54 protein-coding genes and 1 pseudogene (1 of these 55 running past the window's edge) are annotated in these 57671 nt (G+C 71.6%); 23 read left to right on the top strand and 32 right to left on the bottom strand.

Annotated elements, in window-relative coordinates; all coding sequences use genetic code 11:
- The 4 genes from IF64_RS0118575 to IF64_RS0118560 all read right to left on the bottom strand — a co-directional run.
- Positions 1–223: the beginning of a fumarate hydratase gene (locus IF64_RS0118575; protein ID WP_030533417.1), read on the bottom strand. 1457 nt of this gene lie to the left of the window's left edge; the window shows 223 of its 1680 coding nt (coding positions 1–223); it begins with the start codon at positions 221–223; the stop codon falls past the left edge of the window.
- A 406-nt stretch (positions 224–629) separates the two neighbouring features.
- Positions 630–1703, bottom strand: a complete 1074-nt coding sequence (locus tag IF64_RS0118570) for a sigma-70 family RNA polymerase sigma factor (RefSeq protein ID WP_030533416.1) — start codon at positions 1701–1703, stop codon at positions 630–632.
- Positions 1704–2073: 370 nt separating this feature from the next.
- Entirely contained in the window at positions 2074–2499 is a 426-nt protein-coding gene (dtd, locus tag IF64_RS0118565) for a D-aminoacyl-tRNA deacylase (protein WP_030533415.1), read from the bottom strand.
- On the bottom strand, positions 2496–4028 hold the full coding sequence (locus IF64_RS0118560; RefSeq protein WP_425468426.1) for a DUF7782 domain-containing protein: 1533 nt from the start codon (positions 4026–4028) through the stop codon (positions 2496–2498). The genes dtd and IF64_RS0118560 overlap by 4 nt, the downstream gene beginning before the upstream one ends.
- A 117-nt stretch (positions 4029–4145) precedes the next feature.
- Between IF64_RS0118560 and IF64_RS0118555 the strand changes: the two genes are divergently transcribed.
- Positions 4146–4523, top strand: a complete 378-nt coding sequence (locus IF64_RS0118555; protein WP_425468427.1) for a DUF3099 domain-containing protein — start codon at positions 4146–4148, stop codon at positions 4521–4523.
- A gap of 44 nt (positions 4524–4567) precedes the next feature.
- On the opposite strand, the gene IF64_RS0118550 is transcribed toward IF64_RS0118555, so the two are convergent.
- Together IF64_RS0118550 and IF64_RS0118545 are read right to left on the bottom strand one after the other, a co-directional pair.
- Complete coding sequence (locus tag IF64_RS0118550) at positions 4568–5464, bottom strand: carbohydrate kinase family protein (RefSeq protein WP_030533412.1); 897 nt, start codon at positions 5462–5464, stop codon at positions 4568–4570.
- The gene (locus IF64_RS0118545; protein WP_030533411.1) at positions 5461–6402 is read right to left on the bottom strand and encodes a pseudouridine-5'-phosphate glycosidase; all 942 of its coding nucleotides are present in this window, start codon (positions 6400–6402) and stop codon (positions 5461–5463) included. Before IF64_RS0118545 ends, IF64_RS0118550 begins: the two co-directional genes overlap by 4 nt.
- Positions 6403–6462: 60 nt before the next feature.
- Here IF64_RS0118545 and IF64_RS0118540 point away from each other — a divergent pair, with 60 nt between their 5' ends.
- Entirely contained in the window at positions 6463–6711 is a 249-nt protein-coding gene (locus tag IF64_RS0118540; protein ID WP_030533410.1) for a DUF3039 domain-containing protein, read from the top strand.
- A 42-nt stretch (positions 6712–6753) separates the two neighbouring features.
- Here the strand turns inward: IF64_RS0118540 and IF64_RS0118535 are convergent, their stop codons facing one another.
- Positions 6754–8160: a YihY/virulence factor BrkB family protein gene (locus IF64_RS0118535; protein ID WP_425468428.1), complete on the bottom strand. Its 1407-nt coding sequence runs from the start codon at positions 8158–8160 to the stop codon at positions 6754–6756.
- A gap of 402 nt (positions 8161–8562) precedes the next feature.
- Between IF64_RS0118535 and IF64_RS0118530 the strand changes: the two genes are divergently transcribed.
- The gene (locus IF64_RS0118530) at positions 8563–10248 is read left to right on the top strand and encodes a DEAD/DEAH box helicase (RefSeq protein ID WP_484266850.1); all 1686 of its coding nucleotides are present in this window, start codon (positions 8563–8565) and stop codon (positions 10246–10248) included.
- A gap of 174 nt (positions 10249–10422) precedes the next feature.
- Here IF64_RS0118530 and IF64_RS0118525 read toward each other — a convergent pair whose 3' ends face one another.
- Entirely contained in the window at positions 10423–10602 is a 180-nt protein-coding gene (locus IF64_RS0118525; protein WP_030533407.1) for a DUF7455 domain-containing protein, read from the bottom strand.
- Between the two features lie 251 nt (positions 10603–10853).
- Between IF64_RS0118525 and IF64_RS0118520 the strand changes: the two genes are divergently transcribed.
- The gene (locus IF64_RS0118520) at positions 10854–11726 is read left to right on the top strand and encodes an EamA family transporter (protein ID WP_030533406.1); all 873 of its coding nucleotides are present in this window, start codon (positions 10854–10856) and stop codon (positions 11724–11726) included.
- A gap of 231 nt (positions 11727–11957) precedes the next feature.
- On the opposite strand, the gene IF64_RS0118515 is transcribed toward IF64_RS0118520, so the two are convergent.
- Together IF64_RS0118515 and ppgK are read right to left on the bottom strand one after the other, a co-directional pair.
- Entirely contained in the window at positions 11958–13382 is a 1425-nt protein-coding gene (locus IF64_RS0118515; protein ID WP_030533405.1) for an RNA polymerase sigma factor, read from the bottom strand.
- A 218-nt stretch (positions 13383–13600) separates the two neighbouring features.
- The gene (gene ppgK / locus IF64_RS0118510) at positions 13601–14362 is read right to left on the bottom strand and encodes a polyphosphate--glucose phosphotransferase (RefSeq protein WP_030533404.1); all 762 of its coding nucleotides are present in this window, start codon (positions 14360–14362) and stop codon (positions 13601–13603) included.
- Between the two features lie 103 nt (positions 14363–14465).
- Here ppgK and IF64_RS0118505 point away from each other — a divergent pair, with 103 nt between their 5' ends.
- Positions 14466–15293, top strand: a complete 828-nt coding sequence (locus IF64_RS0118505; RefSeq protein ID WP_051757982.1) for an inositol monophosphatase family protein — start codon at positions 14466–14468, stop codon at positions 15291–15293.
- Positions 15294–15412: 119 nt separating this feature from the next.
- Here the strand turns inward: IF64_RS0118505 and cei are convergent, their stop codons facing one another.
- Positions 15413–16114: an envelope integrity protein Cei gene (gene cei, locus IF64_RS0118500; RefSeq protein WP_345968976.1), complete on the bottom strand. Its 702-nt coding sequence runs from the start codon at positions 16112–16114 to the stop codon at positions 15413–15415.
- Between the two features lie 707 nt (positions 16115–16821).
- Between cei and IF64_RS0118495 the strand changes: the two genes are divergently transcribed.
- Complete coding sequence (locus tag IF64_RS0118495) at positions 16822–17130, top strand: DUF4193 domain-containing protein (protein ID WP_030533401.1); 309 nt, start codon at positions 16822–16824, stop codon at positions 17128–17130.
- 186 nt (positions 17131–17316) lie between these two features.
- On the opposite strand, the gene IF64_RS0118490 is transcribed toward IF64_RS0118495, so the two are convergent.
- Complete coding sequence (locus IF64_RS0118490; RefSeq protein WP_084705954.1) at positions 17317–17925, bottom strand: DUF3093 domain-containing protein; 609 nt, start codon at positions 17923–17925, stop codon at positions 17317–17319.
- 24 nt (positions 17926–17949) lie between these two features.
- Between IF64_RS0118490 and dut the strand changes: the two genes are divergently transcribed.
- Both dut and IF64_RS0118480 read left to right on the top strand, forming a co-directional pair.
- Positions 17950–18414, top strand: coding sequence for a dUTP diphosphatase (gene dut, locus IF64_RS0118485; protein ID WP_030533399.1), 465 nt, complete (start codon positions 17950–17952; stop codon positions 18412–18414).
- Positions 18414–19115 (top strand): DUF3710 domain-containing protein, encoded by a 702-nt coding sequence (locus IF64_RS0118480; protein WP_030533398.1) that lies wholly within the window; start codon positions 18414–18416, stop codon positions 19113–19115. Before dut ends, IF64_RS0118480 begins: the two co-directional genes overlap by 1 nt.
- Before the next feature lie 20 nt (positions 19116–19135).
- Here IF64_RS0118480 and IF64_RS0118475 read toward each other — a convergent pair whose 3' ends face one another.
- A complete protein-coding gene (locus IF64_RS0118475; protein ID WP_030533397.1) occupies positions 19136–19888 on the bottom strand; it encodes an alpha/beta fold hydrolase in 753 nt (250 codons plus the stop codon).
- 183 nt (positions 19889–20071) lie between these two features.
- On the opposite strand from IF64_RS0118475, the gene IF64_RS0118470 reads away from it, so the two are divergent.
- Both IF64_RS0118470 and IF64_RS0118465 read left to right on the top strand, forming a co-directional pair.
- Positions 20072–20449 (top strand): OB-fold nucleic acid binding domain-containing protein, encoded by a 378-nt coding sequence (locus tag IF64_RS0118470; RefSeq protein WP_030533396.1) that lies wholly within the window; start codon positions 20072–20074, stop codon positions 20447–20449.
- A 200-nt stretch (positions 20450–20649) separates the two neighbouring features.
- Positions 20650–21309 carry a DUF3159 domain-containing protein gene (locus tag IF64_RS0118465; RefSeq protein WP_084705959.1) on the top strand — a complete coding sequence of 220 codons (660 nt, stop codon included), beginning with the start codon at positions 20650–20652 and terminating at the stop codon, positions 21307–21309.
- A 45-nt stretch (positions 21310–21354) separates the two neighbouring features.
- Here the strand turns inward: IF64_RS0118465 and IF64_RS0118460 are convergent, their stop codons facing one another.
- A complete protein-coding gene (locus IF64_RS0118460; protein ID WP_030533394.1) occupies positions 21355–22011 on the bottom strand; it encodes a potassium channel family protein in 657 nt (218 codons plus the stop codon).
- A complete protein-coding gene (locus IF64_RS0118455; RefSeq protein ID WP_030533393.1) occupies positions 22012–22677 on the bottom strand; it encodes a potassium channel family protein in 666 nt (221 codons plus the stop codon).
- A gap of 186 nt (positions 22678–22863) precedes the next feature.
- On the opposite strand from IF64_RS0118455, the gene IF64_RS0118450 reads away from it, so the two are divergent.
- Entirely contained in the window at positions 22864–24921 is a 2058-nt protein-coding gene (locus IF64_RS0118450) for an APC family permease (RefSeq protein ID WP_030533392.1), read from the top strand.
- 19 nt (positions 24922–24940) lie between these two features.
- Positions 24941–26122 (top strand): class I SAM-dependent RNA methyltransferase, encoded by a 1182-nt coding sequence (locus IF64_RS0118445; protein WP_030533391.1) that lies wholly within the window; start codon positions 24941–24943, stop codon positions 26120–26122.
- 109 nt (positions 26123–26231) lie between these two features.
- On the opposite strand, the gene IF64_RS0118440 is transcribed toward IF64_RS0118445, so the two are convergent.
- Together IF64_RS0118440 and IF64_RS0118435 are read right to left on the bottom strand one after the other, a co-directional pair.
- Positions 26232–27620: a GntP family permease gene (locus IF64_RS0118440; protein WP_030533390.1), complete on the bottom strand. Its 1389-nt coding sequence runs from the start codon at positions 27618–27620 to the stop codon at positions 26232–26234.
- Between the two features lie 37 nt (positions 27621–27657).
- Complete coding sequence (locus tag IF64_RS0118435; RefSeq protein WP_030533389.1) at positions 27658–28215, bottom strand: gluconokinase; 558 nt, start codon at positions 28213–28215, stop codon at positions 27658–27660.
- A 161-nt stretch (positions 28216–28376) separates the two neighbouring features.
- Between IF64_RS0118435 and IF64_RS0118430 the strand changes: the two genes are divergently transcribed.
- From IF64_RS0118430 to IF64_RS0118415, 4 genes and pseudogenes are all read left to right on the top strand, one after another.
- Complete coding sequence (locus IF64_RS0118430; protein ID WP_246134699.1) at positions 28377–29087, top strand: FadR/GntR family transcriptional regulator; 711 nt, start codon at positions 28377–28379, stop codon at positions 29085–29087.
- A 94-nt stretch (positions 29088–29181) separates the two neighbouring features.
- Positions 29182–31158 carry a 1-deoxy-D-xylulose-5-phosphate synthase gene (dxs, locus tag IF64_RS0118425; RefSeq protein WP_030533387.1) on the top strand — a complete coding sequence of 659 codons (1977 nt, stop codon included), beginning with the start codon at positions 29182–29184 and terminating at the stop codon, positions 31156–31158.
- Between the two features lie 159 nt (positions 31159–31317).
- Positions 31318–32001: pseudogene (locus tag IF64_RS0118420) on the top strand (response regulator transcription factor); the annotation flags it as partial.
- Positions 32002–32124: 123 nt separating this feature from the next.
- Positions 32125–33261, top strand: a complete 1137-nt coding sequence (locus tag IF64_RS0118415; RefSeq protein WP_030533385.1) for a sensor histidine kinase — start codon at positions 32125–32127, stop codon at positions 33259–33261.
- A gap of 38 nt (positions 33262–33299) precedes the next feature.
- Here IF64_RS0118415 and IF64_RS26205 read toward each other — a convergent pair whose 3' ends face one another.
- Positions 33300–34043, bottom strand: a complete 744-nt coding sequence (locus IF64_RS26205; RefSeq protein WP_051757976.1) for a peptidoglycan-binding domain-containing protein — start codon at positions 34041–34043, stop codon at positions 33300–33302.
- Between the two features lie 269 nt (positions 34044–34312).
- On the opposite strand from IF64_RS26205, the gene IF64_RS0118405 reads away from it, so the two are divergent.
- Positions 34313–36193: a C69 family dipeptidase gene (locus IF64_RS0118405; protein WP_145600343.1), complete on the top strand. Its 1881-nt coding sequence runs from the start codon at positions 34313–34315 to the stop codon at positions 36191–36193.
- An 83-nt stretch (positions 36194–36276) separates the two neighbouring features.
- Here the strand turns inward: IF64_RS0118405 and IF64_RS0118400 are convergent, their stop codons facing one another.
- From IF64_RS0118400 to IF64_RS0118380, 5 genes are all read right to left on the bottom strand, one after another.
- Positions 36277–38385 (bottom strand): 3-hydroxyacyl-CoA dehydrogenase NAD-binding domain-containing protein, encoded by a 2109-nt coding sequence (locus IF64_RS0118400; protein ID WP_030533383.1) that lies wholly within the window; start codon positions 38383–38385, stop codon positions 36277–36279.
- Positions 38382–39599, bottom strand: a complete 1218-nt coding sequence (locus tag IF64_RS0118395; RefSeq protein ID WP_030533382.1) for a thiolase family protein — start codon at positions 39597–39599, stop codon at positions 38382–38384. The genes IF64_RS0118400 and IF64_RS0118395 overlap by 4 nt, the downstream gene beginning before the upstream one ends.
- 173 nt (positions 39600–39772) lie before the next feature.
- Positions 39773–40963, bottom strand: a complete 1191-nt coding sequence (locus IF64_RS0118390; RefSeq protein WP_030533381.1) for a ribonuclease D — start codon at positions 40961–40963, stop codon at positions 39773–39775.
- Between the two features lie 146 nt (positions 40964–41109).
- Positions 41110–41826 (bottom strand): response regulator, encoded by a 717-nt coding sequence (locus IF64_RS25565; protein WP_036877130.1) that lies wholly within the window; start codon positions 41824–41826, stop codon positions 41110–41112.
- Between the two features lie 548 nt (positions 41827–42374).
- Entirely contained in the window at positions 42375–42938 is a 564-nt protein-coding gene (locus tag IF64_RS0118380; RefSeq protein ID WP_030533379.1) for a DUF3000 domain-containing protein, read from the bottom strand.
- An 87-nt stretch (positions 42939–43025) separates the two neighbouring features.
- Between IF64_RS0118380 and hemE the strand changes: the two genes are divergently transcribed.
- Genes hemE through IF64_RS0118355 form a run of 5 tightly spaced genes read left to right on the top strand, consistent with a single transcriptional unit; the run spans position 43026 to position 47065 of the window.
- A complete protein-coding gene (hemE, locus tag IF64_RS0118375; RefSeq protein WP_030533378.1) occupies positions 43026–44105 on the top strand; it encodes a uroporphyrinogen decarboxylase in 1080 nt (359 codons plus the stop codon).
- 22 nt (positions 44106–44127) lie between these two features.
- Complete coding sequence (gene hemG, locus IF64_RS0118370) at positions 44128–45639, top strand: protoporphyrinogen oxidase (RefSeq protein WP_030533377.1); 1512 nt, start codon at positions 44128–44130, stop codon at positions 45637–45639.
- Between the two features lie 4 nt (positions 45640–45643).
- Positions 45644–46339, top strand: coding sequence for a hydrogen peroxide-dependent heme synthase (gene hemQ / locus IF64_RS0118365; RefSeq protein WP_030533376.1), 696 nt, complete (start codon positions 45644–45646; stop codon positions 46337–46339).
- A gap of 47 nt (positions 46340–46386) precedes the next feature.
- On the top strand, positions 46387–46659 hold the full coding sequence (locus IF64_RS26200; RefSeq protein WP_051757974.1) for a FitA-like ribbon-helix-helix domain-containing protein: 273 nt from the start codon (positions 46387–46389) through the stop codon (positions 46657–46659).
- A complete protein-coding gene (locus IF64_RS0118355) occupies positions 46652–47065 on the top strand; it encodes a type II toxin-antitoxin system VapC family toxin (protein WP_051757973.1) in 414 nt (137 codons plus the stop codon). Before IF64_RS26200 ends, IF64_RS0118355 begins: the two co-directional genes overlap by 8 nt.
- Before the next feature lie 75 nt (positions 47066–47140).
- Here IF64_RS0118355 and msrB read toward each other — a convergent pair whose 3' ends face one another.
- From msrB to IF64_RS0118320, 7 genes are all read right to left on the bottom strand, one after another.
- Positions 47141–47584 carry a peptide-methionine (R)-S-oxide reductase MsrB gene (gene msrB / locus IF64_RS0118350; RefSeq protein WP_030533373.1) on the bottom strand — a complete coding sequence of 148 codons (444 nt, stop codon included), beginning with the start codon at positions 47582–47584 and terminating at the stop codon, positions 47141–47143.
- Between the two features lie 10 nt (positions 47585–47594).
- Positions 47595–47894 carry a hypothetical protein gene (locus IF64_RS0118345; protein WP_030533372.1) on the bottom strand — a complete coding sequence of 100 codons (300 nt, stop codon included), beginning with the start codon at positions 47892–47894 and terminating at the stop codon, positions 47595–47597.
- Between the two features lie 81 nt (positions 47895–47975).
- The gene (locus IF64_RS0118340) at positions 47976–49439 is read right to left on the bottom strand and encodes a serine/threonine-protein kinase (protein ID WP_036877126.1); all 1464 of its coding nucleotides are present in this window, start codon (positions 49437–49439) and stop codon (positions 47976–47978) included.
- Positions 49440–49620: 181 nt separating this feature from the next.
- Positions 49621–50304 (bottom strand): TVP38/TMEM64 family protein, encoded by a 684-nt coding sequence (locus tag IF64_RS0118335; RefSeq protein ID WP_052265578.1) that lies wholly within the window; start codon positions 50302–50304, stop codon positions 49621–49623.
- A 27-nt stretch (positions 50305–50331) separates the two neighbouring features.
- The gene (locus tag IF64_RS0118330; protein ID WP_030533369.1) at positions 50332–51678 is read right to left on the bottom strand and encodes an AMP-binding protein; all 1347 of its coding nucleotides are present in this window, start codon (positions 51676–51678) and stop codon (positions 50332–50334) included.
- A gap of 122 nt (positions 51679–51800) precedes the next feature.
- A complete protein-coding gene (locus IF64_RS0118325; RefSeq protein WP_246134700.1) occupies positions 51801–53279 on the bottom strand; it encodes an alpha/beta hydrolase in 1479 nt (492 codons plus the stop codon).
- Between the two features lie 207 nt (positions 53280–53486).
- A complete protein-coding gene (locus tag IF64_RS0118320; RefSeq protein WP_030533367.1) occupies positions 53487–54266 on the bottom strand; it encodes a pyrimidine reductase family protein in 780 nt (259 codons plus the stop codon).
- A gap of 55 nt (positions 54267–54321) precedes the next feature.
- Between IF64_RS0118320 and zapE the strand changes: the two genes are divergently transcribed.
- Positions 54322–55362 carry a cell division protein ZapE gene (zapE, locus tag IF64_RS0118315; RefSeq protein ID WP_030533366.1) on the top strand — a complete coding sequence of 347 codons (1041 nt, stop codon included), beginning with the start codon at positions 54322–54324 and terminating at the stop codon, positions 55360–55362.
- Here zapE and IF64_RS0118310 read toward each other — a convergent pair.
- Both IF64_RS0118310 and IF64_RS0118305 read right to left on the bottom strand, forming a co-directional pair.
- The gene (locus tag IF64_RS0118310) at positions 55319–55978 is read right to left on the bottom strand and encodes a hypothetical protein (protein ID WP_030533365.1); all 660 of its coding nucleotides are present in this window, start codon (positions 55976–55978) and stop codon (positions 55319–55321) included. The two genes, zapE and IF64_RS0118310, sit on opposite strands and share 44 nt — an antisense overlap.
- A 7-nt stretch (positions 55979–55985) precedes the next feature.
- Complete coding sequence (locus IF64_RS0118305; RefSeq protein ID WP_036877123.1) at positions 55986–57356, bottom strand: DUF2252 domain-containing protein; 1371 nt, start codon at positions 57354–57356, stop codon at positions 55986–55988.
- Positions 57357–57671 lie beyond the last annotated feature (315 nt).

Below are 57671 nucleotides of genomic sequence, written 5' to 3'. Positions count from 1 at the left end.
AGCGCAGCTGCTGCAGGTGCGACGTGCGCAGCAGGTGCTGGATGTCGGTGATCGCGGTGCGCGCGAGCGTGGTGAGTGCCTCGGGGGAGATCTCGAGGAAGGTGCGCCCCGCCGCCTCGACGGTTCGGACGCCTTCGTCGGTCACGAGCCGGTACTCGGTCTCGGTGTCCTTGCCGAGCGGCAGTACGTCGGTGTACTCGAACTGGGGGCTGGAAGAGGTCACGGCTGCTCCGTTGCGCGCGGTGGTGGGCGGTCATTCACGAAACGAGGTGACCGTACAACGGAACGCGATGCCGCCGGATGGGCAGGACGAGTCCGCGCGATGCAGATCACGCGGGGTGAGCCTGCGCGTCCCGGCGGAGCGGCAGGCGTACCGGCCACGCGGCGGGCGGCCGGACGAACGACAAGGCGAAAGACAAGACGAAGGCCGGGTCCCACCCCGAGGGACCCGGCCTTCTACAGGCAGCGACATGCTCCGTGGAAGCGCATGCCACGTTGCCCTAACCCCACTAGGAAGACGTCCGGTGGCGCGAAAGGTTGCGTCGTTCGCGCAGAAATGTTCGTACCAGCGTCTGACCTGGGGAAACGCCTGACGGCGGGGGCACGTGGCGTGCGCGCACGGGGAGGCGTCAGCTGGCGTAGGCGCGGAGCTTGTCGGCGCGCTCGCCCTGCCGCAGCTTCGTCATGACCTCACGTTCGATCTGGCGCACGCGCTCGCGGGACAGGCCGAAGTGCCTGCCGATCTGGTCGAGCGTGCGCGGCTGGCCGTCGTCGAGTCCGTAGCGCATGCGGATCACGTTCTGCTCGCGCTCGTCGAGCGTGCCCAGGACCCGGCGCATGTCGTCGTGCAGCAGTCCGGCGATGACGCTGCTCTCGGCGTCGGCGGCCTCGGAGTCCTCGATGAAGTCACCGAGCGGGGCGTCCTCCTCGTTGCCGACCGGCATGTCCAGGCTCACCGGGTCGCGTGCGTGGTCCAGCAGGTTCGCCACCTTCTCCACGGCGATGCCCGATTCGGCGGCCAGTTCCTCGTTGGTGGCCTCGCGGCCGTGCTTCTGGTGCAGGTCCCGCTTGATGCGGGCGAGCTTGTTCACCTGCTCGACGAGGTGCACGGGCAGGCGGATGGTGCGGCCCTGATCGGCCATGCCGCGCGTGATCGCCTGCCGGATCCACCACGTGGCGTAGGTGGAGAACTTGAAGCCCTTCGCGTAGTCGAACTTCTCGACGGCGCGGATCAGCCCCAGGTTGCCCTCCTGGATCAGGTCGAGCAGCGGCATGCCGCGGCCCGTGTAGCGCTTGGCGAGCGAGACGACCAGGCGCAGGTTGGCCTGCAGCAGGTGGTTCTTGGCGCGGCGGCCGTCGCGGGCGACCATGCGCAGCTCCCAGCGGCGCTCGTCGCTCAGGTCCTCGGCCGTGTCCAACAGGTGCTGGGCGTACACGCCCGCCTCGATGCGTTTGGCGAGGTCGACCTCCTCGGCCGCGCTGAGCAGTGCCGTCTTGCCGATACCGTTCAGGTAGACGCGGACGAGGTCGGCGGACGGTCCCTGTGCGTCGAGGTCCTCGACGACCGCGGTGGGTGTGGCCGTGACCGGAGCGGCCTCCTCCGCAGCGGTCGGTTCGACCGCAGTGACCGTGTCGACCGTGGGCATCGCCGCGTTGTGCTCGCGGGTGCCGCTGGCCTCACGTTCGAGAGTCTGGACGGTCATTCTGCCTCCCCGGATGGCGGGCTCGCGTGTGGTGCCACGCGGCGCGTGCACGAGCGGATGCCCGCCGCCTGTGTGTGTTGCCGCGCGTGTGTTCCCCAGAGCAGTCGATCAAGCCTGCGGAACCGTTACGCACCGGCCGGCTTCGTGGCCGGTTACCTCGAACAACGTCGGCCCATGCGAAATCGTTCCCGGGCTTTTTCCTCGCTGTGCAACGGGTCACGTTCGCGTTTCACCTGCGTGCGGAACGGAGTCGGGCGGGCGTGTGCCGGTGGTGTGGGCAGTGCGGCGGGGGAGGTGTCCGCCGGGCGCGGGCGGCGTGCCCGGGTGGTGAGGGGCGGGTGTGGTGCCGGTACGGGCGGGCGCTGTTGCCTCAGACCTCGACGAGCACGGTGAACGGACCGTCGTTCACGCTGTGGACCCGCATCATGGCACCGAATTCGCCGGTCTCCACGTGCGCGCCGCGCCGGCGCAGCGCGTCGACGACGGCTTGCACGAGCGGTTCCGCGTGGTCCGGCCGCGCCGCCGCCGTCCACGATGGACGACGGCCCTTGCGGGTGTCGCCGTAGAGGGTGAACTGACTGACCACGAGCAGCGGTGCGCCGGCCGACGCGGCGGACTCCTCGTCCTGCAGGATCCGGAGTTCGTGCAGTTTCCGCGCCATCGTGTCGGCTTTGTCCGACGTGTCGTCGGCGTGAATTCCCAGCAGTACCAACAAACCCGGCTCGGGTAACGCGCCGACGACCGCGTCGTCGACGGTCACGCGTGCCTCGGTGACGCGCGCGACGACCGCCCTCACGGCGTCGTCCCTCCGGCCGGTTCGAGCATGCCGTGCCGGACGAGTTCGCGGACCATCGGCACGGCCGCCTCGCGCAGTTCGTGGAACTCCTCGCCGTGTGCCGCGGCCAGCAGTCCGAGCAGATCCTCCAACGGCAGCATCCCGCGACATCCCGCCAGCAGGGCGGAGGCCAGCTCGTCCACCTCGTGCTGCCAGCCCGGACCGTCGGTGCGGTGCAGCCGCCGCACGGTCGTCTCCCACCCGTCGTCCGACGGGCCGTCGATGCGCTCCAGCACCACCGTGTCGGGCACGCGGAACGCCGTGCCCAGCAACGCCTCGTCGTCGCGGGGACGTAGCCAGTCGACGCGGTCGAGCCAGGCGGCGGCCTCGCCGCCCAGCGGGTCGTCGTAGGCCTGGCGCAGGTCCTCGCACACGATGGTCGGCGTGGCGTCTGCGTCGGCGTTCTTGCGCAGGGTGACGAACCCGAATCCGATGCCCCGCACGTCGTGGGAGGCGAACCACTCGAGCCACGCCTCGGCCTTGGCCAGCCCCTCAGGGGAACGCGGGTCGATGCCGGCGTCCCGCAGCCAGGTGCCCACGTACAGCGCGGGGTCGGCGACGTCACGCTGGACGAACCACGCATCGGTGCCGTGCGGCAGCCACCGGGTCACGCGGTCCGACCAGTCCTCGTCCCCGACGTGCAGCCACGAGGCGAGCAGCTGGCCGACGCCTCCGTCGGTGAGGAACGACGGCATCTGGCGCACCACCAGCGCGCTCGCGTCGTCGCCCGCGAGCCCGGAGTCGCGGTAGGTGTAGTCGACGCGCGGAGGGCCGACCACGAACGGAGGGTTGCACACGATCTGGTCGAACGTGCGCCGCGCGACGGGCGCGAACCACTCGCCCTCGAGCAGCTCGACGTCGAGCTCGTTGAGCGTGAAGGTCGCACGGGCCAGCGCCAGTGCACGCGGTGAGACGTCGGTCGCGGTGATCCGTTCGGCGTGCCTGCTGGCGTGCAGCGCCTGGACACCGTTGCCCGTGCCGAGGTCGAGCAACGAACCGACGGGACGCCTGCTCGTGGCGCGCACGAGGCTCAGCGACGCGTGGCCGACGCCCAGCACGTGCTCGCGGTCGACGGGCCTGCCGAGGTGGTCGGAGTCGAGATCGGCGATCACCCACCACGAGCCGGCCTCGTCGCCGTGCGGGCGGATGTCCAGGCCCGCCCGGAAGGCCTCACCCGCGGTACCCTCGGGACGGAGAATGCCCGCCGCGACGGCGTCGTCGGTCGACAGCGGGGACAGCGCCGCGGCCACCGACGTCGCGGGTTCCTTGCGGCCGAGCAGGAACAGCCGGATCAGCGCGCCCAGCTCGCCGGCGTCCGAACTGGCGTGCAGCGCGGGCAACGGCTCACCGCGGCCCAGCGCCGCGTGTGCGGCGCCGCCCAGGGCCGAGACCACCCCGTCGGCGTCGTAGCCACAGCGGCGGAAGGCCTCGCGCAGCCGCGCGAGTACGTCGGACGTGAGTTCGGGCAAGGCACTGTGCGCACTGTTCACAGTGGGTCATCGTCGCACGCCCGTCCGGCCGGGGCGCGGTCACCGGCGGTGGTGTGGCCTCCCCGCCTGTCCGGACGGCCGCCGTGGTGGGACGATGGATCGGTGGAGGTGAGGTCGGTGGAAGAACGCGACAGGTCCGGCGACCCGGTTCTGATCACCGAGGCCGCGCCCTCCTACGACGACGAGCTCGCGGCCCGCAAGCGCAAGTACATGTTCACCATGGGCATGCGGTTCCCGTGCCTGATCCTGGCCGGGATCTTCTACCAGACGTGGTGGCTCGCGCTGGCCCTGTTGGTGCTGTCGATCCCGTTGCCGTGGGTCGCCGTGCTGATCGCGAACGACCGGCCGCCTCGCAAGTCCGAGGAGGCCAACCGGTACCAGCGCGAGCACAGGAAGATCGAGGCGGCGCCGGAACCGGCCATCGAGCCGCACCAGGTGATCGACGTGGACGCCCCCGCCGACGGGCAGGGCACGGATCGGCCTGCCGGCGGCTGACCGCTCACGAGCCGCGAGGACCGCGGTGCCTGCGGACCGTGCGGTCAGGCGTGCAGTGTCTCCGGAGCAGGCTGGGCGCCGACCCGGCCGACGACCGCGGCACCCATCCGGACCCCCGCTTCCAGACGCCGGTGCACCGGTTCCCCGCGCAGCCACGCGGTGAGCAGTCCCGCGTTGAACGCGTCGCCGGCACCGGTGCTGTCCACGCAGTCCACCGGTTGTGCGGGCACGGCCTGGATGCCGTCGCCGTCCACCCAGCTGGCGCCGTCGAGGCCGGTGGTCACCGCGACCGCGCCCACGTGGGTGAGCAGTGTCGACGCCGACTCCGGCGACCCGTCACCGGTCAGCGCCGCCAGTTCGGCGGCGTTCGGCAGCAGCAGGTCGACGCCGCGGACGTCGGCCAGGAACGCGTCCGGGTCGGTGATGAGCGCCGCGGCCTGGGGATCGACCGACGTGGTCAGCCCCGCGGCCCGCGCGGCCTCCAGCGCGGCCAGCCCCGCAGGCCGGGAGGACGGGTCGAGCAGCACGTAGCCGGACAGGTGCAGATGCTCGGCCCCGGCGAAGGCGGTCGGGGCCACCCGTTCGACGTCCGACGGGCTGAACCGCTTGTTCGCGCCGCGGTCGGGCAGCATCGTCCGCTGGCCGTCGGCGTCGACGAGCACCACCACGCAGCATGTGGTCGCCTCGGCGTCGACCGCGAACGCGCAGTGCACGCCCGCCGTCTCCAGTTCCGCGCGCAGGAGGCGGCCGCCGGGGTCGTCGCCGACCCGGGCCATCAGGACCGCCTCGGCGCCCGCGGCCCGCAGCCACAGCGCCGTGTTGGCGCCCGCTCCGCCACCGGTCAGCCCGACGCGGGCGCGGGTGTCACCGCCGTGCACGAGCGGCCCGTCGTGCCGGGCCACGACGTCCAGGCCGGCGTCTCCGACCACGACGATCCTCATCGGGCGAGCTCCACGGCGACCCGGGCGGCGAGCGCGGCGTTCGCGACGACGAGTTCCTCGTTCGCGTCGAGGCTCACCCCGTTCGAGGCGGTGTGGAAGTGCTCGAGGAGCACGGGGGTGACGTCGGCGCCGGTGGTGCCCGCCCGGGCGACCTTCTCGAGCCCCTCGGCCAGCAGCCGGTCGTGCAGGTCGCGGTCCATCTCGGCGGTCTCGGGCACGGGATTGGCCAGCAGCACACCCGACGGTGACAGCGCACGGTGCGCGGCGACCACGGCGGCGACCTGCTCCGGATCGTCGACGCGGTGCGGCACGGGGAGCCCGGAGGAGCGCAGGTAGAAGGCGGGGAACTCGTCGACGCCGTAGCCCAGGACCGGCACCGATCCGGTCTCCAGGACCTCCAGGGTGGCGGGGATGTCGAGGATCGACTTCATGCCCGAGCACACGACCAGCACCGGGACGCGGCCGAGGACGCCGAGGTCGGCCGAGACGTCCCACGTGGCGGTCTCGCCGGGCGCGGGCAGGTGCACCCCACCGATGCCACCGGTGGCGAAGACCCCGATGCCGGCGGCGTGGGCCAGCACCGAGGTACTGGCGACCGTCGTCGCCCCGGAGGTGCCGCCGGCCAGCGCGGGACCCAGGTCGCGGGCCGAAAGCTTGTCGAGGTCGGCATCGGCGGCGCACACGCGCTCCAGCTGGGGCCGCGTGAGCCCGACGAGCGCGCGGCCGTCGAGCACGGCGATCGTCGCGGGAACCGCGCCGGCCGCACGCACGGTGTCCTCGAGTCGCTCGCCGACCCGGAGATTGCGCCCCGGCGGAAGTCCGTGCGAGAGGATCGTGCTCTCGAGGGCGACGACGGGGCGTCCGGCCTCCAGCGCGTCGGCGACCTCGTCCGACGGCGTCACGGGTACGGAGGCGGCAGGGCGGGATGTACTCGTCACGGTGCGCAATCCTGGCCCATCGGTCCGCCCGCCGGGGGCCGCGGGTGGCAAACTGTGCCTATGAGCACTGCAACACTGCCTGATGTCGACACTCGCCCCGAGGGCACCGAGAGCACCGAGGACGACCGGCCCGAGGTGTTCCACTACGTGAAGAAGAACAAGATCGCCGAGAGCGCGGTCATGGGCACGCACGTGGTGGCGCTGTGCGGTGAGGTGTTCCCCGTGACCAAGTCGGCCAAGCCCGGCTCGCCGGTGTGCCCCGACTGCAAGAAGATCTTCGAGAACCTCCCGCCCGGCGGCGACGAGTAGGCCGCCGCGCCTCTCCCGGCTCCGCCGGGCCGGTTCACACGCTCACCCGCCGGGTTTGCCCTCGGCGGGTGAGTCGGGTGTACCGGGCGTGCCGGTCTGCCCCCGGTCCTTGCCGTGGAGCGTCTGGCGGTGGGGTGTCTCGCGGTGGGGTTTCTGGCCGGGGGGTGCAGTGCCGTTGGGCGCGTCGTGGTCGGGCGCCGGGATGTCGGACGCCGGCGAGCCGCTCCCGGACTCGGTGTCCGCGCCGGTTCCGGATTCGGAACCGGATTCGGAACCGGATTCGGAACCGGAGCTGTTCTCGGTGCCGGCCGCGCCGCCGTTCCTGCGCGGCCTGCGCAGCGGGATCGTGGTGCGCTCCCACAGGCTCGGACCCGACTGCGCCTTGAGCCGTTCGGCGGCCCGTTCCCGTTCGAGCCGTTGCCAGGCGCGGCGTTGCCTGCGCGTGGGCTTGGCGGGCCACAGTTCCTGGATGGCGCTGTTGAAGTAGGCGCCCGCGACGATCGCCAGCCCGATGAAGAAGGCGAACAACAGGAACGCGATCGGGGTGGCCAGTGCGCCGTAGGTGTAGCCGGTGGTGGTGATCCAGCCGATGTACAGGCGCAGGCCGACGCTGGAGAGCAGGAAGATCACCATGGCCAGCACCGCACCCGGCAGGCCGCGGTGCCACGGCAGCTTCCGCGGCAGGGACAGCTTGTACAGCGTGGCCAGGGCCAGCACCAGGATGAGCGCGACGGTCGGGTAGTAGAGTCTGCCGACCCACTCGGCGATCGTCGGCCGCCATCCTTCGGGGAAGAACTCCGGCAGCAGTTCGGGGCCGATCGCGATGATCGGCAGGCCGATCACCAGCAGCGCCAGGCTCGCCATGTACAGCAGCAGCGCGAAGATCCGCTGCCACACCTCGTTGCGTACCCCGTACTGGTCGTGGGCGACGGTGATCGCGTCGACGAACGACGACATCGCCGACGATCCCGCCCACAGCGAGATCAGGAAGCCCACGGACACGATCTCGCCCTTGCCGGTGGTGAGGATGTCGTCGACCGTCGGTTCGATGATCCGGTGGACGACGCTCTCGGAGAAGATCGTGTCGGTGAAGCCGATGATGTTGTCGTGCACCTGTTGCACGACGCGCTGGCCGAACCAGTCGCCGATGTACCCGATGGAGCCCAGCAGCCCCAGCAGCAACGGCGGCAGGGACAGGGTCTGCCAGAACGCGGCCTCGGCGGCCTCGGAGAAGATGTTGCCTTCCCACGCCTTGTTCATGGTGCGGCCGAGCAGGCGCAGTGGTCCCTTGCGCTTGACCTTGGCCTTCGGCGCAGGGCGGGACGCGCCCTCGCCGGACCTGCCGGTCCCGCCGGTCCCGCCGGAGCCGCGGGGGCCCTCGGGACCGTCTGGGCCCTCGTCGCCGGAGGCGCGGTGCGTGTGCTGTCCGTTCATGGCGGGTCCCAGCATGGTCCATCCGGTTCGCGACGGCGCGTCCGGCCATGCGATCGGGGCTCGGCGTGTCGCACGAAAAGGCCGTGGCAGTGCCCTCGCGGTGGCGTCGGCGGCCGTGGGCGAGGCCGGGACTCGTCGGACCGGCCAGGTACTCTTTCCGACGCGCCCTCACCACGACGGCCGCCGCCGGAGCCGGCCTGCCGCGTGAGGGTTTTGCTGTGTGACGACCGTGGCCAGGGCGGCCGCCGGGCGGGGGAGAGGCCCAGGTTCCGGTCGTCGGCGCAGGTCATCGGTCCTGGTGGGAAGGGGAGTGCATCGGCTTTGTCGGCGACGTCAGGCCATGAGGCGGCTCGGACCCAGCACGCCGAACGCGCGGTTGCCGCGCCCGAACCGCAGAGCGATGCGACCGCTCGCCCGCTGCGCGCCTGGCAGCGGAGGGCCCTGACCAAGTACCTCACCCAGCGGCCGAAGGACTTCCTCGCGGTCGCGACGCCGGGTGCGGGAAAGACGGTGTTCGGGCTCCGGGTCGCGGCCGAGCTGCTCTCGGACCGCACGGTCGAGGTCATCACGATCGTCACGCCGACCGAGCACCTGAAGCACCAGTGGGCGGCGTCTGCGGCGCACGCCGGGATCGCCATCGACTCGAACTTCCGCAACACCACCGGCGTAACCTCCTCGGACTACCAGGGTGTCGCGGTCACCTACGCGCAGGTGGCGGCCCATCCGAACCTGCACCGGGTGCGCACGGAGAACCGCAAGACCCTGGTCATCCTCGACGAGATCCACCACGCGGGGGATGCGAAGTCCTGGGGTGAGGCGGTCGAGGAGGCGTTCACGCCCGCGGTGCGCAGGCTCGCGCTGACCGGTACACCGTTCCGCAGCGACGACTCCCCGATCCCGTTCGTCACCTATGAGCCGGACGCCGACGGTTCGCTGCGCAGCAAGGCCGACAGCACGTACAACTACGCCGACGCGCTGGCCGACGGTGTCGTGCGTCCGGTGGTGTTCCTCGCCTACTCGGGCGAGGCGTCGTGGCGTACGAGCGCGGGCGACGAGTTCACGGCGCGGCTCGGCGAGCCCCTGACGGCCGAGCAGACGGCGCGGGCGTGGCGCACGGCGCTCGATCCGGGCGGCGAGTGGGTGCCGTCGGTGCTGCAGGCCGCCGACACCCGGTTGACGCAGCTGCGTTCGGGCGGCCTGCCCGATGCGGGCGGTCTGGTCATCGCCACCGACCAGGACTCGGCGCGTGCCTACGCGAAGATCCTGCAGCGGATCTCGGGTGAGCAGCCCGTGGTCGTGCTCTCGGACGATCCGAAGGCCACCAAGCGCATCGGGGAGTTCTCGGAGTCCACCGAGCGCTGGCTGGTGGCCGTGCGGATGGTGTCCGAAGGCGTCGACGTGCCGCGGCTGGCCGTCGGCGTGTACGCCACCAGCGCCTCGACGCCGCTGTTCTTCGCCCAGGCCATCGGCCGTTTCGTGCGTGCCAGGCAGCCGGGGGAGACGGCGAGCATCTTCCTGCCGAGTGTGCCCGTGCTGCTCGAACTGGCCAGTGAACTCGAGGCCGAGCGGGACCACGTGCTCGGCAAACCGCATCGGGAGTCCGACGGCTGGGACGACGAACTGCTCGTGGCGGCCAACCGGACGGAGGACGAGCCCGGCGAGGAGGAGAAGGCGTTCACCTCGCTCGGCGCCTCGGCCGAGCTCGACCAGGTGATCTACGACGGCAACTCGTTCGGCACCGCCGTGTTCTCCGGCAGCGAGGAGGAACAGGAGTACCTCGGCCTGCCGGGGCTGCTGGAGCCCGACCAGGTGCGGGCCCTGCTGCGCAAGCGGCAGGAGGAGCAGCTCGCCGACGAGAAACGCCGCAAGCCCCAGAAGGCCGAACCGGAGCCCGAGCCGGCGCCCAAGCCGCAGGCGGTCGGGGAGCGGATCCACGCGCTGCGCAAGGAGCTGAACACGCTCGTGGGCGTCTACCACCACCGCACGCGCAAGCCGCACGGCGCCATCCACAACGAGCTGCGCAGGATCTGCGGCGGGCCGCCGACGGCCATGGCCACCATCGAGCAGCTGGAGGAGCGGATCGCCACGCTGCGTTCGTGGTGACCGCCGATGGGCCCCGTCGTCGGCTGCGGCCGGCGTCGCGCTGTGGGTCGTACTCAGGGCCGTTCACGAGGGCCGTCATGACGAAGGGGCGGAACCCGTCGTGGGTTCCGCCCCTTCGTTCGTGATGTCGGGTCGCCCCGATCACCTCACGCCGTGCTCACGGCTGGTGATGGCTCATTGCTGGATGTCGGCCTCGATCTCCTTGAGCTTGGCCTCGTACTCGCGGCCGTGGTGTCCGCAGAAGAGCAGTTCGCCACCGCTGGGGAGTACCGCCCGCAGCTGGGCGGCGGCTCCGCACCGGTCGCAGCGGTCCGCGCGGGTCAGTTCGGGGCGGGTGAGCGTCGGTGAAGTCATGGGAGTCTCCCTCCGTCCCGGCATCGGCGAACCGATGCCATCAATTCAGCCGCGAGAACGAACCGGCCGGGCCGGCCGACTTCGTCGTTCGCTGCTTCCACTCTTACAGACGTTTCCACGTCCGCAAGTGTTCCCACGCCGGTGGGAGCTGTGTCACGTCGCATTACTCCAGGCGTCGCACCGCCGTCGCCCACATCACCGCACAGCAGGCCCTCAGCAGGGCGTTTTCGGTGCTCAGGCACCATGACGACGTGGACATCTCGGCGGCCAAACGGCGTATCGACACGGTTCCGGCACCGGCTCTGTTCGTTCTCAGCGGAATCTCGATCTACGTGGGTGCGGCCATCGCGGTGTGGCTGTTCGACGCCTCGACCCCGGCGGGAGTGGCCTGGCTGCGCTGCCTCGGCGCCGCTGTGATCCTTCTCGCATGGCGCAGGCCGGGCAGGCAGGCGTGGCGGGGCAAGCCGCTGGTGCTGGCCGGCACGTTCGGGATCGTCACGGCGCTGATGAACGTCGTGTACTACGAGGCGATCGCACGGTTGCCGCTCGGCACGGCCACCGCCATCGAGTTCGTGGGACCGGTGCTGGTCGCCGCGCTCGGCTCACGCACGAAGCGAGACTTCGCGGCGCTGGTGCTCGTCGTCGCCGGTGTGCTGGCGATCGCCGACGTGCAGTGGAGCGGCAGCCCGGCCGGCGTGGCGTTCGCGCTCGCCGCCGCCGCGGCGTGGGCCGCCTACATCGTGCTCGGCAAGAAGGTCGCGCTCGGCGGCAACGGCATCGACAGTCTCGCGGTCGGGTTCACGGTCGCCACGGTCGTGCTCAGCCCGCTGGCGCTCGGCACGGGGCAGGTGTGGGGATCGCCGGACCTGCTGCTGCTCGGCATCGGCGTCGGCCTGCTGTCGACCGTCGTGCCCTACGGCCTCGACCAGGTCGTGCTGCGGCGGGTCGGACAGGCGCGGTTCGCCGTACTGCTGGCCCTGCTGCCGGTCACGGCCACGATCGTCGGGCTCGTGGTGCTCGGACAGGTACCCGCGGTGCCGGAGGCGATCGGCATCCTCGCCGTGGTGTGCGGCGTCCTGCTGCGTTCCGGGGACACCGACCGGTCCGTGCGCGAACCGCCGTGACGGTGCTCGAGGCCTGCGTCCGCAGTGGACGGTGCCCGAATTTTCCCGATGTATCCGGGGAATCCGTCCTGATTCGTCCGCTGTGGACGACGCAGGTCGCCGCGCCGGCGAGGACGCCGGGCGGGCGCACCGACGAGTGGTCCGCCGGCGAACTCGGGCCGACGACACGAGAGGCGGCCGCCGACCCGTAGGTCGACGGCCGCCTCTCGTCGTTCGTGGAGCCCGGCTCGATCAGTCCAGGTAGTCCCGCAGGACCTGCGACCGGGACGGGTGGCGCAGCTTGGACATCGTCTTCGACTCGATCTGGCGGATCCGCTCGCGCGTGACCCCGTAGACCTGACCGATCTCGTCTAAAGTCCTCGGCTGGCCGTCGGTGAGGCCGAAGCGCAGGCGCACCACGCCCGCCTCGCGCTCGGACAGCGTCTGCAGCACCGACTGCAGCTGGTCCTGCAGCAGCGTGAACGACACGGCGTCCACGGCCACGACGGCCTCGGAGTCCTCGATGAAGTCGCCGAGCTGCGAGTCGCCCTCGTCGCCGATCGTCTGGTCGAGCGAGATCGGCTCACGGGCGTACTGCTGGATCTCCAGGACCTTCTCCGGGGAGATGTCCATCTCCTTGGCGAGCTCCTCCGGAGTGGGCTCGCGGCCCAGGTCCTGGAGCAGCTCACGCTGGATGCGCCCGAGCTTGTTGATGACCTCGACCATGTGCACGGGGATACGGATGGTGCGTGCCTGGTCGGCCATCGCGCGGGTGATCGCCTGCCGGATCCACCAGGTGGCGTAGGTGGAGAACTTGAAGCCCTTCGTGTAGTCGAACTTCTCGACCGCACGGATCAGACCCAGGTTGCCTTCCTGGATCAGGTCCAGGAACGCCATCCCACGGCCGGTGTAGCGCTTGGCCAGCGACACGACCAGACGCAGGTTCGCCTCGAGCAGGTGGCTCTTGGCGCGCTCGCCGTCGCGGATGATCCACTTCAGGTCGCGGCGCATCTGGGTGGTGAGCTTCTCACCCTTCTCCTCGATGACGCGCATGCGCTCGGCGGCGTAGAGCCCGGCCTCGATGCGCTTGGCGAGCTCCACCTCCTCCTCGGCGTTCAGCAGCGCGACCTTGCCGATCTGCTTGAGGTACGCACGCACCGAGTCGGCCGACGCGGTGAGCTCGGCGTCCTTGCGGGCCTGGCGGAGAGCCTCGGACTCCTCCTCGTCCCAGACGAAGTCGCCGTCGGCCGTCGCCTGCTTCTTCTTGGCGGCCCCGGCCTCCTCGGTCTCGGCCTCGGCGTCCTCGGCCTCTTCCTCGGTCACGGTCGCGTCGACGACGTCGACCTCGACCGCGTCGACATCGAGGTCGGACAGGTCGACGTCCTCGACATCGGCGCCGTCGACGGCGAGATCCGGGTCTTCGGTGTCGGTGCTCTCGGCGCCCTTCTTCGACTTGGCGGAGCCCGCCGCCTTCTTCCGAGTGGTGGACTTGGCGGGAGACTTCTTCGCGGCCGTCTTGCGCGCAGGCTTGGTCGCTGTCGCTTCCGGCGCCTCGGCGCCGTCGGCGGCCGCCGTCTCCTCGGCTGTCGCTTGCTCGGCGGCGCTCGTTGTCTTCGTCCCGCTTCGGGTTGCGGTCTTTGCGGCTGCCACGTACGCCCTTTCGCAGCGGTCGATCATGACGAACCGGTACGCATGCGTCCCGGCTGCCTTGGATTCGGGGGACATGCCCCCAACCTGCGGTTTCGCGTCCCGCAGACGAGGGCCGTGTTCCATTGTAACGACGTCGCCGCGCAGAGTCGGCGAGCGATCACCTTTCTCGCCGCCGAAATGCGGTTCACCCCGGCCGTTCCGGCCGGCCTGAACCGTTCTCGTCGACGGCGGGACCGGTGTGGCCGTCAGGGCTCGATGCCCTCCGCGGCGGCGGCCGCCGCGCCCACGATCCCCGCGTTGTTCTGCAACGACGCCGCCACGACCGGCGTCCGGTTCGTCAACAGGGGTACCCATTTGTGCGCCTTCTTGCTCACGCCTCCGCCGACGATGAACAGATCCGGCCAGATCAGGTTCTCGAGCACGGTCAGATAACGATCCACGCGCACGGCCCAGTCCGGGTAGGAGAGCTCCTCCCGCTCCTTCGCCGACGCGGCCGCCTTGGTCTCCGCGTCGTGGCCGTCGACCTCGATGTGGCCGAACTCGGTGTTGGGCGTGAGCTTGCCGTCGTCGAACAGGGCGCTGCCGATGCCCGTGCCGAAGGTCAGCAGTGCCGTGACGCCCCGCCTGGCCGCGGGGTCGCCGAAGCGCATCTCGGCCATGCCCGCGGCGTCGGCGTCGTTGAGCATGGCGACGTCCTCGCGGGACCGGCCGAGGCGTTCGGCGAACAGTGCGTCGGCGTCCGTGCCGATCCAGCTCGGGTCGATGTTGGCGGCGGTCTGCGCGACGCCCTTCTTGACCACCGCGGGCAGCGTCACACCCAGCGGCCCGTCCCACTCGAAGTGTTCGACGATCCGGGCGACGACGTCGGCCACGGCCTCGGGTGTCGCCGGATGCGGCGTGTCGATGCGCAGCCTGTCGCCGATGAACTCACCCGTGTCGAGGTCGACCAGCGCACCCTTGATCCCGGTGCCGCCGACGTCGATGCCGAACCCCCGCGTCGCCGTCATCGGCGTCGCCCCTTCCTGCTCGATTCAGATTCCTGGCCGGAGACTGTAGCGGGGCGGCTGAACACCGTGTGTTCCTATAGTCGGTGTGAACGCTGCTGAACAGGTGAACGACGGATCCGGGGACGCCCACGCGCTGCTCACCGTGGCCGAACAGGTCGCGGTCGAGGCGGCCGAGTTCGTCGCCGCGGAACGCGCATCGATGCTGGACGGGGCCGGCGTCGACGTCCGGTCGAAGACGAGCAGGACGGACGTCGTCACGGCCGTGGACGTGGCCTCCGAACGCCTCGTGCGGGAGCGGCTCGCGCAGCTGCGGCCGGGGGAGGCCGTCATCGGCGAGGAGGGCGGCGGCACGGCCGGCGACGCGCCCGGTGCGGTGACCTGGGTGATCGATCCGATCGACGGCACGGTGAACTTTCTCTACGGACTGCCGGACTTCAGCGTGTCGCTGGCCGCGCAGGTCGACGGCGTGTCGGTCGCCGGGGTGGTCGTCGAGCCGGTGAGCGGGCGCCGGTGGACGGCGGTGCGCGGCGGCGGGGCCTGGCTCGACGGGCGACGGCTCGCCGTGTCGCAGCCGAGCGGTCTCGACGTCACGTTGGTGGGCACGGGTTTCGCCTACGTGGCCGAGCGCAGGCGCAGGCAGGCGGCGATGGTGGCCTCGCTGCTCGGGCACGTGCGCGACATCCGCAGGGGAGGGGCCGCGTCCCTCGACCTGTGCCACGTCGCCGCGGGCTGGCTGGACGCCTACGCCGAACACGGCCTGTCGCGCTGGGACTGGGCGGCGGGCGCGCTCGTGGCCGAGGAGGCGGGTGCGGTCGTCTCGCTGCCGGGGCAGGACCCGGAACTGGGTGCGGACGGCACCTTCGTCGCCGCTCCCGCAATCGCGGAGGACCTCCGCGCGGCCGTCATCGAATGCGGCATGGGTGACATCTGAGTCCGCGCGAGCCGCTGACGCCCCTGACTCCTGAGTCGGCCTGAGCCGGCGTCTCGCGCCCGTCCTCGCCTGCGGCGGGCGCGAGACGCCGCGACGCCCGGTCCGTTCGAGCCGGCGGTTCAGCAGTGCTCGGCGACCGTCTTGTCGAGCAGCTCCTTGTCGATCAGCGAGCCACCGCCGGCACCCGCTCCGGACTGTTCCTCGCCGGCGGACTGCTCGCTTCCGCCCTCGGTGCCCTGTCCGGACTTCTTGAGCTGGTCGAGGACCTCGACGGCCTCACTGCTCGGGCGGACGTCGTTGAAGGCGGTGCCGATGGCCAGGTCGACGGTCGCGTCCTTACGGCCGTCCTCGACGAGCTCCAGGCACGGATCGATGAGCCGCAGCGTGCGGGCGGCCGCCTCGCCGTTGGTGCCGTAGCGCACCTGGCCGTGGCAGTTCGCCTCACCCTTGGGGAATGCCTCGTCGTTGCCGGGCTCGGCGGTCTGCGTGAATCCGAGCTGTTCTAACGCCATGGTCGTCATCCCGGCCTCGCCGCGCAGGCCGCTGGCGTTGAGCACGCGCACGTTGACGCGGTGGGGCGGTGCGGGCTGGGTGCTGGCGAGCGCGTCGTAGGGCTGCGGGGTGTAGGTGACCCCTTCCGGCGGCTGTGCGGACGGCGTGCAGCGCATCGCCTCTTCGAGATCCTCGGTGTTGGCCACCGCGTTGATCCAGATCACCGAAGCAGCCACGCCCAGCACCGCCACAAAGATGAGTGCAGGCAGCGGCTTGTGCTTCCGGTACGGCTTGACACGGCTTCTCCGAAAGCCCCCGGTCCCCGACACCACTGCGCCGTCCCTTCGCCGATCCCCGCCCAACTACCGTCATTGTCGCCGCTGAGCAGCCTAGGCGTTACAGCGGCGGCACCTGTCACGACCCGCCGTGAACGGGTCAGGTGCCTTCGTCGGCGCATGTCATCACGCCGCGTGTGGCGTCGGCATGAACGCACCCCGTGCGGAGTCCCCCGCAGGCGCGCTCGTGCTCATGCCCCGCACACGTGAGGTGACGACCGCGACCCGATCGCGTGACGCGAGAACCGGTACCGAAGACACCTGGCGCCGAAGACAACCGGCGCCGAAGACACTTGGCACCGAAGACCCAGTGTCCCGGGTCCCTGTCCTTCCCGTGCTTTCCGTCCGCCTGTTTCCGTCCACCTGTTCCGTCCACCGTCGGTCCCGGTCGATCGCGCGTGCGTGACCCCGCCGCATACGGGGTAACCGGGCGCCGCCGAAGCCAAATACCCCGCTCGAGTGACATGGGGCGTGCCTGGGGTGACCTGGTTCGGCCCCGGGTACGCCGTGGGCTACCCTCTCCGGGCTCCCGGGCAGTGGAGCCGAGTGACGATCTGGCAACACAGACGAGACGACACTCACTTTTTTCCCGGGCACAAACACAGGCGCTGGGACGTTGACCAGCGGAAGCGGAGGACTACCGGAAGGCCATTCCGGTGTCCACGTATCGAGAGAAATGCTGATCGCAGGGGTGAAGGACAATGGCGACCGACTACGACGCTCCGCGCCGCAGTGAGGCGGACGAGCTCGCCGAAGACTCGTTGGAGGAACTGAAGGCGCGGCGCAACGAGACCCAGTCCGGTGTCGTCGACGTCGACGAGGATGCGAGTGCCGAGAACTTCGAGCTTCCCGGCGCCGACCTCTCGGGGCTGTCCGGCGAGGACCTGACCGTCAAGGTGGTGCCGAAGCAGGCCGACGAGTTCACCTGCTCCGTGTGCTTCCTGGTGCACCACCGCAGCAGGCTCGCGGAGGAATCGGGCTCGCAGCTGATCTGCCGCGACTGCGCCTGAGCCGGTTCCCGCGCACGGCGCGGGCGGCTCACGCGGCGTACGTGTCCGGCCCGAGGGCCGGTGAGGGGTGGCGCGTGCGGACGGGTGCACGAGAAACAGGCGTGAACGACGAGGGCCGGGCGATGCTTCGTGCATCGCCCGGCCCTCGTTCGTAGCCGTCACCGTGCTGGCGTCAACGGTCCTGCATCAACGGTCCTGTGGTCCCCGGTCGTCATCGGCCGGATCGGCAGGTTCGGGGGCGGCCGGGTCAGGGTCGGTGACATCGGCGGGCCTGCCTTCGCGCAGCAGCGTCGCGAGGCGTTCCGGATGCCGGGTCGACAGCACCCAGTACGGCGTCGGGTCCTCGGGGTCGGTGACCTCGACCCGCACGAGCGTGGGGATCCAGCCGCGGTTCACGACGAACGCCGCGGGATCGAGTTCGGGGCCGAGAGCCTTGCGCCGGTCGCCGGAGCCGACGACGTCGACCGCCCCGACGTAGCGCAGCGGCAGGTGGGCGTCACCGGCCCACAGTTCGGGGTCGCGCCCTCCGGTCACCGTGATCTTCAGCTTGCCGAAACCGAGCAGGAGGACGACGGCGAGGGGCAGCAGGATCACGTACGGCAGCCACGCCCGCACGCCCGGATAGCCCATGTGGATCTCGGCCGCCAGCAGGGCCGCGCCGATCAGCGGCAGCGGCCAGCCCCACCACGCCAGGTAGAGCCGCTCGGTGAACCGGGCCGGGCCCGTGACCGCCTCGGGCGTGTCCGTCTCGTCCGGTTGCGTGTGACCGGACCGCGCTCGTGCACTCGTGCTCACAGGATCAGGGTAGTCTCGCCAGCCGTGTCCAGCGTGCAGGTCCTGCTTTCCCGCGTCGATCCCGGTGTTCCGGTCCCGTCCTACGCCCGGCAGGGAGATGCCGGCGCCGATCTGGTGACGACCGAGGACGTGGTGCTCGCGCCGGGCGAGCGGGCCGTCGTCGGGACGGGCGTGGCGATCGCCCTGCCACCGGGGTACGCCGGTTTCGTGCATCCCCGGTCGGGCCTGGCGGCCCGCGTCGGCCTGTCGATCGTCAACACGCCGGGCACCATCGACGCCGGCTACCGCGGCGAGATCAAGGTGTGCCTGGTGAACCTCGACCCGGTCACGCCCATCGAGCTCGCGCGCGGTGACCGTATCGCTCAGCTGATCGTGCAGCGGGTCGCGCAGGCCGAGTTCGTGGAGGTGGCCGAGTTGGAACCGTCCGAACGCGGAGCGAGCGGCTACGGTTCGACGGGCGGGCACGCGACCCTGGGAACGGAGAAGTAGTGGGGATTTTCGGACGGAAACGTCGTCGCGCACAGGAGTCCGAGGCTGCCGACGCCTTCGACACCGCCGACACCGCCGACAGCGCCGAGGCCGCCGACACCGTCGGCGCCGGGGACGCCCTCGACGGCGACGCCGAGGACGTCGACCGGGTCGACGGCGCGAGCGGACCGTACGACGAGGCCGAGGCGCCGGACGACGGGATCGCGCGGATGGATCTGGGGTCGGTGCGCGTGCCGGTGCCGGACGGGTCTCAGGTCCAGGTCGAGATGGACCAGCAGAGCGGCAACGTGCGTGCGGTGCACATCGTCGTGCCGCAGGGGCAGGTCACCGTCAGCGCCTACGCGGCGCCGCGCTCGGGTGGGCAGTGGCGGTCGGTGAGCGAGGAACTGGCCGAACAACTGCGTTCCGACGGCGCCAAGGTCTCGCTCGGCCGCGGCGAGTGGGGCATGGAACTGTCGGCGGTCGTGGGCGAGATGGCGCTGCGGTTCGTCGGTGTCGACGGGCCGCGGTGGATGCTGCGCGGCGTGATCGCCGGTCCGCAGACGCAGGCCGCACAGGCGCCGGAGGCGCTGCGGGCGATCGTGCGCGGCACGATCGTCGTCCGCGGCGACGCCCCGATGCCCGTGCGCACGCCGCTTCCGGTCCGCCTGCCCGAGCAGGTGGCCCAGCACATCGCCGAGCAACAGGCCGCACAGGGCTGAAACCCGGGCGCTGGCGGGTCTCACGTCCGCGCGGCGCGGGACCAGGCGTCCAGCGCCGCGCGGCCCGCGGTCGAGGGGTCGGCGCCGAACGCGGCCAACGTCGTCTCGCGCACCTGCGCGCGGGGGAGTGCCCCCGCCCAGGCGTGGGCCACGGACGCCGGATGCACCGGATCGTCGGTGCACGCCACGATGCCCACCGGTACGCGGCACTCGGCGAGCGCGTCGAGGGTCGGCGCCGGATGGGAGGCGGCCGCGCGCAGGCCGGCCACGAGTCCCGCGCCATGCCTGCGCCAGGCGCGGCTCAGTTCGTCGGCGAGCCAGGCGGGCACTCCCTCGGTGGACAGGCGGAGTGCCCGTTCGAGGCCTTCCCGCTCCACGAGGTCCGCCGACGCCTGCGCGGCCAGCGCGGCCGGCGCGCCGTTACCGTCACCGTCACCGCCGCCGCCGGCGGCACCGGACCACGCGGGCAGTACCGCAAGGACGCCGGCGCACCGGTCGGCGTTCCGCAACGCCCATTCGGCGGCCAGGTGCGCACCCAGCGACACCCCACCCACCAGCAGCGGGCCGTCCGTCCGGGCCGCGGCGGCGTCGAACGCGGCGAGGAATTCGGGCACCAGTGCGGCACCGGGGGAGGGCGGCGGTGTCTCGAGCGTGCCGCCGCAGGCGGCGACCGCGGGAGCGAACACGCGCCGCGTGAACACCTCGTCGGAGCCCGTTCCGGGCAGGACGACGGTGTGGACGGCGGGGGAGGACGAGGGGTCGACACGAGCCACCCGGCCATCCTGCTGCGGGCGCCGACACGGCCGAGAACCGACCCACGATCGGGCATAACGCAGGTCACGTTGCACCAGGCGACCTCCGTCGGATTCCCTGTGCCTGCACGGGAGCTACGCTGAATGCGTACGGGCCGTGGAATGCCATGTCGGGGGCCCTCGGAAAGCACAGGAGCAGGCACTATGCCCGCCAAGGACGGCGGCTACTTCAGCCGGTTGGTCAAGAAGCTCACCAGTGACGTCGAGACGCTCGACGCCGACGATCTCTCCGAGAAATCCGAGGCAGGCGGCGCCCAGCGGGCGTGCGACTGCCGATGCGGTGAGGAGGTGACCGTCCTCGGACGGTTGCGGAGCGTGGAACTGTGTCCGGCCGACGAGGTCGCGACGTTGGAGGCCGAACTGTTCGACGGCACCGACGAGGTGACGCTCGTGTGGCTCGGCCGCAGGAGGATCCCGGGGATCGAACCGGGCCGGACCATCAAAGCCCGCGGCCGCATGGCCGACCGCGAAGGCCGTAAGGTGCTGTACAACCCGTACTACGAACTGCTGCAGCCGACCTAGAGAGTTCCCGCGTGACTGAGCCCGACCGCACTTCCGACCGCATCGGCGCCCCGGACGAGGCCGAGACCCCCGAGACGCCCCTGCCGCAGGAGAACCGGCCGGGCACCGACGCCGCCGGTGACCCGTCCACCGGCCGCGAGGACCCGTCGAACCACGGGGACTCGGCAGGAAACGATGGGAACACCGAGCGCCAGCCCACGATGCTCGAGCAGATGGGCGGCGTGTCGGGGCTGATCTACTCCGGCGTGCCCGTGGTCGTGTTCGTCATCGCCAACGCGCTGTTCGGGTTGATGCCGGGCATCTGGATCGCGGTCGGCAGCGCCGTGGCCATCACCGTGCTGCGGATCGTGCGCAAGGAGCCGGTGCAGCCCGCGATCTCCGGTTTCCTGGGCGTCGCGATCGCGGCGTTCATCGCCTACCGCACGGGCGAGGCCAAGGGTTTCTTCCTCTTCGGCATCTGGACGTCGGTCGTCTACTTCGCGGTCCTCATGGGCTCGGTGCTCGTCCGCTGGCCGCTGGCCGGGGTCGTGTGGAACGCCCTCAACGGCACCGGGATGGACTGGCGCAAGGACAAGCCGTCGCTGCGGGGCTACGACATCGCCACGCTCGCCCTCGCCGCCGTGTTCGCCGCCCGGTTCGTCGTGCAGCGGTGGCTCTACGACGAGGACTACACCGGCTGGCTGGCGTTCGCGAAGATCGCGATGGGCTATCCCCTGTGGGGGCTGGCCCTGCTCGTGGTCGTCTGGGCCGTGCGCCGCTCGGACCGCAGGCTGAAGGACGTGCGGTCCGAACGCGAGCGCACCGACGCCGAGATCGAGGCAGAACTGCGCGCCAAGTACGACCGGCCCGCGGCGGGCTGACCGGCCCTCGGCCCGTGCGGGCAGTCCGCGCGCGAACCGTCGCGGTCAGCGGCCGAGTGCCGCGCGCAGCTCCGGCTCCACCTCGGTGGGCGCGACGAACAGCACCTCGTCGCCGCCTTCGACCGGGTCGTCCGGCTGCGGGACGATCACGCGCTCGCCCCGCAGGATCGCCACGAGCGCGGCATCGCGCGGCAGGTTGAGCCGTTCCACCGGGGTCCCGGCGAGCGGCGTCTCGTCGGGCAGGGTCAGTTCGACGAGGTTCGCCTGGCTCTTGCGGAACGTCATCAGGCGCACCAGGTCGCCCACGCTCACGGCTTCCTCGACCATCGCGGCGAGCATGCGCGGGGTCGAGACGGCCACGTCGACACCCCAGCTCTCGTTGAACAGCCATTCGTTGGCCGGGTTGTTCACCCGCGCCACCACGCGCCGGACGGCGAACTCGGTCTTGGCGAGCAGTGCCAGGACGAGGTTGGCCTTGTCGTCACCGGTCGCGGCGATGACGACGTCGCACCGTTCGATGCCGGACGCCTCGAGCGTCGACATCTCGCAGGCGTCGCCGAGCACCCACTCGGCCTCCTCGACGACCTCGGGGGTGAACTGGTGGGACAGCCGCTCGATGAGCAGCACGGTGTGACCGGCCTCGATGAGCTCGGCGGCGATGGAGCGGCCCACCGCGCCGGCGCCGGCGATCGCGACGCGCATCTAGTCGTCCTCCTCGGGCGCGCGAGCGGCCACGGCGGTGACGTCCCCGACCGTGCCGGACTGTGCCGCGACGTACACCTCGTCGTCGGCCTGCAGGACCGTTCCGGCCTCGGGCAGCACCCCGGTGCCGAACCGCATCACGAACGCCACGCGCACGCCTGCGGCGCGTTCGATGTCGCGGACGCTGCGGCCGATCCAGCCCTCGTGCAGCGGTAGTTGCAGCAACGCCACGGTGCCGGTCGGGTCGCGCCACGACGTGGCCACCCCGTCCGGCAGCAGCGTGCGCAGGAACCGGTCGGTCGTCCACGGCACGGTGGCGATCGTGGGGATGCCGAGCCGTTCGTAGACGGCGGCACGTTTGTGGTCGTAGATGCGGGCGACGACGTGCTCGATGCCGAACAGTTCCCTGGCCACCCGGGCCGAGATGATGTTGGAGTTGTCGCCGCTGGAGACGGCCGCGAACGCGCCCGCCCGCTCGATGCCCGCCTCCTCGAGCACGTCCCTGTCGAAGCCCATGCCGACGACCTGCTGGCCGTGGAACGAGCTGCCGAGCCTGCGGAACGCCTCCTGGTCACGGTCGATCACGGCGACGTCGTGGCCGAGCCGTTCGAGGGCGGCGGCCAGGGACGCGCCCACTCGGCCGCATCCCATGATCACCACGTGCACGGTGCCTGATGCCTCCTTGTGCGTTACCGGCGACTGCGCAGAACCTACCGTGTCGCGGGAGGTCGGCGCGGTCGGCCGCCGAGTGCGGCCCCACCGGGTCCGAGCGTGGCGAGCGGCTCCGTGGTGCGGGGCACGTGCGGCGGCCGCGGGCGCGGAGCGCGCACCGGCCGTGATTACCCTGCACGGGTGTCCAAGTTCGCCACCGCGACGAAACGGTTGCTGCTGGGTCGTCCGTTCCGGAGCGACCGGCTGGCGCACACCCGGTTGCCGAAGCGCATCGCGCTGCCGGTGTTCGCTTCGGACCCGATGTCGAGCGTGGCCTACGCGCCCGAGGAGATCCTCCTCGTCCTGTCGATCGCGGGCGCCTCGGCCTACGTCTACAGCCCGTGGATCGGTGTCGTCGTCGCCCTGGTGATGGCCGCCGTCGTCGCCTCGTACCGGCAGAACGTGCGGGCCTACACCTCCGGCGGCGGTGACTACGAGGTCGCGACCGTCAACCACGGCCCGAACTGGGGCCTGGGGGTGGCCTGCGCCCTGCTGGTCGACTACGTGCTCACCGTGGCCGTGTCGATCTCCGCCGCGGCGGCGAACATCGGTTCGGCCGTGCCGTTCGTGGCCGAGCACAAGGTGATGTTCGCGGTGGTGGCGATCGTGCTGCTGGCCGCGATGAACCTGCGCGGGGTCCGGGAGTCGGGGACCGCGTTCGCGATCCCGACCTATGCGTTCGTCGTCGGCATCCTCGGCATGATCGTGTGGGGTTTCGTGCGCACGGTGTTCCTCGGCGACGAGGTGCGCGCCGAGAGCGCCGACTTCGAGCTGGTCGCCGAGGAACACCACCTCGCGGGACTGGCGTTCGTGTTCCTCGTGCTGCGCGCCTTCTCCTCCGGCAGTGCCGCACTGACCGGGGTCGAGTCCATCGCCAACGGTGTGCCCGCGTTCCGCAAGCCGAAGGGCAAGAACGCCGCCACGACCCTGCTGCTGATGGGCGTGCTCGCGGTCACCATGTTCCTCGGGCTGCTGTTCCTGGCGAACGTCACCGGCGCGATCATGGCCGAGGATCCGGCGCACCAGCTCATCGGCGCGCCCGAGGGATACGAACAGAAAACGCTCGTGGCCCAGCTCGCCGGTGCCGTGTTCGGCGGCTTCCCGCCCGCGGTCTGGTACGTCATCTTCTTCACGGGTCTGATCCTCGTCCTGGCGGCCAACACGGCCTTCAACGGTTTCCCCGTGCTGGCCTCGATCCTCGCCCAGGACCGGTTCCTGCCGCGGCAGCTGCACACCCGCGGCGACCGGCTGGCGTTCAGCAACGGCATCCTGTTCCTCGCCGGACTCGCCGTGCTGCTGGTGATCGCGTTCGAGGCCGAGGTGACCCAGCTGATCCAGCTGTACATCGTCGGGGTGTTCGTCTCGTTCGTGCTGAGTCAGAGCGCGATGATCCGGCACTGGAACCGCAGGCTCGCGGTGGAGACCGACCCGAACGCGCGCAGGCAGATGCGGCGCGCGCAGACGATCAACGGCTTCGGTCTGGTCATGACGGCGTGCGTGCTCGTCATCGTCCTGGTCACCAAGTTCCTCGCGGGGGCGTGGATCTCGATCGTGGCGATGGCGGCGATCTACGCGCTCATGCGGGGCATCCGCAGGCACTACGACCACGTGGCCGAGGAGATCAAGGAGGTCGAGGGCGAAGAGGTGACGTTGCCCGCGCGCAACCACGCCATCGTCCTCGTGTCCCAACTGCACCGGCCCACCCTGCGCGCCCTGGCGTACGCGAAGGCGACGAAGCCGGACGTCCTGGAAGCGGTGACGGTCAACGTGGACGACACCGAGACCCGCAGGCTCACCGACGAGTGGAACCGGCGCAAGTTCTCCGTGCCGCTGAAGGTGGTCGAGTCGCCGTACCGGGAGATCACGAAGCCGGTGCTCGACTACGTCAAGCGGGTGCGCGGCGACAACCCGCGCAACGTCGTGACGATCTTCATCCCCGAGTACGTGGTCGGGCGTTGGTGGGAGCAGGTGCTGCACAACCAGAGCGCGCTGCGCCTGAAGACCCGGCTGCTGTTCCAGTCGCGGGTGATGGTCACCAGCGTGCCGTGGCAGCTGGAGTCCTCGAAGCGGGCCCACCGCACCGATCCGGACGCGCCGCGCCCGGTCGCCGGCGACGTGCGGCGGGGACTGACCGACAGCAGGCCGTCCGGTCAGGACGGTCGGGAAGCCGGCGCGGGCCGGCCGAAGGGTGACGGGTGAACCGGTGAGCCGCAGCGACGTGGGGGACTGGACGGGCCGGGAACTCGACCTCGAGGTCGGGGCCGTCGCGCACGGTGGCCACTGTGTGGCGCGCGCCGAGGGCCGCGTGGTGTTCGTCCGGCACGCCCTGCCCGGCGAGCGTGTGCGGGCACGCGTCACCGAGGACACGGGCAAGTCGTTCTGCCGTGCGGACGCCGTCGAGGTCCTGGAGGCGTCGCCGGACCGCGTGCAGCCCCCGTGCCCGGTGGCCGGGCCGGGACTCTGCGGCGGCTGCGACTGGCAGCACGCCTCGCCGGAGGCGCAGCGCCGGTTGAAGGCCCACGTGGTGGCCGAGCAGCTCGAACGTCTCGCCGGCCTGTCGTGGCCGGTCGAGGTCGAACCGCTCGCCGACTCGCCGCTTCGGTGGCGCAGCCGCGCTCGGTTCGTGACCGGCGGCGACGGCAGGCCGGGCCTGCGCGCACTCCGCAGCCACGACGTGATCGCGCTCGAGGACTGCCCCATCACGCTGGAGGGCGCGGCGGCGGCCGGACTGGACAGACGCGCACGTCCCGGCACCGAGTTCGAGGTGACCCAGGACGCTCGGTCGACGGTGCACGTGGCCGAGATCCGGCCGGGCGGCCGTCCCCGGCAGTTGCAGGGCGGGGTGGCCGTCGAACGTGCCGCAGGTCGCACGTGGCGGGTCGCGGCACACGGCTTCTGGCAGGTGCATCCCGCGGCCGCGGAGACGTTCGCCGCGGTCGTGGCCGAGTGGGCGGCCGCGCCGTCCGGCGGCCGCGTGTGGGATCTGTACGCGGGTGCCGGGCTGTTCGCCTCGGTACTGGCCGAGCAGGTCGGTGCGGACGGCCAGGTGCTGGCGATCGAGTCGGGCCGCAGGGCCGTCCGGGACGGACAGTCCACTCTGGCCGATCTGCCGCAGCTGCGGTGGCGGGTCGGCCGGGTGGAACGGATCGTGTCCACTGTGGAGCCGCGGGCGGACGTCGTCGTGCTCGACCCGCCGCGGAAGGGGGCGGGTGCGGCCGTGGTCGGGGCGATCGCGGCCGCGGGCCCGGAGCGGGTGGTGTACGTCGCGTGCGATCCGGCGGCCCTGGCTCGCGACGTGGCCACGTTCGACGGTCACGGGTACCGGCTGCGTGCGCTGCGGGCGTTCGACGCGTTCCCCATGACCCAGCACGTGGAGTGCATCGCCCTGCTGGAGCGCTGAGTCGGCGCTCGCGTGCCCGCGTGTTCCTCCGGTGCCGCAGGCGGCCCTGGCCGGGACCGCCACGTCGAATGCGGCAACCCCGGCCAGGGGCCGGATCGCCCCGGCGCGGCTAGCCGAGCAGGTAGAGGATCGAGGCGAAGCCGAACCCGACGAGGCCGATCGTGGTCTCCATGACCGTCCACGTCTTCAACGTCGTCTTGGTGTCCATCTCGAAGAACCGGCCGACGAGCCAGAAGCCCGAGTCGTTGACGTGGCTGGCCGTCACCGAACCGGCCGCCAGTGCCAGCACGATCGCGACGACTTCCACGTTGGAGAACGCCCCCGCCATCACGAGCGGCTGCACCAGACCCGCCGCCGTGGTCAGCGCGACCGTCGCCGAGCCCTGCGCGATGCGCAGCACGGTCGCGATCACGTAGGCGGCGACGAACACCGGCAGGCCCACGTCGGACAGGGCATCGGCCAGGGCGTCGCCGATGCCGCTGGCGCGCAGCACCGCGCCGAACATGCCGCCCGCGCCGGTGATGAGGATGATCGCGCAGACCGGGCCGAGCGAGGAGTCCAGCAGCCGTTCGACGACGCTCTGCCGCCTGCCCCTGCGGGGGCCCAGCACGTAGCCGGCCACGAACACGGTCACCAGCAGAGCCACCGGGGTCGAGCCGAGCGCGAGCGCGACCTGCACCCAGCCCGCGTCGCCGTCGATCCAGCCCGCCTCGCCGGCGGTGCTGAGCCCGGTGTTGGCGAAGATCATCACCAGGGGGATCAGCAAGAGGCCGATGACGGTCGAGGCCGGGGGCGGATTCTCCTCCGACTCGTCCGTGTCCGACCCGCCGCGCAGGATCTCGGGCACCGGAAGGGCGATGCGCTTGCCGATCATGACGCCGTAGAGGTAGCTGGTCAGGTACCAGGTCGGCACGGCGATGAGAAGGCCGAACAGCAGCACCAGCCCGACGTCCGCCCCGAGCAGGCCGCTGGCGGCGACCGGCCCGGGATGTGGGGGCACGTAGATGTGCATCACCGAGAACGCGCCCGCCGCGGGAAGTCCGTACCGCAGCACGCCGCCGCCGAGGCGCCGCGCGACGGAGAACACGATCGGCAGCATGACGACGAGCCCGGCGTCGAAGAAGATCGGGAAACCGAAGATCAGCGAGGCGAGGCCGAGTGCCAGCGGGGCCCGCTTCTCGCCGAAGCGGCGGATCAGCGCGTCGGTGAGCGAGCGTGCGCCGCCGCTGATCTCGAGCAGCCGCCCGAGCATGGCACCGAGGCCCACCAGGAGGGCGACGTCGGCGAGCGTGGAGCCGAATCCGTCGGTCAGCGTGTCCATCACCGAACCGGCGGGGATGCCGGCGGCGAAGGCCGTCGCGATGCTGACCGACACGAGCGCCAGGAAGGCGTGCACGCGCAGTCCGATGATCAGCACCAGCAGTACGGCGACGGCGGCCGCGGCGATGCCCAGCAGTGGTCCCGCACCGAGCGTTTGTGTCCACTCGTCGGTGTTCATACCGGCTCCGTTTCCGACAGCGTCGTTGTTGCCGTGTTCAGCCGAGGTCGGCCGTGTCGTGCGCCGTGCCCGCGGATCCGGGCCGGAGCCCGAGCCGGTCGAGCGCTTCCGCGGTGATCTGCTCCGGCGTGGCCGTCACGTCGACGGCGACGGCGTCGCGCCCCTCCTCGTCGGCTGCCAGGGGCTCGAGGTCGGCGAACTGGGACTCCAGCAACGCGGGCGGCATGAAATGCCCGGAGCGGCCGGACAGCCTGCCGCCGACCGTGTCCGGTGTCCCGCTGAGGTGGACGAAGCGCACGTCCGCGGTGGCCTGCCGGAGGACGTCGCGATACGTGCGTTTGAGCGCCGAGCAGGTCACCACGACGCTCGTGCCGTTGCTCGCGTGCTCGTCGATCCACGCGCGGATGGTGTGCAGCCACGGCATGCGGTCGGCGTCGGTCAGCGGCGTGCCCGCCGACATCTTGGCGATGTTGGCCTCGGGATGGAACTCGTCGGCCTCGGCCATGGGCCAGCCGAGCTCGCCGGCGAGGCGGGCGGCGATGGTGCTCTTGCCCGCGCCGGACACTCCCATCACCACCAGACATGTGGCAGGCATGGCCGCTCCTCGGTGAACGTGTCCGCCGCTCGTGACGTCACGAGCAGGGCGAACGGAAAGATACTACCTTTGATCGGGGAAAGGTAACACCATTGGTGACGTCGATGGAACCCGCCCGTCATCGCGCCCCGTCGAGGCGGCCGCCCGCTAGCCTGGCGAGCGTGCGCAGGGAGGGGATCGAGAGCAGGCACGGCACCGTGCTGGACGCCATCGGCCGGGAGATCACCGCCGGCGAGCTCGCGGCAGGTGACACCCTGACGCTGGAGGGCATCCAGGGCCGCTTCGGCGTGTCCAGGACCGTCGCCAGGGAGACCATGCGCATCCTCGAATCCATGGGGCTCGTGTCGTCCCGTCGCCGGATCGGCATCACCGTGCGCGAGGTGACGGCGTGGAACGTCTTCGACCCCAGGGTGATCTGGTGGCGGCTGGCAGGCAGCGGACGCGACGCCCAGCTGCGCTCGCTGACCGAGCTGCGCATCGCCGTGGAACCCCTTGCCGCGGGCGCCGCCGCTCGCAACGCCGCGGACCAGCAGCGCGCGCGGATCGTCGAACTGGGTGGCGAGATGCGCAGGCTCGGCGAGGCGGGACTGCTCGAGGAGTTCCTCGACGTCGACATCGCGTTCCACACGTTGCTGCTGGAGGCGAGCGGGAACGAGATGTTCACCGCCCTCGCCGACGTCGTCGCGGTCGTGCTGCGGGGCCGGACCCAGCTGGGCCTGATGCCGCACCACCCCGTGCCCGAGGCGCTCGAGGCGCACGAAGGCGTCGCGGCGGCGGTCGCGGCGGGGCGCGAACGGGACGCCGAGGACGCCATGCGGGACCTGCTGGGCGAGGTGCGGGACGCGATGGTGGCACTCTGGGGGCGGGGCTGAGCCGGGTCGCGCTCACCGGCTCGCGGGTGTCCCTCTTTAGACTGAGCGGTTAGGTCGCGACCTAGTACTGACCCGACGGCGAATGAGGTGGAGAGTGACGTTGCTGGAGTCCGTGCACGGACCGGCGGATCTCAAGGGGCTGGACCACGAGCAGACGGTGGCTCTGGCCGAGGAGATCAGGACGTTCCTCGTCGACAAGGTCCGCAGGGCCGGCGGGCACCTGGGCCCCAACCTCGGCGTCGTCGAGCTGACGCTGGCGCTGCACCGCGTGTTCGACTCGCCGCGCGATCCGCTGCTGTTCGACGTCGGCCACCAGTCGTACGTGCACAAGATCGTGACCGGCCGCCGGGAGGAGTTCGACGGCCTGCGCCAGCGCGGCGGCATCTCCGGCTACCCGGCCCGCGCCGAGAGCGAGCACGATCACATCGAGAACAGCCACGCCTCGACCGCGCTGTCGTACGCCGACGGGCTGGCCAAGTCGTTCCGGCTCGCCCGGCAGACCGACCGGCACGCCGTCGCGGTCGTCGGGGACGGTGCCCTCACCGGCGGCATGTGCTGGGAGGCGCTGAACAACATCGCGGCCCAGCCGGACCTGCCGGTCGTGATCGTCGTCAACGACAACGGCCGGTCGTACTCGCCGACCATCGGCGGGTTCGCCGAGCACCTCGCCTCGCTGCGGTTGCGCCCCAGCTACGAGCGCCTGCTGGACGAGGGCAGGGAACTGCTGCAGAACACGCCCGTGGTGGGCAAGCCGCTCTACACGGCGTTGCACGCGGCCAAGGCGGGCATCAAGGACGCGTTCAGCCCGCAGGTCATGTTCTCGGACCTGGGCCTGAAGTACCTGGGCCCGGTCGACGGCCACGACCTCGTCGCCCTGGAACGGGCGCTGCACAGCGCGAAGAGCTTCGGCGGCCCGGTCATCGTGCACGTCGCCACGGAGAAGGGGCACGGCTACGAGCCCGCCGTGAACCACGAGGCCGACCAGATGCACCAGACCGACCCGATCGACCCGGAGACCGGCCTGCCCCCGGCGAAGGGGCCGAGCTGGACATCGGTGTTCGGCGAGGAACTCACCCGGATCGGCGCCGACCGCGAGGACGTCGTGGCGATCACGGCGGCGATGCTGCGGTCCACCGGCCTGCACACGTTCGCCGAGGCCTATCCGGACCGCTGGTTCGACGTGGGGATCGCCGAACAGCACGCGGTGACGTCGGCGGCAGGCCTGGCGATGGACGGGCGCCACCCGGTGGTCGCGGTGTACTCGACGTTCCTCAACCGGGCCTTCGACCAGACGCTGATGGACGTGGCCCTGCACCGGCTGCCCGTGACGCTCGTGCTGGACCGTGCCGGCATCACCGGCCCGGACGGCGCCAGCCACCACGGCATGTGGGATCTGTCGCTGTTGGGGCTCGTGCCCGGCATGCGGGTCGCCGCGCCGCGCGACGCCGAGACGCTGCGCGAGGAGCTGAACGAGGCCGTCGCCGTGTCGGACGGGCCGACGGCGCTGCGCTTCTCCAAGGGCGGCGTCGTCGAGTCGGTGCCTGCGGTCGACCGGGTCGGCACGGTGGACGTGCTGCGCCGGGGCGGATCCTCCGGGCACGTCGCGAGCACGGACAACGGGCACGCTCCGCAGCAGGACCAGGGTGCCGACGTGCTCCTGGTGTCGGTCGGGGCGTTCGCCGGTCTGGGTCTGGAGGCCGCGCGCCGGCTCTCCGACCAGGGCATCGACGTCACGGTCGTCGACCCCCGGTGGGTCGTGCCCGTGCCGGAGGAGCTCGTCGCGATGGCTCGCGGGCACCGGCTCGTCGTCACCGTGGAGGACAGCGGCAGGCACGGCGGGTTCGGCTCGGCGCTGGCCGCCGCGTTGCGCGACGCCGACTGCGACGTGCCCCTGCGCGATCTGGCGGTGCCGCAGCGCTTCCACGAGCACGGCAGCCGCGACGAGGTGCTGGCCGGGGTGGGGTTGACCGCGCAGGACGTGGCCAGGAAGGTCACCGAATGGGCCGCGGGCAGGCTCGGCGTGTCCGACACCGCCGATGCGGCCGACGCCGCCGACGGCGCGCGGGACTGACGGGACGACCGGGACTGTGGGTTCGGGCTCGGACTGTGGGTTCGGGCTGCGGGCTCGGGCCGGGTGCGGTCGTGGGCACGTCGGCCCGCACGTCCGAAATGGATCGCGCGGACCGACGATCCCAGGAAGCTCTCAGGAATCTATGGCACCGTGGTCGACGTGCGCGTTTTGGTAGTAGAGGACGAGGCGCCGCTCGCCGAGGCGATCGCTCGCGGGCTGCGCCGTGAAGGGATGGCCGTCGACGTGGCGTTCGACGGCGACGACGGACACGAGAAGGCGTCGGTGACGCGGTACGACGTCGTGCTGCTCGACCGCGATCTGCCCGGTATGTCGGGCGACGACCTGTGCCGGGAGATCGTGCAGTCGGGCGAGCTGACGCGCGTGCTGATGCTCACCGCGAGCACGGCCGTGTCCGAACGGGTCGAAGGGCTCTCCCTGGGCGCCGACGACTACGTCGCCAAGCCGTTCGCCTTCCCCGAACTGGTGGCGCGGGTGCGCGCCCTGGGCAGGCGCGCCACGCCCGCGGCGCCGCCGGTGCTGACGGCGGGCGACATCGAGCTGGACCCGTCGCGCAGGACGGTGCACCGCGGCGGCGAGCCCGTCGACCTGACCCGCAAGGAGTTCGGCGTCCTGGAGGTGCTGCTGTCGGCCGGTGGGGCCGTGGTCAGCAGCGAGGACCTGCTCGAGCGGGTGTGGGACGAGAACGCCGATCCGTTCACGACCACGGTGCGGGTCACGGTGATGACCTTGCGCAAGAAGCTCGGTGAGCCGGGCGTGATCGAAACGGTGGTGGGCTCGGGCTACCGCGTCCCGGGCGCGGCCGCGGGTGAGGCGTCCGAATCCGGCTCCGACCTCGACGCAGCGGCCACGGGCGGCACCGACGTGGCGGGCACCGGCGGCACGGCAGAGGGCGGTACTGCAGAGGGCGGCGCGGGGTCGTCGTCGGAGTCCGGTTCACTGACGTAAGTGCTCGGACGTACGGGAATCCCGGCGCGCGGTCTCCGCGCCCGTATCACGATCCTCGCGACGGTGCTCGTCGCGATCGTCAGCGCGTTGTTGCTGTGGCTCGCGTGGACGTTGGTCGGTGACGCCGTGGCCGGGGTTCCCCAGTTGCCGCCCGGCACGATCGTCGAGGTCGACGGGGTGCACGTGAAGGCGGCGGATCTCGCCGAGCACCTGCGGGACCAGGCACGTGGCCGGGTCGTGGTCGCCGGTGGGATCGCGTTCTGTTTCGTCGTGGCCGCCGCCGGCATCCTGGCGTGGACGTTCACCTCGCGGGTCCTGCAGCCGCTGCGCGACATCACCGACACCGCCGAGCGGTTGTCCGGCGAGTCCATGGGCGAGCGCATCGGTGAGGTGTCCACACGCGACGAGCTGGCACAGCTGGCGCGCACGATCGACGCGATGCTGGACCGTCTGCAGTCGGCGTTCGACGCGCAGCGGCACTTCGTGGCCAATGCGAGTCACGAGTTGCGGACCCCGTTGTCGGTCATCCGCACCGAACTCGACGTCACACTGTCCGATGAGGACGCCGACGAGGCCGAGCTGCGCCGCATGGCCGAGGTGGTGCGCGACGCGACCGAACGCGCCGAACGGCTCGTCTCCTCGCTGTTGCTGCTCGCGCGCACCGACGGGGCCGGGCTCGTGCTCACCGAGCGGGTCGAGCTGTCCGAGGTGGTCCAGCGCGCCTGGAGCGCGGTCGAGGCGGAGGCCGCACGCCGTGAACTGGGTATCGACCTGCGCCTCGCGCCCGCGGCGACGACCGGCGATGCGGCGCTGCTCGAACGGGTCGCGGGGAACCTGCTGGAGAACGCCGTGCGGCACAACGTCGACGGGGGCTGGATCGAGGTCACGACCGCGGCGGGGGAGCGGCGCACGGCGTTGACGGTGCGCTCCTCGGGTCCGCTGCTGGACCCCGGCACGGTCACGGAGCTGTTCGAGCCGTTCCGCAGGGCCGGGGTCGCGAGGACGGCACGGTCGGGCGCGGGACTGGGCCTGTCGATCGTGCGCGCGGCCGCCGAGGCGCACCGCGGCACGGTCTCCGCCGAGCCGGTGGTGGGCGGCGGCCTGTCGGTCACGGTGCACCTGCCGGCCGCTACCTGAGTCCCCGTGGTCGAGTCGGCTTCCGCCCCGGAACAGTCTTACCTCGGCGCCACGCCCACCCATGCGGAGTTCCAGGTTTCCGGCCCGAGCTTGCCGGAGGTCGGCAGCCCGTTGGCGGCTTGCAGATCGAGCACCGCAGCCTCGGTCTTCTCGCCGTAGCAGCCGGTCCCCTCGAAGTCGTAGCCGTACACGTTCATCCGTAGCTGCCAGGCACGCAGAGCCGGGTCGCAGTCGCCGAGGGTGTACACGGCGCCCGGCCAGTCCGGCCATGGCTGACCCTCGGCAGGCGCAGGCCAGTCCGAGGGAGGCTCCGGGATGGACAGATCGGGCATGGGTTCGATCGGGTCGTTCGTCACGGCACGAGGGCGGTACAGCTCGTCGTCGTGGCCGTTTCCGCATCCGTACTCCCACATGGCGCCGATCAGGTTCGCCAGCCGCTGCGCCTGCTGTTTTCGTGCCTCCAGTGACTCCCGGCCCTCGGCCGGAAAATCCGCGAAACCGCTCATGTCCTTGAGGGTTTGCAGGTCGGCTTTCGACATCCGGCAGAGAGCCGCCTTGCCCGCGTGGAACTCCTGGCGTGCCGTGTCATCGGCCGGTATGGGCCGGCCGTGTTCGTCGCCGCCGGCCTTGTTGACCTGCCTGCGGTACTCCTCGAACGCGTCCGAGGTCCTGGGCGGCGCAGCGCCGCCTGCATGTTCGGGCGTCTGCCGGTCGTCCTTGGTGCACCCGACGACGGCCACGAGAGCCAGTGCGGCGCCCGCCGCCAGGTGTCGACGTTCCATCGGTCCACCCCCGGTCCTGTCGGTTGAATCCCAGGATGTCCCTGGGCAGGGCGGCTAAACCGGTTGTTTCTGGTAACCAGCGACGGGCAGGCGTCGTACCTGCCTCGTATAACGACCTATACGCGGCCGCCGTGTGCCTGCGGTGAACGACTCCTCGCACTCCGTGTCAGTGTGACGGTTCTGGGTCGCACGGACGGAGTATTCCGCTCGGTTTCATTTGTACGCATTGCTAACTTCCTCGGGACGTTCGCCGAGAGGAAGGAACCATCGTGCGTACGACAGCAGCGGGCCATCGGCGCCCGCGGATGGTGAAACGGTGCGCCGGAGCGGCGCTCAGTGTGCTGGTGGCGGCCGGGCTCGTGGTCGTGCCGAGCTCCGCGGCCGGCTCGGCCCCCGGCAGTCCCGTCGCCGACGGGGGCCACGCGCTGCCACGGCCGGATGCACCGACGAAGAGCATCGCGTTCTACGTCGGCAAGAACCTGACCGAGGACGGTGCGACACTGCTCGGCGGGTTCGGACACGAGCCGTCGAGCCACTGGTTGGAGATCGTGCCCGAGCGCCGCTTCGACGAGGGCGCCACGACGACGGTCGGGGTGACCGAGGACGCCGACTATCCGGGCGAGCTCACCGAGATCCCACAGGCCCGGCGCACCGCGAAGTACATCTCCTCCAACTACTCCGAGTTCGCCGGGTTTCCCGCACCGCTGACCAACGGCGGGCTCAACGAGCACGGCGTCGCGGCCCGCGACGTGTGGTCGCCGACCAGCGACCGCCTGCTCGACAAGACCGACAACCCGCAGACCGGTCCCAACTACAGCGACCTGTCGCGCATCGCCATGGAACGGGCGACGAGCGCGCGTGAGGCCGTGGAGATCGTCGGCGGGCTGATCGACAAGTACGGGTTCTCCACCTACGGCGGCAACTCGCACCTGTTCGCCGACGAGAACGAGGGCTGGGTCCTCGTCAACTACGGCGGAAGTCAGGGGCTGTGGGCCGCGCAGCGACTCGGCCCGGACGAGGCCCGGGTGTCCTATCCCGGCTACCTCGACCCGCTGCCGCTGGACTACCAGGACCGGCCCGACGAGTTCCTCGCCTCCGACAACTTCATCGACTACGCCACCGAGCAGGGCTGGTTCGATCCGTCCACACAGGACGAGTTCGACCCGCAGGCCGTCTACGGCGGCTGGCAGCCGAACGAACGCGAGGTCACCCCCACGCACCCGTGGGGAGCCAACGTGCAGGGTGAGCTCGAGCGCGAACTGGCCGAGGACCTCGGACCGGTCTCGCTCGAGGACATGCTGGCCTACGTGCGTGATCCGCGCTGGTCGCACGACCGCGCTGGCTACGGACAGGTCGCGCAGCTGTCCGATCCCGACCACAAGGGACTGAACGCACTGTGGACGGCGGTCACGGGAGCGGTCACCACCCCGTACGTGCCGGTCTACATCGGAGCCAGGGACGTGCCGCCGGAGTTCAAGCAGCACCGGTACCTGACCAGCGAGACCGCGTCCACGCACATCGCGGCCGACTACGCGCCACTCGAGGCGACCGAGTACGCGACCAGGACGTTCAAGCGGCTCATGTATCACACCTGTGAGCATCCGGAGACGTTCTACAAGCCGGTGACGGCCGAGATCGAGAGGTTCGAGGACGAGCTGCTGTCCGAACAGGACCGCGTCGCCGGCAGGGCCGCGCGGGCGTACGCGGCGGGACGGACCGGCGACGCCGAGCGATATCTCACCGACTACGTGGGAGGCCGGCTGGCCGACGGTCTGCGACTCGGCGACCGCCTCGTCGGCGCCGTGGAGGACCAGACGCGCGAGAAGTTCGGCATCCGAATGCCGTCCGGACGTGACTTGCCCGGGGAGACCGCGCGGCCGGAGAGTCAGAGCATGAACCGCGGCGGAGGCCTCGAAGGCGACGCCGACGGGATCTCGTTCTGCTATCGCGAGGGGCTCGACGACTTCCCGCGTGAGCACGGTGCCTACGCCGCTCGGGCCGGTTCGCTGCCGCTTCCGCTGTCGCAGGTGTCGAAGGAGGAGTTCCTGCGCGCCGTGCAGGAGGCCGCCCCCGGCAACAGTGGGAACGGAGCCGGAGTGCGCTCCCAGGTCGAGCGTGCCTGGGAACGGTTGGAGAATTCCGGAGGCTGACCGGCTGAACCGGATCTTCGTATAACGACCAATACGGTGGGGCCGTGGGCGGCTGTCCACGGCCCCACCGTGGTCGGTTCACCTCACGCCGTGGGGACCGACGCCACGCCCGGAGCGAGGAAGGGCTTGCCGGCGACCTTCTCCGACACGCCCGCACGGTCCAGGTACGGGGTGATGCCACCCAGCCAGAACGGCCACCCGGCGCCGAGGATCATGCACAGGTCGATGTCCTGCGCCTCGGCGACCACACCCTCGTCGAGCATGATGCGGATCTCCTCAGCCAACGCGGCCAGTGCGCGGTCGCGCACCTGCTCGGCCGTCGACGGAGCATCGCCCTGCTGCCACAGCTCGGCGACCTCGGGGTCGACGGTCTGCGCGCCGGACGAGTCCCACTGCCACACGGCGGACTTGCCCGCCTCGACGAACCGCTTGAGGTTGTCGCTCACCCCGAACCGGTCAGGGAAGGCCTCGTGCATCGTCTCGGCCACGTGCAGCGCCACCGGCGGGCCGACCAGCTGCAGCAACGTCATCGGCGACATCGGCAGGCCCAGCGGGTCGAGCGCCGCGTCGGCCACGTCGAACGGCGTGCCCTCGTCCACGGTCGCCAGCACCTCGCCGAGGAACCGCGTCAGCACTCGATTCACCACGAAGGCGGGCGCGTCCTTGACCAGCACGCTCGACTTCTTCAGCTGCTTGCCGACCGAGAACGCCGTCGCCAGGGTCGCGTCGTCGGTCTTCTCCCCGCGCACGATCTCCAGCAGCGGCAGCACCGCGACCGGGTTGAAGAAGTGGAAGCCGACGACCCGTTCCGGGTGCTCGAGCTCGGCGGCCATCTGCGTGATCGACAGCGACGAGGTGTTGGTCGCCAGCACGCACTCGGGCGAGACGTGCTGCTCGACCTCGGCGAACACCTGGCGCTTGACACCCATGTCCTCGAAGACCGCCTCGATGACGAAGCCCGCGTCCGCGAACGCCGCCTTGTCCAGCGACCCGGACACCAGCGCCTTCAACCGGTTCGCCTCGTCCTGCCCGATGCGCTTCTTGTCGAGCAGCTTGTCGATCTCGGTGTGCACATAGGACACGCCCTTGTCGACGCGCTCCTGGTCGACGTCGGTGAGCACGACCGGAACCTTCAGCCTGCGGACGAACAGCAGCGCCAGCTGGCTGGCCATCAGGCCCGCGCCGACGATGCCCACCTTGCCGACCTGCCGCGCCAGCGACTTGTCCGGTGCGCCCGCGGGCTTCTTCGCCCGCTTGTTGACGAGGTTGAACGAGTACAGCCCGGCCCGCAGCGAATCCGACATCAGGAGCTCGGCCAGGGCCTCCGTCTCGGCGGCGTAGCCGGACTCGAGGTCCGCGGTACGGGCCAGCTCCAGCAGTTCGAGGGCCTTCTCCGCGCCGGGCGAGGCGCCCTTCGTCTTGCCGGCCACGACGGCCTTCGCCCTGGCCATGGCCGCGTCCCACTCGTCGCCGCGGTCGATCTCCCTGCGGGCGGGCGTGACCTCCCCGCGGACGACCTTCGCCAGCCACAGCAGCGACTGCTCGAGGTAATCGGCCGAGGGCAGCAGCTCGTCGGTGATGCCCAGCTCGGCGGCCTGCTTCGGCTTGAGCATCTTGTTCTGGTTGAGCGCGTTCTCGATGATCACCGACACGGCGGCGTCCGGTCCGGCGAGGTTCGGCAGCAACTGCGTGCCGCCCCACCCCGGGAACAGGCCGAGGAAGACCTCGGGAAGGGCGATGGCGGCGACGTTGTCGGCCATCGTGCGGTAGTGGCACGACAGCGCGAGTTCGAGCCCGCCGCCCATCACCGCCCCGTTGACGAAGGCGAACGTCGGCACCGGCGACTCGGTGAACTTGCGGAACACGTCGTGGCCGGTCTGCGCGATCTGGCGGGCCAGCTCGGGATCGGACACCTGCTCCACACCGGACAGATCGGCGCCCACGGCGAACACGAACGGCTTGCCGGTCACCGCGATTGCGGCCGGGTCGGACGCGGCCGCCTCGTCGAACGCGGCCGCGAGGCTCACCAGGCTCTGCGGGCCGAACGTGGACGGGCGCGTGTGGTCGTGGCCGTTGTCGATCGTGATGAGCGCGACCGGCTTGTCGAGACCGGGCACGGAGACCAGGCGCGTCACGGCGCGGGTGACGACCTCGTCGGGAAAGGCCTGCGCGGCCTGCTCGGCGGAAATCACTTGTCGCCCTCCCCGTTGTTGCCGTTGAAGTGCGGGTTCTCCCAGATGACGGTTCCGCCCATGCCGATCCCGATGCACATGGTCGTCATGCCGTAGCGCACGTCGGGGCGCTCGGCGAACTGACGCGACAGCTGGGTCATCAGCCGCACGCCCGACGACGCGAGCGGGTGACCGCAGGCGATCGCGCCGCCCCACTGGTTGACCCGCGGGTCCTCGTCGTCGATGCCGAAGTGGTCCAGGAAGGACAGCACCTGGACGGCGAACGCCTCGTTGATCTCGAACAGTCCGATGTCCGAGATGGACAGTCCGGCACGCGCGAGTGCCTTCTCGGTCGCCGGGACCGGGCCGATACCCATCACCTCGGGCTCGACGCCTGCGAAGGAGTAACCCACCATGCGCATGCCGACCGGCAGACCCAGCTCGCGAGCGGTGTCCTCGCCCGCCAGCAGCGCACCGGTGGCACCGTCGTTCAGGCCGGCGGCGTTGCCCGCGGTGACCCGGCCGTGCGGACGGAACGGAGTCTTGAGACCGGCCAGGCTCTCCATCGTGGTGCCCGGGCGCGGCGGCTCGTCCTCGGTGGCCAGGCCCCAGCCCAGCTCGGGGTGGCGGGTGGCGACCGGCACGAACTCGGGGCCGATCTTGCCGGCCTTGACGGCGTCGGCGTAGCGCTCCTGGCTGCGCACGGCGTAGGCGTCGCAGCGCTCCTTGGTGATGGCGGGGAAGCGGTCGTGGACGTTCTCCGCGGTCTGGCCCATCACCAGCGCGGACGGGTCGACGATCTTGTCGGACATGAACCGCGGGTTCGGGTCCACGCCCTCACCCATCGGGTGCCTGCCCATGTGCTCGACGCCGCCGGCGATCGCGACGTCGTAGGCGCCGAAGGCGATGCCACCCGCCACCGAGGTGACGGCGGTCATGGCGCCTGCGCACATGCGGTCGATCGAGTAGCCGGGGACGGACTTCGGCAGGCCGGCCAGCAGGGCGGCGGTGCGGCCGATGGTCAGGCCCTGGTCACCGATCTGCGTGGTCGCGGCGATCGCGACGTCGTCGACGCGCTCCGGCGGAAGCTCGGGGTGGCGGCGCAGCAGCTCGCGGATGACCTTGACGACCAGATCGTCGGCCCGCGTGTTGGCGTAGATGCCCTTGTCGCCCGCCTTGCCGAAGGGGGTTCGTACCCCGTCGACGAAGGCAACGGTGCGCGCGGGTGCGGACACGGGTGCTCCTTCGGGAAGTGGGAACTCGAGACCCGGCCGACGCCTTTGTTACCGGCCGGTAACCGCGATGGTAGTCCCGCTTCCTGGGATCGTGCAGGGTGGGCTCGCCCACTCCGGTGACGCGCGACGCGGGAGCCCGCCCGGAGCCGCGCGTCCGAGCCGATCCTGCCCGGTCAGGCGCTGGCGTGCAGGGCGGCGCTGAGCGCCTCGGCCGTGAGATCGACCTGCCACTGCCGCGCGCCGCCGTCGGTGAGCACGGCCGCGACGCCCTCGGGCGAGCGGTCGGCGGGTGGGCGCCAGCAGGTGCGCCGCAGCAGATCGGGCAGCAGGAGGTTCTCCACCGGCAGCGTGTGCCGCTCGGCGATGTCGCTCAGCGCGGTGCGCGCCGCGGCGAGGCGTGCCGCGGCGTCGGGATCCTTGTCGCCCCAGCGGTTGACCGGCGGGGGCCCGTCGTGGTGATTCGCCGTGCTCGGCAGCTGGTCGGCGGGCAGCTCCTTCGCCGCCTTGAGGTGTTTGAGCCACATCGCGGCGTACCGGCGCTGCACCCGGCCGCCGAACACCGGCAGCGCCTGCAGTGCCTCGGTCGTGCCCGGGTCCGACAGCACCGCGTTGATGATCGCACTGTCGGGTAGCACGCGGCTCGGCGCGCGGTCCCGCTTGCGCGCCATCTCGTCGCGGGCCTCCCACAGCGCGCGTACCGCCGCCAGGCCCCGCGCCGTGCGCACCTTGTGCACCCCGGACGTGCGGCGCCACGGCTCGGCCCGTGGGGCGGGCGCGGGAGCGGTGCGGACGGCCTCGAACTCCTGGCGCGCCCAGTCGAGTTTGCCCTGCTCGTCGAGCTCGCGTTCGAGCGTGTCGCGCAGCGGAACCAGGAGTTCGACGTCCAGTGCGGCGTAGTTGAGCCAGTCGCGGGGGAGCGGTCGTTTCGACCAGTCGGCGGCGCTGTGGCCCTTCTCCAGGGTGTACCCCAGCAGCTTCTCGACGAGCGTGCCGAGCGCGACCCGCTCGTGTCCGGCCAGGCGGCCGGCGAGTTCGGTGTCGAACAGCGACGGCGGTGTCAGACCCAGTTCGGCCAGGCACGGCAGGTCCTGGGAGGCGGCGTGCAGGACCCATTCGGCCTCGCCCAGGACCTCCGCCAGCGGTTGGAGGTGCTCGGCGAGCGGGACCGGGTCGATGAGCAGCGTGCCCGCGCCGTCCCGGCGGATCTGGACGAGATAGGCCTTCGGCCAGTAGCGGTAGCCGGACGCACGTTCGGTGTCGACCGCGAACGGGCCCGTGCCCGCGGTGAGGCGCTCGCACGCCGCGCGGAGTGCGTCGACGTCGTCGATGACCGGAGGAGTGCCGCCTGCCGGCTCGGTGAGCAGCTCGGGTGCAGGCGCCTGCTCCTCACGAGGCGGCGCCGACGTCGCGGCGGTCGCGGGAGAGGCGTGTTCTGCGTTGTGCACGAGTACGAACCCTACGGGACGGCCCGCATGCCCCTGGCGAGCCGTCCCGTAGGGCCAGGTCGGTGTTAGCGGATGACGCCGGCACGCATGGCCAGCGCCACCATCTGTGCCCTGTCGCCGGTGCCGAGCTTGCGCCCGATCCGGGACAGGTGCGACTTCACCGTGAGGGCGGAGAGGCTGAGCTCCTCGCCGATCTCCTTGTTGGACTGGCCGTCCGCCACGAGTTGCAGCACCTCCACCTCGCGTGCCGAGAGCTCACGCGGGGTGTTGTCGGTGCCGGGAACCCGCGTACCCGTCGCCAGCACCGGAGCCACGCTCGGGTCGGCGTACACGCCGCCGTCGAGGACCCGGCGTACGCCGTCGGTGACGACCACGGGCGATGCGGACTTGAGCAGGTAGGCCTGTGCGCCGGCCTGGAACGCCGAGCGAACCGCGTACGGGTCGTCGGACGAGGCCAGGACCACCACCCGCGGCCAGCCGTTGCTGCGGAGTTCGGTGACCAGCTCGATGCCGCTGCCGTCCGGCAGTCCGAGATCGAGGATGGCGAGATCGCACGGCCCGGTGGCCGTCGCTCGCGCCCTCGCCTCGGCCACCGTGGCGGCCTCATGCACCGTGCCGGCGCCCATCTGGGCTAGTCGTGCGGCGATCGCCTCCCTCAACAACGGGTGGTCATCGACCACCATCACGGAAAACAACTCTTCCCGCGGATGCGGAACCATGCTCGCCGGCAAGGCGCCGGCTGGCGTGGATCGAACGGCCTGAGAAAAGCCGACGGCAGCCACGTCACTACCTCCCTGGAGTCGGTCGTGCCCCCCGACCGGCACCGGGACTTTCGGCCGATCAGCCGCGCCAGCTTTAGACCGAAAGTGGTGTCGTCGAGAGGCACTCTAGCCGCCTGAGTGGGGCAGTGGGGGCATCAAACGGGTATCTATCCCGATCGAGTTGCTTCTCGACGCCTCCGCTGTAGCGCGATGGGATTAATCCGAGAGAAAGCCGTAACGCGCGCCTGAGGTGGTGCGATATCGCCGGGTTACGGTGCATGAACTGGGCGTGCATATGACGCGTGCAGGTGCGCGAACCCAGTATGACCCATCGTCCGGTGGCGGGTCTGCGGGCCGTCCGGGGGTCCCGACCGGCGTTTCGCGGGGCGGCCGGAGCCGTTGGCGAATGGGCGAAGACCCGACCTTCGGAGGGTCCGAGGGCCGCCCGGCAGCCGGACAGCCGGACAGCCGGGACGGACGAACGGTGGGCGTGTGGGCCCGGGCCGTCCGTCCGCGGAAGGTGGCGGGGAGCGGCGGCGTGGGAAGGCCGGAGGGGAACCGCGCCGGGGTCAGGACGTGCGGCGCTGGCCGAACACGGTGACGCCGGCAGGCGGCAGCCCCGCGTAACTGGCCATGAGCTGGCAGAAGGCGTCGCCGTGCGGGCCGAGCTCGGAGCTGAGCGGGGTCCACGAGGCGCGCAGTTCGAGGTCGTCGGTCCGGGTCGGGCCGGCGATCTCGCCGAAGCGTGCGGAGGAGGTCTCGGTGACGGTGCCGCCGAGCGCGGTGAACTCGGCCGCCGTGGCCTCGAGCGCGTCGGTGAGCCACGACCAGCCCACGGACGGCAGGAACGGATCGGTCGCCAGCTCCTTGTCGATGCCCGCGCGCACGTAGACGACGAGCCGGAACACGCCGTTCCAGGCCTCCTGGCCGTCGGGGTCGTGGAGCAGGACGAGGCGTCCCGAGGCCTCCACGTCGCCGGGCCCGGTGGTCTCACAGCTCAGTGCGTAGGCCCAGGGGGCGAGTCGCTGCGGAGCCTTGATCGGTTCGAGGCTCACCTCCGGCCGCGGCCGCAGGGACTGCAGCGCGGCGACGGCGTTGCGGAACTCCTCCGGCGCCTGGGTCATCGCGGTCACCCCGCGACTGTAAGGCGTCCGGTGGGGCGTGGCCGCCAGGACGCGCCGACGGAGGGCCGACGAACCGGGCGTGGCACCATGAACGTGATGACAGCCCCGTTCTCCCCGTCGACGGCACCGGAGGGCGCGCGCCGCTCCCTGCCCGACGCTCCCTTGTTGGTCGCCGCGCGTGGCGGTGTTCCCTCGCGCGTGCCCGTGTGGTTCATGCGGCAGGCCGGTCGGTCGCTGCCGGAGTACCGCTCGGTCCGCGAGGGCGTGCCGATGCTGCAGGCGTGTTTCGACCCGGGGCTGCTCACCGAGATCACGATGCAACCCGTCCGCAGGCACGGCGTCGACGCGGCGATCCTGTTCAGTGACATCGTCGTCCCGCTGTACGCCGCCGGTCTCGGGATCGACATCGTGCCGGGTACCGGACCCGTCGTGGCGCATCCGGTCCGCACGGCCGCGGACGTCGACGCGTTGCCCGAGCTGACCGTCGAGCAGGTGGCTCCGGTCGCCGAGGGCGTGTCGATGCTGGTGCGCGAACTGGGCGAGACGCCGTTGATCGGGTTCGCGGGTGCTCCGTTCACGCTCGCCTCGTACCTCATCGAGGGCGGGCCGAGTCGCAACCACGAACACACCAAGGCGCTGATGCACGCCGAGCCGGAGCTGTGGCACCGGCTCGCGGCGCGGCTGGCCGACGTGACCACGACCTTCCTCAGGGCGCAGCTGGCCGCAGGGGTCGACGCGGTGCAGCTGTTCGACTCGTGGGCCGGCGCGCTCTCGCCGCGGGACTACCGGGAGTTCGTGCTGCCGCACTCGGCGGCGGTGCTGGCCGCGGTGGCCGACTACGACGTGCCGCGCATCCACTTCGGGGTCGGCACGGGCGAGCTGCTGCCCGCACTGCGGGAGGCGGGCGCCGATGTCGTTGGGGTCGACTGGCGGGTTCCGCTGGACGAGGCGGCGCGCCGACTGCGGGCCGCGGGCGAGCCGGAGCCGGTCGTGCAGGGCAACCTGGACCCGGCGCTGCTGATGGCGTCCTGGCCCGTGATCGAGGCTGAGGTGCGCCGCATCGTCGAGGAGGGCCGCGGCGCCGCGGGACACATCTTCAACCTGGGCCACGGGGTGCTGCCGGAGACCGATCCGGAGGTGCTGACCCGCGTGGTGGAGCTGGTGCACAGTCTGTGAGGAGCGCGGTGAGGAGCGCGTCGTGAAGGTCGCGGTCGTCGGCGGGGGCGTGTCCGGTCTGACCGCCGCCTACCGGCTGCGCACGCTGCTGGGCCCCGGCGCGGAGATCACGGTGCTGGAGGCCGGGCGGGAACTCGGCGGCAAACTGCGCACCGTGCCCGTGGCCGGACGGCCGTGTGACGTCGGTGCGGAGGCGTTTCTCGCGCGCAGGCCCGAGGCCCTGGAACTGATCAGGGAACTGGGGCTCGGTGATCGGTTGCGGCATCCCTCAGGGGCGTCCTCGACCGTACGCGCGGGTGGCCGGACCGTGGGCCTGCCGAAGCGCACCCTCATGGGCATTCCCGCCGACGCCGATGCCGTGTCCGACGTGCTGTCCGGCGGCGGGACCGCGCGGGTCGCAGGGGAGAGGGACCTGCCGCCGCTGCGGATGCCCGCGGGCGATGTGTCGCTCGGGCACCTGGTGCGGGAGCGGCTCGGTGACGAGGTGGTCGACCGGCTGGTCGATCCGTTGCTGGGCGGGGTCTACGCCGGAGGTGCCGACGGTCTCGGACTACGCGCCGTGGTGCCGGCGTTGGCCGCCGCCGTGGACCGCGGGGCGACGTCGCTGTCCTCGGCCGTCGCCGCGCAGCTGCCCGGTCCAGGCACGTCGAACTCCACGGCCGCGCCCAACCCCGCGCCGGTGTTCGGCACGCTCTCCGGAGGTCTGGCCGCCCTGATCACCGAGCTCGCCGATCGGGCAGGCGCCGACGTGCGGCTGGGTGTGCCCGTGCGCGCGTTGAACCGCCGCACCGACGGCGGGTGGCGGCTGACGACGGGCGCGGTCGCCTCCGCGCATGCGCCGGCCGAGCCGGAGCTGGATGTCGACGCGGTCGTGCTGGCCGTCCCCGCGCCCGCGGCGGCACGGCTGCTGGCCGAGGTCGCTCCCGACGCGGCGGCCGCCTACGGCGAGGTGGAGCTGGCGTCGATGGCGGTGGTCACGCTCGCACTGCCCGCTTCGACGCCGCTGCCAGCGTCCTCGGGGGTGCTGATCGGGGCACGGGAACGCACGCGGGCGGGCACGCCGTTCACCGCCAAGGCGTTCACGTTCACCTCGCGCAAATGGCCGCACCAGGCAGGCAGTGACACCGAAGACACCGAGGACACCGATGCCACCGGCGACACCGAGAACACCACCGACAGGACTGCCGACGAGGCGCCCGTGTTGCTGCGGGGTTCGGTCGGCCGGTTCGGCGACACCGCGACGCTACGGGCGACCGACGACGAACTCGTCCGCCGCGTCCGTGCGGATCTGGCGGAGCTGGCGGGGATCACGGCCGACCCGGTCGACGTCGTCGTGCAACGGTGGGGCGGCGGGCTGCCGCAGTACGGCGTCGGCCACCTCGACCGGGTGGCGCGTATCGAACGCGCCGTCGCCGAGGTCCCGGGTCTCGCGGTGGCGGGCGCGACCCTCCACGGCGTGGGGATTCCCGCGTGCATCGGCACGGGCGATGCGGCCGCCCGGCGCGTTGCGGCCCACGTCACGGTGGGATCATAGGCGCATGGCTCGGTTGAACTACGACGAACTGAACAGCACGATCCGCTACACCATGTGGTCGGTCTTCCGGGTCGAACCCGGCGTCCTCGGCGACGAGCGTGGCCCCGCCGCGCAGGAGACCGCGGACTACCTCGACGCGCTCGAGGGCAAGGGCGTGGTGGTCCGCGGCGTGTACGACGTCGCGGGCGTGCGTGCCGACGCCGACTTCATGATCTGGTGGCACGCCGAGGAGCTCGAACAGCTGCAGGCCGCCTATACCGGCTTCCGCAGGGCGACCCCGCTCGGCCGCGCGTCGGCGCCCGTGTGGAGCCAGGTCGCGCTGCACCGGCCCGCCGAGTTCAACAAGAGCCACATCCCGGCCTTCCTCGCCGGTGAGGACCCCAAGAAGTACGTCTGCGTGTATCCGTTCGTGCGCTCGTACGAGTGGTACCTGCTGCCGGACGACGAGCGCAGGAAGATGCTCGCCGACCACGGCAAGGAGGCGCGTGACTACCCGGACGTGCGGGCCAACACGGTTCCGGCCTTCGCGCTCGGCGACTACGAGTGGATCCTCGCGTTCGAGGCCGACGAGCTGCACCGCATCGTCGACCTGATGCGGCATCTGCGCGGCACCGAGGCGCGGCGGCACGTGCGCGAGGAGATCCCGTTCTACACCGGTCCGCGCGTCGAGCCCGGCGACCTGGTCAAGAACCTGCCCTGACGCGGGCGCAGTGGCCAAGCTGGTCGCCGTAGCGCTAAAGTAGCGCTATGGCGACCATTCAGATCCGCGACATCCCGGACGAGGAGTACGAGGCTCTGCGTGCCGCGGCAAGTGCGGAGGGCAAGTCGCTGCAGTCCTACATGCGGGAGCAAGCGGCCTTTCTGGCGCGTGTTGCCCGGAAGCGGTCTGTGTTCGAACGTCTGCGGGCGGAGTTGGCTGAGCGAAACGAGGCGGGCGTGACCGCGGACAGCGTCCTGGCCGATCTCGATGACATCCGCGGTCCGTGGCCGGGCGAGGAGAACACGGCGCACCGTGGGTGAGGACGTCGTCGCCGACGCTTCGACGTTGGTCGTGATGTTGACCGAGCGGACCCCACGGGCGGAAGAACTGGGCAGACGTCTTGCCGCGGGTGCGGTGCACGCGCCTCACGTCGTCGATGCCGAGGTGGGCGATGTGCTCCGGAAGCACGTCCTGCGGGGTGCTCTCTCGGCTGACGGTGCGTCGGCGGCGCTGGCGGCGATGGACTTCGTCGTGGACGAACGGTATCCCCATGCGGGGCCGTTGAGCCGCGGTGCCTGGGACTTACGCGACCGCGTCCGGTTCTACGACGGGCTGTACGTCAGTTTGGCCGCCCGGCTCGACCTGCCACTGATGACCGCCGATGCACGGCTGGGCAGGGCGCACGGGCTGCCGTGTGCCGTGGAGGCCCTGCCTGCCACTGTGTGAGGGGTGTTGTGTGAGGGGTGTTGTGTGAGGGGGTCTCCCACGCGGGCGGGGCTCGGTGCGGCTCGCGTGGACGGTCTACTCGGTGGGGACGAGGCGGAGGGCGACCGAGTTGATGCAGTAGCGCTGGTCGGTGGGCGTGCCGTAGCCCTCGCCCTCGAAGACGTGGCCCAGGTGGCCGTGGCACGAGGCGCACAGCACCTCGACGCGCACCATGCCGAGCGAGGTGTCCTTGCGCAGGATGACCGCGTCGGAGTCGGCCGGGTCGTAGAACGACGGCCAGCCGCAGTGGCTGGCGAACTTCGTCGTCGAGCGGAACAGCTCGGCGCCGCAGCCGCGGCACTCGTAGACACCCTCGGTGTCGGTGTCGTTGTACTCCCCGGTGAACGGCCGCTCGGTCGCGGCCTTCCGCAGCACGGCGTAGGCGGCCGGGTCGAGTTCGGCGCGCCACTGCTCGTCGGATTTCACGACGCGCGGGGTGTCGGTGCCGGCGTGCGGGGTGGTGTTCGTGGCGGGCTCCATACCGTCCAGGCTACTGCGACACGTGCGCGATGAACGCGCTGAGTTGATCCCATGCGGCGACGATCACGCCCAGCAGGATCAGCACGACGATCAGCACCGCCGTCCACCAGCGCAGCCCACTCGCGCGCGTGCTGCCCTCGGCGAACTCGGCCACCCCGCGCAGGGAACTCTCCACCGTGAACGTCGGTTCGGCGCGCTGCATCTTGTGCAGATGGTCGGCGAACTCCTGGGCCTCCGGATCGTCCGGGTCGAGCCCGATCAGCTCGTCCTCGAACTGCCGCCGACGGCGGGCGTTCTCGTCATCCGGCATGCCGTCCACCGTAGGACATGCCACCGACGGTGCCTATCGCGCGCCCGCCCGGTGTGCCGTCCCGCCGCGGCGGTCGGGGTGTCACTGCGCGGCGGCGCCGGTCGGCCGGGTGTCGCCGTCGAGGCGCAGGTCGCCGCCCATGTTGACCACGCGTACCACGTAGGGGGCCAGCCCGTCGCCGAAGTCAAGCTGGACGTGCACGTCGACCGAACCGTCGTCGTTCGCTCCGTTCGGCACCGAGGCGCTGCGCCAGCCCTGGAGCTCGTGCTGGTCCCAGTAGGAGTCGAACTCGTCCTCCGAGCCGTACACGGCCTGGGCGGCAGGCGTCAGCTCGTCCCAGTCGGGGCCGTTGTAGAACTCGCCCACGAGGGTGCCTGCCTGGCCCCAGTCGACGGGCCCACCCGCGTTCGGGGCGGACGTGGGCGAGGACGGCGCCGACGACGTCGGCTGCTGGGTGGTGGACGGACCGCCGCCCGCGGCCGGTTCGTCGTCCCCACCGAGCGTGAACAGCAGGACCGCCGCGACGGCGAGCACGACGACCCCCAACGCGGCCAGCAGCAGCGGCTTACGGGACCGGCCGGTCGCCGTGCCTGCGGCGGCCGCGGGCGCACCCGCCGCGGTCGGCTGCGGCGGCGGTGTCCGGTCGCGCTGCCACGGCGCCGCAGCGGGCTTACGGCCACCGCCGTGGTCGGACACGGCAGGCGAGACCGCGGTCGCGGCGAGCGGCGCGGAGGCCGCCGCCGTGCCGGAGGCGAGCGCGCCGAGCCGTTCGCGCGCCTCGCTCATGGTGGGCCGTTCGTCCGGGTCGGTCCGCAGCAGGCTCATGAGCAGCGCGGTGGCCTGCCCGGCGTGCTGCGGCGGGTTGATCTGCCCGTTGGCCGCCGCGTAGAGCAGGGCGAGCTGGTTGGTGTTGTCGCCGTACGGCGGCAGGCCCTCGATCGCGTGGTACAGCGTCGCACCCAGGGCGAACACGTCGGAGGCGGGCGTCGGGTCGGCTCCGCGCGCGAGTTCCGGCGCGAGGTAGGCGGGCGTGCCGCCGATCAGCCCCGTCTGCGTGAGGGTGAGGTCGCCGCTGGCACGGGAGATGCCGAAGTCGGTGATCTTGCAGGTGCCGTTCGCGTCGATCAGCAGGTTGCCCGGCTTGATGTCCCGGTGCACGATCCCGGCCCGGTGCGCGGCCACGAGGGCGGCGGCGACCTGCTCGCCGATGCGGGCGACCTCCGGCACCGGCAGCGGGCCGCGTTCGGCCAGCACGGCCGACAGGCTCTGCGACGGCAGGTACTCCATGACGAGCACCGGGTCGCCGTCGTGCTCGGCGATGTCGAACACGACGATGGCGTTGGGGTGCTGGAATCGGGCCGCGTTCTTCGCCTCGCGCATGGCGCGCTGGCGCACGGTGGTGCGCTCGGCCTCGGACAGGCCCGGCTGCGTCAGGATCTGCTTGACGGCGACCGACCGTTCGAGGCGTTCATCGACGGCGCGCCACACGATGCCCATGGCGCCGGTGCCGACGTGCTCTACGAGGCGATAGTGGCCTGCGACCAACTGACCGGTGTCGATGACGCCTACTCCTCGGCTACTGCTCGGCTGCTGCTCGAACCCGCGATCGCCGCTCGTGCTCGTCGGCGTGATTCGAGGTCTCGGAAAGGGACCGGTGCGCCACCCCGCTAGCGCCCGTGTCGAGTGTAGCGGTCCGCTCGGACGGGCCTGAGTGAACCGGGACGACCTACTCGACTGCGCCTTCCGGCTGCGGGTCGGCGTCCGCCACCTGGGCGTTCGCGGGTCCGCCCGACCGGATCACCTTCAGCAGGCCCAGTGCGCCGAGTCCGGCGAACACCGCATAACAGACGAGCAGGGCCGGCGGCGTGTCGCCGGTGAGCGCGTCACCCAGCACGACGACGGCCACGGTGCCGGGGAGGCTGCCGAGGGCCGTGCCCACCAGATACGGTCGAAGCCGGATCGACGACACACCGCAGCAGTAGCTCAGCGGTGCGAACGGCACGACGGGGATCAGGCGCAGCGACGCGACGGCGAGCATGCCGCCCGCCGCCAGCCGCGCGTTGACCGCCCGCACGGGTGTGCGGTGCATGTTGCGCGTGACGAACTCCTGGCCCAGCGCGCGGGCCAGGAGAAAGCCGAGGAGTCCGGACAGCACGGTGGCGGTGACGGCCACGCCGATGCCGAGCAGTTCACCGAGCAGCAGGCCGGCGGCGAGGTTGAACACGGTGCGCGGGATCGGCGCGATGGTGCACACCGCATAGGCGAGCAGGAACAGCCAGGCGGCACCGGCTCCGGCGTCGTCGGCCCAGGCCCGCAGCTCGGCGGGCGAGGGGACCGGCAGGAGGAGCGCCGCGACCACGAGCCCGGCCAGGCACAGGAGTCCGATCAGCAGCTTGGTCCGGCGCGGCACGTCGTCCACGGTAGAGGACGCGGCCGGTCACGCGCCGTGGTGGGCTGGCCCTTCGTAACGGACGTCGCCGTCGTCGGTGACGGAGGCGAGATCACCGGTGCGGAACCATCCGGTGGCGCTGTCCGGCACGCAGGCTCCGCGGATCTCGAGCACGCCCCGGCGATCCCCGGAGGCCGCGCCGGCCGTGGTGCCCGGGTCGGTGCCCGTGCCGGGGTCTGTGGTGGTGTCTGCGGTGCCGGAGCTCGCATCGGGGTCGGTGACGCGCAGTTCGACGTCCGAACAGATCGGCGTGCCGCCGCCGAGCCACCGGTCCGCGGTCGACCGGTCGGCGGGCCACAGCGCGAACGGCGCCAGGATCCCGGCGGGGGCGTAGAGGCCGCGAGCCGGGATGCCAAGCTCGTCGAGGCTCTGCGCGGCGTCGGCCGAGGTGGCGTTGACGATCCCGGCCCACCGCAGCGACGGCAATGGGTTCCCGCCGGTCGCTGCGTCAGGGGGTTCGGGAGAGCCGTCCGAGCCGCCGGAGCCGTCGGCGTGCCACGCCTTGGCCAGGCGGAGGGCGGTCGTCTCGTCGGCGACCAGGTGCGTGGCGCTGAAGCGGGCGAGCTCGGCCGGCAGCGTGGACTCGTCGAGGCGGGGGTCGAACAGGTACGTCGCCCCGCCCGCCAGCGTGGCGAGGGCGAACGACCAGGCGATCGGATGGGTCGCCGGGCGGGTGCACACCACGAGGTCACCGTCGGCGAGCCCCAGGGCCTCCGCGGTGGCGGTGGCGTGCTTGATCAGGGTCGACTCGCGGTAGGCGGCCAGTCCCGGGGCGAACGCGACCGCGGGTTCGTCGCCGTCGGTGTCGGGCATCGGCATACCCGCCGTGGCGGCGCTGGGCAGCCACGCGCCGCCGCCGAGATCCCACGGCGACGGGTCGACGGGCGGATCCGCGTGCGGTCCCGGGACGACCGCGACGGCCGGAGCGGGGGTCTCGGTGGCCTGCGGATCGGCAGCCGCGGCGATGGCCGACCCGAGCCTGTCGGTGACCTCCGCGGGCACGTCCCGGTGCAGCGCGAGCACCCGCGGGCGGGCGCCGACGACCGTGTCGACGAGGTCGGCCGCGGGTCCCTGCGGGTCCAGTCCGACGGCACAGGCACCGAGCGAGGCGGTCGCGACCTGCCAGCTGAGCAGGTCCGACCAGTTCGGCAGGCACACGGCGACGACGTCCCCACGACCCACGCCCGCGGTCGCGAGATCCGCGCGCAGCTGCAGCGTTCGGCGCCAGAGTTCCGAACGGCTGACGTGAACGGGCTGCGCGGGATCGGCGTCGATCGCGATGATGGCGTGTGGGTCGTGCTTGGTCAGACCGGAGAGCAACGACAGAAGGTTCACCGCGCGCTAGCGAAACATCCCGCCTCGCCGCCGTCAAGTAGCCGTGGACGGCGGCTCCGGCGTGGGCGCGCGAAGATCAACACCGGTCTCGACGACCGCGGACGTGCGGACGGGGCCGGATCTCACGCGGGGCAGAGCGTGCCGTCGCGGGGAACGTCGCCGTCGAGGTAGAAGCCGCCGAGCGCCTCCATGACGCACGACGACTCGAGCGCTCCGTGACCTGCGCCCTTCCACGACACGTGTACGGCCGACGGCATCTGGTCGGCGGCGCGCACGGTGCCCTCCTCGGGCGTGACCGGATCCGTGGCCGTGCTGACCACGACCATCGGCGGGGTGCCGTCGCCGGCGATGTCGGCGTTCTCGCCGGATCGCGTCGGCCACGGACTGCACCACACGAGCTCCTGCGCCACGACACCGCCGAACACGGGGTGGTCGTCGGCGAGCTGGTCGGCCGTGCCGGCCAGCCGTTCGGCGGGCAGTCGGGTGCCGGTGTCGTTGCACCGGGTGGCGAGCGTGCCGTCGATCCGCGCGGCCGACTCCTGGGTCTCGACCAGGTGCGGCCGCAGGAACACGGCCAGCTTGCCGACGTCGCCCCCACGGGCCGCACCGACGGCGTCGGCCAGTTCGCGCCACCGGTGCGGCTCGGCCAACCCGTTGAGCACGGCCCGCACCGCCATCGGCCCGGTCATGCGGTAGCCGTCGGCGGTCATCTGCGGGGAGCGGTCGAGACGGTCGGCCATGGCGACGACCTGGTCGCGCAGATCGCGCCCCAGCTGCTGTCCCACGGTGTCCAGCGTGGCCTCCGCGCCGGCCGCGACGCCGTCGAGCACCGCGGCCCGGTCGTCGGAGGGGTCGGGCATGCCGTCGAGCGCGATGCGCCCGGCCTTGTCCGGGTAACGCGCGGCGTACAGGGCCAGCACGCGCGAACCCTCGCCGTGTCCGAGGGCGTGCAGATGCCTCATGCCGAGGTTCTCCCGCAGCGTGTCCAGATCGCCCGTCGTGCGCCAGCTGTCGAAAGCGCCCTGCTCGTCGTCGAGGTTGATCGCGCACTGCTGACCCGCCGTGCGCGCCGCGTCGAGCGGCCGCTCGACGTCGTCGGCCGGGTCGCTGTCGATCAGGCCGGGACGGTCGGCCGACGGGATGCACCGCACGCCGTCGGAATCGCCGGTGCCGCGCCGGTCGACGCCGATGAGGGAGTACCGCTCGAGCAGCTCGTCCGGCATCGTCGCCGCGATACGCGCGGCGTACCGGCTGCCGGGTTCGCCGTCGACGTCGTTGACGACCACCAGGGGGATCGGGCCGTCGCCCGCCTTCAGCAGCGCCACGCGCGACAGACCGTGGCCGGGCATGCCGGGCGCGTCGAGCGTCGTGGTCATGCTCGCGCACTCGTAGCTGAGGTCGTTGCGGGCCGCGTCGCCGAGTTCCTGCCTGGTCTGGTCGGCGCAGTCCGACCAGTTCACGCTCGACGGACCAGGCTCCTCGGCCTTCGGCAACGGGGCGGGGGAGGAGTCGGGGGTGCGCTGCTGCGGGGCGGGCGCGTCGTTCTCGACCACGGCGGGCCGGGTCGACGGGCCCACGGTGCAGGCGGCGAGAACCGCCACTGGCACCAGCGCGGCGAACGCCACCAGGCGGTCACGACCACGGCGCGGCAACGATCAGGTCTCCCAGTGCTCGGAACGGACGGGACGGCGGCAGGGACGGCGACGGCACGCGGGAACGGGCCGGCGGCCAGGCCGCTGCGGTGACGTTACCGTCGCACGCCGCCGGTGTGGGTGCCGTGAGGCCCGGCGCGCCACCCGGTGGCGCACTCACGGCGCCGGCGTCCTGCGGTAGCGCGCGAGCAGGAAACCGTCCTCGTGCAGCAGTGACGTCAGGGTCATGCTCCGCGGCGCCGACATCGCCGCCGTGCCCTCCACGATGCGGCCCGCGCCCGGGCCCGCGAGCAGCGGTGCGTAGGTCAGGCACAGCTCGTCGACGAGGTCGGCGGCCACCAGCGAGCCGAACAGGTGCGGCCCGCCCTCGCAGTCGATGCGGAGCAGCCCGCGCTCGCCCAGCAGCGCGACCGCCGCGGCCAGGTCGACCGTCTCGCCGCCCGCGACGATCACCTCGGCTCCTGCGTCGACCAGCGCCTGCCTGCGGTCGGCCGGGGCCGTCGTCGTGGTCAGCACGATCGTGGGCACCGATGTGTCGGTGATCACCGGGGCGTCCGGCGGCACCGAGCACCGCCTGCTGACGACCGCGATGGGGGGAACGTCGCTGAGACCGTGGCGGCGTCTGCGTTCCCGCCGCTGTTCGCTGGGACGCGCGCCGCGATACCCCTCGGCCAGCGCCGTGCCCGCGCCGACCAGGACCACGTCGGCGAGATCGCGGCCGAGGAGGAACACGCGCTGGTCGGCCGGACTCGAGAGTCCTTCCGAGGCGTCGTCGACGGTGACGGCGCCGTCGGCGGACGTGACGAAGTTGGCCTGGATCCACGGCCGGTCGAGCCCGGCGGGGAAGTCGTAGAGCGCTTCGAGGTCGGCGTCGGACAGTGCCGTGGGCGCCGTTTCGGACGGTTCGGTGGGCCACAGACGATGCACGTCGATCATCCCAACACGGGCGCGCGGCCCAGGTCACATCGGGCCGCCGACTAGCCTGGTGGGCATGTCTGTCGAGAAGCTGACCGAGCGCCGGCCCACCATCGGCGCGGACGAGCTGATCACGACGCTCGTGCCGCCGCCCCGGTTCGACGACGTGCGGCTCTCGACCTACATCCCCAACCCGGACGAGCCGAGCCAGGCCGCGGCCGTGGCCGAGTGCGGCGCGTTCGCCGAACGGGTCGCCGCCGGGCGTGGCAAGCGGTCGGGTCTGCGTGGCCTGTTCGGACGTAAGGACGGCGGGCAGGCCGACGGTAAGCCGGGCCTGTATCTCGACGGCGGGTTCGGCGTCGGCAAGACCCACCTGCTGGCCTCCATCTGGCACGCCGTGCCGGGGCCGAAGTCGTACGGCACGTTCGTCGAGCTCACGCACGTGGTCGGCGCGCTGGGCTTCGCCGAGGCGGTGCGGAGGCTGTCGGGGCACCGGCTGCTGGCCATCGACGAGTTCGAACTCGACGACCCCGGCGACACGATGTTGGTCAACCGGCTGCTCAAGGAGCTGACCGAGGCCGGCGTGTTCGTCGCGGCGACGTCGAACACGTTGCCTGACAAGCTCGGGGAGGGCCGCTTCGCCGCCGACGACTTCCTGCGGGAGATCCAGTCGTTGTCGGCCAAGTTCGGGGTGGTGCGCGTCGACGGGCCCGACTACCGGCACCGCGGTCTGCCCGAGCCGCCCGCGGCGCTGAGCGACGACGACCTCGTCGACTCGGCCGAGCGGCGTGAGGGCGCCACGTTGGACGAGTTCGACGCGCTGTGCGACCACCTGGCGGGCATTCACCCCTCGGCGTACGGGCGGCTCGTCGACGGGGTGTCCGCCGTCCACTTGCGCGGCGTGCGGCCCGCCGAGGACCAGGCGATCGCGTTGCGGCTCGTCGCGTTCGCCGACCGGCTGTACGACAGGGCGATCCCGGTGCTGGTCTCCGGTGGATCCCTCGACGCGCTGTTCACCCCCGAGATGCTCGCCGGCGGCTACCGCAAGAAGTACCTGCGCGCGGTCAGCAGGCTCACCGCCCTCGCGCGGGACGCCGAGGAGACCGCGCTCCGCTGACGAGTGCGGTCACCGTCGGGTGCAGGACGGCCATCAGGCCGGTCGTCACGGCCACGGCGAACGCGGCGCCCCCGGCGACGTCGGTGACGTAGTGGTAGCCCAGGCCCGCCATGCCCACGGCGGCCGCGGCGGTCAGTCCGGCACCGGCCACGATGACGACGGCCCGCGCCGTGCCTGCGGTCGCGAGCGCGACGACGGTCAGCGTGGTGACCAGGACGACCGTGTGCCCGCTCGGATAAGCCAGGTGGTCGTCGTACCACCGGTCGAACAGCGGTTTGCTCAGCCACGTGTTGGCGGTGATCGTCACCGCCGGTGCCACCACCGCCACCGCGACGACGCTCCACCGGCGTCCGTGGGCCGCCACGGCGGCGACCACCGCGAGCACGGCGAACGCCACGGGGGCTTCGGTCGGCACCGTGAACGCGACCAGCAGCGCGTGGGGCAGGCCGAGGGCGGCCGATTCGACGGCCGCATCCGGCGGGGTCGGCCGGCGCCCACCGGCCACGAGGAGTCCGAGCGCCAGCCACCCGGCCAGGCCCGCACCCACGAGCGGGACGGCCGCGACCGGGCGACGGGGCCGGGCCCCCGCGTTCGGCGCGCTGTTCGAATCGGACATACGGGTGTCAGTCGTCCTCCACCTCGGCGGCTACCGCACCGGATCGGACGGCGGCGACGAGCTCGGCGTGGTCGGCCTCGGTCCGGTCGGCGTAGCGCACGGCGAACCGGCCGACCGCCTCGTCCATGTCGCGGTCACCGGTGAAGTACCCCGCCAGCGGACGCGGGTCGAGCGAACGCGTGTGGGCGCGGGCGAGCAGTGCCCCCGCGAGCCTGCCGTAGTCGTCGAGGTGCCCGCCGTCGAGGCCGGTGGGGTCGATGTCGCCCTTCATGTTGCGGAACTGGCGCACGATGAACGGCCGCCCGTCGATCGTCGTCCACCCGAGCAGGATGTCGGTCTCGGCCTGCACCAGCCGCGTGCCGTGCACGACGCGGTGACCCTCGTGCTCCCACGGTTCGACGTCCAGATACGGAACCAGCGCCGACGGGCACGCCTCCTTCACCTGCAGCACGAGCGCCTCGTCGCCGTTCCCGCGCAGCAGGGCGATGTACGCGCGGCGGCCGACGCTGCCCGTGCCGACCACGCGGAAGGCCACATCGGACACGGTGTAGCGGGCGACGAGGTTCCGCCGCGACTCCCGCAGCGTGTCCACATAGGATTCCAAGCCGGTGATGACCGCCTCTGCGGTCCGGTCGTCGACGCGGGTGCGTTTCGGCGGGTCCTCGGTGAACCGCCACCGCGTCGTACCCGACTCTTGGGTGTACTCCTCGGTGCGGGTGGCGGCGATCTTGGCGCTGGTGTTCTTCCGCGCCTTCGCCGCGGCCTTCTCGAAGTCGTCGATCAGTTCGTCGGCCTTCGCCCGCTCGAGCACCGACGCGTCCGGCAGCGCGTTCCACGACCGCAGGAACGGCAGCTCGGCCAACTCGCGCACCGTCCTCCGGTACGACGTGACCACGTCCTCCGCCGCCGCGACGCATCGCTTCTCGCTCACACCGCCCTCCCGGCCCGCCAGCACGAGGCTCGCCGCCAACCGCTTCAGATCCCACTCCCACGGACCCGGGGCCGTTTCGTCGAAATCGTTGATGTCCATGACGATCTCGCCCTCCGGCGTGCCGTACAGCCCGAAGTTCGCCGCATGCGCGTCACCGCACAGCTGAGCGTGCATCCCACTCACCGGCGTACCCGCCAGATCCGCCGCCATCAGACCCGCCGCACCACGGAAGAACGCGAACGGCGAGGCGAGCATCCGCTCGATCCGCAACGGCACCAACTCCGGCACCCGCCCCGCGTTGCTCGCCTCGACGAACTCCAGCACACCCGGCCGCGCCCCCGAGGCCGCCTCGTGGTCATGCGCCGTCGGGGGCGTCCGGTCCCGCAACGTCCGCCCCCTCGCCAGCACATCCTCACTCGACACCACCGCACGTAGATCGATCACCAGCCCATTCCCGGCTGGGCAGGTCTCTGGGATGGCGTTTTTCCGCTTCGCACCATTCCGTCGAACCTGGCTTTTTGTTTATCACGCTGCAGGCAGGGCGCAAGGTTGGTTTCCGTGCGTTCCGTTGGGGTGGTTGGTTGCGCCCTGCCTGCAGCGTGATGGTTTTGGGGCCAGGTCGACGGGATGGCGCTTCGCTTACCGAACGGCGACTCTATTGGATGATGGTGGGTCGTCCACTTGTTCGGTATAGTTTTAGGTGTGAATGGTTCTGGGGGAATTTCTACTGCCGCCGCTGGGTTTCGGTCTTGGCGGGCTCGG

Source organism: Prauserella rugosa (assembly GCF_000719975.1).
Taxonomy (GTDB): Bacteria; Actinomycetota; Actinomycetes; order Mycobacteriales; family Pseudonocardiaceae; genus Prauserella; species Prauserella rugosa.
The sequence above is the reverse complement of the archived record's forward strand: the minus strand, read 5'-3'. Positions and strand labels throughout refer to the sequence as shown.

Bases quoted from the DNA above. Each gene is read 5' to 3' on its own strand.
- IF64_RS0118570 (WP_030533416.1), bottom strand. From the start codon at position 1,703: ATGACCGTCCAGACTCTCGAACGTGAGGCCAGCGGCACCCGCGAGCAC.
- IF64_RS0118550 (WP_030533412.1), bottom strand. From the start codon at position 5,464: ATGAGGATCGTCGTGGTCGGAGACGCCGGCCTGGACGTCGTGGCCCGG.
- IF64_RS0118540 (WP_030533410.1), top strand. From the start codon at position 6,463: ATGAGCACTGCAACACTGCCTGATGTCGACACTCGCCCCGAGGGCACC.
- IF64_RS0118535 (WP_425468428.1), bottom strand. From the start codon at position 8,160: ATGCTGGGACCCGCCATGAACGGACAGCACACGCACCGCGCCTCCGGC.
- IF64_RS0118525 (WP_030533407.1), bottom strand. From the start codon at position 10,602: ATGACTTCACCGACGCTCACCCGCCCCGAACTGACCCGCGCGGACCGC.
- IF64_RS0118515 (WP_030533405.1), bottom strand. From the start codon at position 13,382: ATGATCGACCGCTGCGAAAGGGCGTACGTGGCAGCCGCAAAGACCGCA.
- ppgK (WP_030533404.1), bottom strand. From the start codon at position 14,362: ATGACGGCGACGCGGGGGTTCGGCATCGACGTCGGCGGCACCGGGATC.
- IF64_RS0118495 (WP_030533401.1), top strand. From the start codon at position 16,822: ATGGCGACCGACTACGACGCTCCGCGCCGCAGTGAGGCGGACGAGCTC.
- IF64_RS0118470 (WP_030533396.1), top strand. From the start codon at position 20,072: ATGCCCGCCAAGGACGGCGGCTACTTCAGCCGGTTGGTCAAGAAGCTC.
- IF64_RS0118465 (WP_084705959.1), top strand. From the start codon at position 20,650: ATGCTCGAGCAGATGGGCGGCGTGTCGGGGCTGATCTACTCCGGCGTG.
- IF64_RS0118460 (WP_030533394.1), bottom strand. From the start codon at position 22,011: ATGCGCGTCGCGATCGCCGGCGCCGGCGCGGTGGGCCGCTCCATCGCC.
- IF64_RS0118440 (WP_030533390.1), bottom strand. From the start codon at position 27,620: ATGAACACCGACGAGTGGACACAAACGCTCGGTGCGGGACCACTGCTG.
- IF64_RS0118435 (WP_030533389.1), bottom strand. From the start codon at position 28,215: ATGCCTGCCACATGTCTGGTGGTGATGGGAGTGTCCGGCGCGGGCAAG.
- IF64_RS26205 (WP_051757976.1), bottom strand. From the start codon at position 34,043: ATGGAACGTCGACACCTGGCGGCGGGCGCCGCACTGGCTCTCGTGGCC.
- hemE (WP_030533378.1), top strand. From the start codon at position 43,026: ATGACAGCCCCGTTCTCCCCGTCGACGGCACCGGAGGGCGCGCGCCGC.
- hemQ (WP_030533376.1), top strand. From the start codon at position 45,644: ATGGCTCGGTTGAACTACGACGAACTGAACAGCACGATCCGCTACACC.
- IF64_RS26200 (WP_051757974.1), top strand. From the start codon at position 46,387: ATGGCGACCATTCAGATCCGCGACATCCCGGACGAGGAGTACGAGGCT.
- msrB (WP_030533373.1), bottom strand. From the start codon at position 47,584: ATGGAGCCCGCCACGAACACCACCCCGCACGCCGGCACCGACACCCCG.
- IF64_RS0118345 (WP_030533372.1), bottom strand. From the start codon at position 47,894: ATGCCGGATGACGAGAACGCCCGCCGTCGGCGGCAGTTCGAGGACGAG.
- IF64_RS0118320 (WP_030533367.1), bottom strand. From the start codon at position 54,266: ATGATCGACGTGCATCGTCTGTGGCCCACCGAACCGTCCGAAACGGCG.
- zapE (WP_030533366.1), top strand. From the start codon at position 54,322: ATGTCTGTCGAGAAGCTGACCGAGCGCCGGCCCACCATCGGCGCGGAC.
- IF64_RS0118310 (WP_030533365.1), bottom strand. From the start codon at position 55,978: ATGTCCGATTCGAACAGCGCGCCGAACGCGGGGGCCCGGCCCCGTCGC.